We start from the raw sequence: 54,656 nt of genomic DNA, 5'->3' as shown, positions 1-54,656 counted from the left end.
ACGACCACGGCCGCGGTCAGCGCCGTGATGCTTCGTCTCTTCATGGGGACAGCCCACTGCATACGGCCGTCCGGTGCAAGGGCCCGCCGTGGCAAGGGAGTTCGCGGGAGAACGGGTCTGCGTCAGGTGCGGTGCGGCGATGCCGCCCGGCGCGTCCACGTGTCCGTGGTCGGCACCGGCCGCGGGGGACCGGCCGTGGTCGCGCCCGCCCTTGCGGACTGCCCGGACCGGCGAGGACGCGTGCGTCGGAGGAGCGCCATGGAGTCCCGGGCGGTCGACCGGTGCGTCGCCGGGCCGGGAAGGGCGGCGCGCGGCCCGCGGACGGCCGTCCCGGCCCGGCGGAGAAGGCCGAGGACGGCGGAGAAGGCCGAGGACGGTGAGCCGAGAACATCGTTCCCCGGCGATGATTTCGCCCCGGCAGGAGAGTCTTCCCCGGGCAAGACCCCGTCGGGAGACCGATGTCCGGCCCGGGGGGAATCACGAACCTCGACAGGAGTCCCGCCGATGACCGAACCGGCCCTGACAGCAGACCGCGACCGCGAGAGCGGGATCTGGTCCCTCATCCGCGCCGAACGGGCCGCGCTGGCGGCCGATCTCGCGGACCTGACCGACGGACAGTGGGCGACGCCGTCGCTCTGCGCCGGCCTGACGGTGCGTGAGGTGCTGGCCCACCTCACCGCGGGTGCGAGCCTCAACGCCGTGAGATGGCTGGCGGGGGTGATCCGCTGCCGGTTCGACTTCGACGAGCAGGTGGCCGTGCGGCTGGCCGAGCAGCTCGGCGCCGGCCCGGCCGAGACCCTGGAACGGTTCCGGCGCGTCGTCCCCAGCACGACCAAGCCCCCTCTGCCCGCCATCGCCATGCTGGGCGAGACGATCGTGCACGGGGAGGACATCCGGCGACCCCTGGGCATCCGCCGCGACCACCCGATCGGGACCCTCACCAGGACGGCCGAGTACTACCGGGGCTCGGACCTCGTGGTCCTCGCGAAGGGACGCGTCGCCGGCCTGGGGCTCGTGGCGGACGACGGCCCGTTCACCGCCGGTTCCGGCCCCCTCGTGACCGGCCCGACCCTGGCCCTGGTGATGGCCATGACGGGGCGCGCGGCGTACTGCGACGATCTCGGGGGCGACGGTGTGGAACTGCTCCGCGGTCGCTGCGGGACGGCGTGACGCGACGGCGCGGCGTCCGGACCGCCCCCGGACCCGCGGCCGGCACGGTCCGGGGTGCCGTCCGGCGCCGGGCCGGGGCGGAACCCGGTCGCAGGCGGGGACGAGTGCGCCGGCGGGGACGAGTGCGCCGGCGGGGACGAGGTGTGCGGCCGGGTGACCGGTGCGGGTGACCGGCACCCGTTTACTATGCTCCCTTCATGCCCGGGGCCGGGAGCGAGGGGTGAACGGCCGCAGACGGGCCGCTCCGCCCCTCCGAGGTCGAGCGTGCGCTGCGAGGACGAAGAGATGGGTGACCCGGGAACGTGCTGAAAGAGGTCACCGCGACCCGTTACATCACGCCCTTGCGTGAGGGCGGTTCGCTCCCCGGTCTGGTCGAGGCGGACGACCTCGGCACCTACGTCCTGAAGTTCACCGGCGCCGGGCAGGGCCGCAAGACGCTCGTCGCCGAAGTGGTCTGCGGCGAACTGGCCCGCCGGCTCGGCTTCCGCGTGCCGCGGCTGGTGACGGTCGAGCTCGACCCGGTGCTGGGGCTCGGCGAGCCCGACCAGCAGGTGCAGGAACTCCTCAAGTCCAGCGGCGGCACCAACCTCGGCATGGACTTCCTCTCCGGCGCGCTCGGTTTCGACCCGCTGGCCTTCGCGGTGAGCCCGGAGGAGGCCGGCCGCATCGTCTGGTTCGACGCGCTGGTCAACAACGTCGACCGCTCCTGGCGTAACCCGAACCTGCTGCGGTGGCGGGGCGAGGTGTGGCTCGTCGACCACGGCGCGACGATGATCTGGCACCACAACTGGCCCGGCGCCGAGGCCTCGGCCGCCCGCCGCTACGACGCCCGCGACCACGCCCTCGCGCCCTTCGCGCCGGACGTCCGCGCCGCCGCCGACGCCCTCGCGCCCCTGGTCACCGAGGAACTCCTCGCCGAGGTCACCGCCGAGATCCCGGACGTCTGGCTCGTGGACGAGCCAGGCTTCGCGACCCCCGACGACCTGCGACGGGCCTACGCCCGGCCGCTCCTCGCGCGCGCCGCCACGATCCACGACCGCATCGAGGGGGGCCGGTGAGCGACCGCCACGTCTACGAGTACGCGCTGCTGCGCGTCGTGCCGCGCGTCGAGCGCGGCGAGTGCGTCAACGCCGGAGTGCTCGTGTACTGCCGGGCCGAGTCCTACGTCGGCGCCCGCACCCACCTCGACGAGAACCGGCTGCTGGCCCTCGACCCGCACGTGGACCTGCCCGGCGTGCGCGCCGCGCTGCGCGCCGTCGAGGGCGTGTGCGCCGGCGGGGAAGCGGCGGGACAGGCGGCTCCCGACGATCCCGGCCGCCGCTTCCGCTGGCTGATCGCCCCCCGCTCCACGATCGTCCAGCCGGGCCCCGTGCACACCGGCCTCACGACCGATCCGGCCGCCGAGGCGGAACGGCTCCTCGACCTGCTGGTGCGGTAGTACGCCCCCTTCACCGGGCCGCCCCGGCGGGACACGCGTGTCCCGGGCCGCTCGGCCGGGGCGGGGACGCGCGTGCCCCGTCCCCGCCGGACACGGCCCCGTGCCTCGGCGCCCCGCCCCCGGCGGGCCCCCGCCCCTCGAACCGCCTGCGACGCGCCCCGCGGCCCCACGGCGCTGGGCCGTCCGGGGGAGCCCGGCGCGGCCGGCACACCGGGGAACCCAGGGAATGGATCACACCGGCCCGGTGTCCCGTTGACACCGGGTGCCAGGGCTTCTAGCGTCACGTCTGCGGAAGGTACTAAGCGGTCGCTCACCCATGGGCGCGCCGAGGGGCCCCGCACGGGCCGCATCCCCAGGACGAGGAGAAGCAGCAATGTCCACCAATGAGCAGCGGGTCGCCGTCGTCACCGGAGCCGCGCGCGGCATCGGTGCCGCCACCGCCGTACGACTGGCCGCCGAGGGCCGCGCCGTCGCCGTGATCGACCTCGACGAGGCCGCCTGCAAGGACACCGTGGAGAAGATCACCACGGCCGGCGGCAGGGCGATCGCGGTCGGCTGCGACGTCTCCGACGAGGCGCAGGTCGAGGCGGCCGTCGCACGCATCGCCGAGGAGCTGGGCGCGCCCACGATCCTCGTCAACAACGCGGGCGTCCTGCGCGACAACCTGTTGTTCAAGATGAGCGTCTCCGACTGGGACACCGTCATGAACGTGCACCTGCGCGGCGCCTTCCTGATGTCGAAGGCCTGCCAGAAGCACATGGTGGACGCCGGCTTCGGCCGTATCGTCAACCTGTCGTCCTCCTCCGCGCTCGGCAACCGCGGCCAGGTCAACTACTCCGCCGCCAAGGCCGGTCTGCAGGGCTTCACCAAGACCCTCGCCAAGGAGCTCGGCAAGTTCGGCGTCACCGCCAACGCCGTCGCCCCCGGCTTCATCGCCACCGAGATGACCAAGGCCACCGCCGACCGCGTCGGCATGGGCTTCGAGGACTTCAAGGCCGCCGCCGCCACCCAGATCCCGGTCGCGCGCGTCGGCGAGCCCGAGGACATCGCCAACGCCATCGCCTTCTTCACCGGCGAGGCCGCCGGCTTCGTCTCCGGCCAGGTGCTGTACGTGGCCGGCGGACCGCTCGACTAGGGACAGGGACATGACTGAACTCCCCGCACTCTCCGGCGAGGTCGCCCTCGTCACGGGCGCCAGCCGCGGCATCGGCTACGGCGTCGCCGAGGCGCTCGTCGCGCGCGGCGACCGCGTCTGCATCACCGGCCGCAACGAGGACGCCCTGAAGGAGGCCGTCGAGAAGCTCGGCGCCGACCGGGTCATCGGCGTGGCCGGCAAGGCCCACGACGAGGCCCACCAGGCCGCCGCCGTCGAGCGCACGATGGAGGCCTTCGGCCGCGTCGACCACCTGGTCAACAACGCCGGCACCAACCCGGTGTTCGGACCGATCGCCGACCTCGACCTGAACGTCGCGCGCAAGGTCTTCGAGACCAACGTGATCTCGGCGCTCGGCTTCGCCCAGCGCACCTGGCACGCCTGGCAGAAGGACAACGGCGGCACGATCGTCAACATCGCCTCCGTCGCGGGCCTGTCGCCCTCGCCCTTCATCGCCGCCTACGGCGTCAGCAAGGCCGCGCTGATCAACCTCACCGCGCAGCTGGCGCACGAGTTCGCGCCCGGCGTGCGGGTCAACGCGATCGCCCCGGCCGTCGTGAAGACCAAGTTCGCCGCCGCCCTGTACGAGGGCCGCGAGGAGGAGGCCGCCGCGGCCTACCCGCTGGGCCGGCTCGGCGTGCCCTCCGACATCGGCGGCGCCGCCGCGTTCCTCACCTCGGAACAGTCCGCGTGGGTCACCGGCCAGACCCTGGTGGTCGACGGGGGCATCTTCCTGAACGCCGGCGTGGCCTGACACGCCACCCGCCGCACGTCACCGCGGCACGGGCGCCATGGACTCCGACGGCGCCCGTGTCCGTGTACTGAGATCATCCGGGCCATGACAACGTAGTCATCGCGAGAATGATCAAAACCCCTGTTCACAGGGGGTTCAGGGCGCCCGGTGCTGCGGTATGGTCTGCCGACCCTTGGTACGGCGGATCGAGGAGCGTGCGCGTGTTCAACCGGAACCGATGCCTGCGGAGAGTCGTGGCCATCGCGTCCATGTCATCGCTGGTCGCCGGATGCGGCATCCTGTCGTCCGACAGTTCCGAGGACGGGGGACCGATCGTCGTGGGAACGACCAGCGCGCCCAGCACGCTGGATCCCGCGGCCTCCTGGGACGGCTCCTGGGAGTTGTTCCGCAACGTCTACCAGACGCTGCTCAGCTACCCCGACGGCGCGACCACGCCCCAGCCCGACGCCGCCAAGAACTGCGCCTTCACCGACACGGCGAACCAGGTGTACCGCTGCGAGCTGCGCGACGGCCTGACCTTCTCCGACGGGCACCCGCTGGACGCGCAGGCGGTCAAGCACTCCGTGGACCGCATCAAGCGGATCAACGTCAACGGCGGTCCCGCCGGTCTCCTGGGCAGCCTCGACCGGGTCCAGGCCCCCAGTGAGCGCGAGGTGGTCTTCCACCTCAACAAGCCCGACGCCACCTTCCCCTTCGTCCTCGCCACGCCGGCGATGTCGATCGTGGACCCCGCCGAGTACCCGGCGGACGCGCTGCGCGAGGGCGACGGGATCGTCGGCTCCGGTCCGTACGCGCTCCAGGCGTACCGGGACGGGGAGCGGGCCGAACTCGTCCGCAACGACCGCTACAAGGGTTTCGCGGAGCGCCACAACGACGCGGTGACCATCCGGTACTTCAAGGACTCCGCCGGCATGGTGAAGGCCCTGCGCGACCACGAGATCCAGGTGACCTACCGGGGTCTCGCGGCCGACGACGTCATCACGCTCCAGGGCAGGGCCGGCAAGGAGGAGGAGCTCCAGCTGGTCGAGGGCACCGGCGCGGAGATCAGCTACCTGGTGTTCAACCCGAAGGACCCCTGGGCGGGCCGCAAGGCCGTGCGCCAGGCCGTCGCCCAGGTGATCGACCGGGCGGCGATAGCCCACAAGGTCTACCAGGACACCGTCGACCCGCTGTACTCGATGGTCCCCAAGGGACTGACGGGCCACACCACGGGCTTCTTCGACGACTACGGCGACCCCAGCGTCTCCAAGGCCCGCGAGATCCTCTCCGACGCCGGCATCACCGAGCCCGTCCCGCTCACCCTCTGGTACACCACCGACCGCTACGGCTCGGAGACCGAGGCGGAATTCAAGGAGCTCGCGCGGCAGCTCGACGACTCCGGCCTGTTCACGGTGACCCTCAAGAGCCGGCCCTGGAAGACGTACGTCGAGGGGTACCAGGAGGGCGAGTACCCGGTGTTCGGCCGCGGCTGGTCCCCGGACTTCCCGGACGCCGAGAACTTCATCGCCCCCTTCGTCGGCGAGCAGAACGCGCTCGGTACGCCGTACCCGGCCCCCGAGATCACCGGCGACCTGCTGCCCCGGTCCCGGCGCGAGAGCGACCGCGCCAACGTGGAGAAGGACTTCGAGCGTGCGCAGCAGATCCTCGTGAACGACGCGAGGCTGCTGCCGTTGTGGCAGGGCAAGCAGTACGTGGCCGCGAGCGACGACATCTCGGGCGCGGAACGGGCGCTGGACCCCTCGACGATCATGATGATGTGGCAGCTGTCCCGGAAGACCAGCTGGTAGCCGGTCTGCTCCCGGCCCGGCCGGGCGCCCCCGGGAGCGGATTGTCAGTGGCCGCCGGTAGGTTCTGAGGACTGGAAGCGACCGCCCACCGTGAGGAAGTTGACGTGACCGACAACGCCGTGCTGCCCGAGTCCTGGCGCGAGGTGCTGGGCGACGAACTGCAGAAGCCCTACTTCAAGGAGCTGATGGAGTTCGTCGAGGAGGAGCGGGCGAAGGGCCCCGTCTACCCCCCGCGCGAGGAGGTCTTCGCCGCGCTGGAGGCCACGCCGTACGACCAGGTGAAGGTGCTGGTCCTCGGGCAGGACCCGTACCACGGCGAGGGGCAGGGCCACGGGCTGTGCTTCTCGGTCCGGCCGGGCGTGAAGGTCCCGCCGTCGCTGCGCAACATCTACAAGGAGATGCACGCGGAGCTGGACGTCCCGATCCCGGACAACGGCTACCTCATGCCCTGGGCGAAGCAGGGCGTCCTGCTGCTCAACGCGGTGCTCACGGTCCGGGCCGGCGAGGCGAACTCGCACAAGTCCCGGGGCTGGGAGCTGTTCACCGACGCGGTGATCCGCGCGGTCGCCGACCGGCCCGACCCGGCGGTGTTCGTGCTGTGGGGCAACTACGCGCAGAAGAAGCTGCCGCTGATCGACGAGACGCGGCACGCGGTGGTCAAGGGCGCGCACCCCTCGCCGCTGTCGGCGAAGAAGTTCTTCGGCTCCCGCCCGTTCACGCAGATCAACGAGGCGGTCGCCGAACAGGGACACGAGCCGATCGACTGGACCATCCCCGACCTGGGCTGAACCGGCGTCCGGGGCCGGTCGTCCGCCGGCCGGCCCGCGCGTCACGGGCCGCCTGACCTGGAAGACCCGTGCCTGCCGTTAGCGTCGTCGGGGACAGCCGACGAGGGGCACGGAGGACGTGGTGGCCAAGGGACAGGAGCAGGCGGCGCCGGACACCGTGCCGACGCGGATCGGACAGGCCGTCATGCTGCACCACGCGGGCGACCGCGAGGAGGCCCGGCACCGCTACCTCGCCCTGTGGGCGGAGATCGGCGAGCACGGCGACCCGTTGCACCGCTGCACCCTGGCCCACTACCTGGCCGACACCCAGGACGACCCGGGGGACGAACTGGCGTGGGACCTGAGGGCCTTGGCCGCCGCCGAGGAGATCACCCAGGGCCGTGGCGGCGAGCACCACGAGGGCGTGCCCGCCGCCCGCGCCCTGTATCCCTCACTGCACCTGGAGCTGGCCGCCGACTACGACAGCCTCGGCCACCACGAGGCCGCCCGGGTGCATCTGCGGCGGGCCCGTGACGCGGCCGAGGCCCTGGCCCACGACCGCTACGGCGAGGGCGTGCGTGCGGCGATCCGCCGCCTGGAGTCGCGGCTCGGCGACGGCGGGCCCGCGACGGACGGGCCCTGGGGGCCGCCGCGCCGGCGGCCGTAGACGGCGCGCGCCGTGCGGTCCCGGTCGGCGGGGACTCAGCGGCCGTACGTCTGCTCGCAGATGGCCGCCTCCGGACTGCCGGGCCGCCAGCCGCCGTACTGCCTGCCCAGGGAGCACAGGTCCGCTCCCGTGCCGGCGCCTCCGCCGGCCGGTCCGGAGAGGCCGGGGACGTCGACGCGGGGCTCCTGAGCGAATCCGCCCGGCAGCCGGGGCGCCTCGGGGCGTGCGTGCCGTGGCTGCGGATCCGGGCGGGCGGCCGGGGGCTTGCGCGGCGCCGGGCGCGCCGTACGGCGCGGCTCGTCCGAGACGCGGCCGGAGGACGGGGAGGAGCCGGTCCTCTCCAGCGCCTCGCGGGCCGGGTCCTGCACGGCCCGCGGCCCGGCCGGGCCGTCCGTGCGGGGCGCGGAGGGGCGGGCGCCGGCCGCCGGACCGGACGCGGGCTGGACCGTCGTACAGCCGGTCAGGGCCGAGGCGGCCACGGTCAGCAGCAGCGTTGTGGTGGTCGTCGTTCGATGCACCCGCGCCACTCTGGCGGGTCGGGCCCGCTCCGCGACGGCGGACGGGCGGAGTTTGCCCCGCACGGGTGATCTCCGGCCCCGTACGGAGGCACCGCGTCCGCGATGGGTGACGTCAGTCGCCGGTGGTGCCGTCGAGGCACTCGCGGATCAGGTCGGCGTGGCCGTTGTGCCGCGCGTACTCCTCGATCAGGTGCGTGTGGACCCAGCGCAGGCTGTACCGCTCACCGGTGCGCCGGTGCTCTCCCCGGGAGATCTCGTCGAGCCGGAAGCCGGCCGCGATGCGCCGGGCGGCCTCGATCTCGGCCTGCCAGGTGGCGTACGCCTCCTGCCAGGTGTCCGCCTCGGTCAGGTGGAACTCGCCGTCCGGGTCCTCGTCGCTGTAGTAGATCGGCTCGGCCTCCTCGGCCGCCAGCACCCTGCGGTACCAGCTCCGCTCCACCTCGGCCATGTGCCGCACCAGTCCCATCAGGGACAGGGCGGAGGGGGCCACGGCGGCGGTCCTCAGCTGAGCGTCGGTCAGGCCCTCGCACTTTTGGGCGAGGGTCTGGCGGTGGTAGTCCAGCCAGCCCTCCAGCATGGTGCGTTCGTCGGCGTCGGTCGCGGGTTCCCGGCGGTCGGTGGTCATGTCCTCATCCTGGCCCGACCCCACGTGATCCACCAGGGAATTGTGCGCGTCACCGCCTCAGCATCCCGCCGATCAGCTCCCGCAGGTCCGCCCGTACGTCGTCCAGCGGCGGCGCCTCGGCGCTGAACGACCCGGCCACGCAGGAGAACATCAGCCCGTCCGCCCAGGCGACGAGGGACAGCACGTGACGGGCCGGGTCGGTCGAGCCCATCGCCGTGACGAGGGCGCCGAGCTGGTCGCGGAAGCGGGCGCCGGCGGCGTCGAAGTAGGCCCGCAGTCCGGGTCGGCGGGTGGCTTCCAGGGCCAGTTCGTAGCGCGCCAGGGTGAGTTCGCGGTTGCGGGTCAGGGCACGGTGCGTCGCCAGCGCCAGCGCGTCCACCAGGGCGTCGAGGCCGTCGCGCGGGTCCGGCATCTCGTGCAGGGCCAGTACCCGCGCCTCCCGTTCGGCCAGTCGCCGCACCGCGAGTTCCAGCAGGGCCTGCCGGGTCCGCGCGAGGTTGGAGGTGGAGCCCTGGGGGAGTCCGGCCGCCTCGTCGACCGCGCGGTGCGTGAGGCCGCGCATCCCGCGCTCGGCGAGCAGGGCGAGCGCGGCGTCGGCGACGAGGCCGGCGCGGGCGGGGGATGCGGTGCGGTCGGGCATGCGGCCAACCTACCGGGCGCACTACGGCTGTAGTACAGTCGAGGCATCGGTTCACTACATCTGTAGTGCCGACGGGGCGGACGCGAGGAGGAACCATGGCAGGGACCGGGCGGGCCGTCGTGATCGGCGGCGGGATCGGCGGACTCACCGCGGCGGCGGCCCTGCACGGCGCCGGTGTGCGGGTCACCGTGCTGGAGCGTTCCCCGGCCCTGGAGCCGGCCGGCGCCGCCATCTCCCTGTCGCCCAACGCGCTGCGGGCCCTGGACGTCGTCGGCCTCGGCGACGAGATCCGCGACCTCGCCGCCTGGCAGGGTGACGGAGGCCTGCGCACCCCGGGCGGGCGCTGGCTCTCCCGGTCCAGCGCCGAGGCCGCGGCGGCCCGGTTCGGCGGCCCCCTCGTGCTGCTGCACCGGGCCGGCCTCGTCGACCGCCTCGCCGCGCGGCTGCCGCCCGGCGCGGTCCGCACGGGCGCCGCCGCGACCCTCGCCGACCCCGGCGGCCGCGACCGGCCGGCCCGCGTGCGCACACCCGACGGCGAGCTGGAGGCCGACCTGGTCGTGGCAGCCGACGGCATCCGCTCCGCCGTACGCCGCACGCTGTTCCCGGGCCACCCCGGACCCGTCTACTCCGGCTTCACCACCTGGCGGATGGTCGTCCCGCTGCCCGGCGTCGCGTTCGCCTCCCACGAGACCTGGGGCCGGGGCCGCATCTGGGGCACCCACCCCCTCGAGGACGGCCGGGTCTACGCGTACGCCGCCGCCGTCACCGCGGCGGGCGGGCACGCCGCGGACGAGCGGGCGGAGCTGCTGCACCGGTACGGCGACTGGCACGACCCGATCCCCGCCGTCCTCGCCGCCGCCCGCCCCGAGGACGTCCTGCGCCACGACGTCCACCACATCGCCGAGCCCCTTCCCGCCTACCACCGCGGCCGGGTCGCCCTCCTCGGGGACGCGGCCCACGCCATGCCGCCGACCCTCGGCCAGGGCGGCAACCAGGCGATCGAGGACGCGATCGTGCTCGCCCACCACAGGGACGACCTCGCCGCCTACACGGCCGCCCGGCTGCCCCGCACGACCGCGATCGCGCGGCAGGCCGTCAGGGTCGCCCGGCTCAACATGGCCGGCAACCGCGCCGTGACCGCCGTACGCGACGCCATGATCACCGCGGTGTCGAGGACCGGCCCCGCGCTGTTCCTGCGGAGCTTCGACGGCATCGCCGACTGGCGGCCCCCGCAGGCGCCGTATGCTTCGCAGCGGACCCGGGCCGGCGAGCGTTAGAGGAGCACATCCCGTGAAGGTCGGTTGCATCGGACTCGGCGACATCGCGCAGAAGGCCTACCTGCCGGTGCTCGCCGTCCTGCCCGGTGCCGAGCTGCACCTGCAGACCCGCACCCCCGCGACCCTCACCCGCGTCGCCGACGGCCTGCGCGTCCCGCAGGCGCAGCGCCACGCCGACCTCGACTCCCTCCTGGCCCAGGACCTCGACGCCGCCTTCGTGCACGCGCCGACGGCGGTCCACCCCGAGATCGTGACGAGACTCCTGGAGGCGGGCGTGCCGACCTACGTCGACAAGCCGCTCGCCTACGAACTCGCCGACTCCGAGCGGCTGGTGGAGCTCGCCGAACGGCGCGGCACGAGCCTCGCCGTCGGCTTCAACCGGCGCCACGCCCCCGGGTACGCGCAGTGCGCCGAGCACCCGCGCGAACTGATCCTCATGCAGAAGAACCGCACGGGGCTCCCGGAGGAGCCGCGCACGATGATCCTCGACGACTTCATCCACGTCGTCGACACCCTGCGGTTCCTGGTGCCCGGCCCGGTCGACGACGTCACCGTGCGCTCCCGCGTGGAGAACGGCCTGCTCCACCACGTCGTGCTCCAGCTCGCCGGGGACGGCTTCACCGCGCTCGGCGTGATGAACCGGCTCAGCGGCTCGGCCGAGGAGATCCTCGAGGTCTCCGGCCAGGACACCAAGCGTCAGGTGGTCAACCTCGCCGAGGTGATCGACCACAAGGGCCAGCCGACCGTGCGGCGGCGCGGCGACTGGGTCCCGGTGGCCCGGCAGCGCGGCATCGAGCAGGCGGTGCTCGCCTTCCTCGACGCCGTGCGCTCGGGCACGGTGCTCAGTGCCCGGGACGCGCTGGAGACCCATGAGCTGTGCGAGCGGGTGGTACGCGCGGTGCTGGATCCGACCGCCTGAGCCGCAGCGTCCGCACCCCGTCGCCGACGGCCCACGCCGCCAGGACCAGCAGCGCCGCGTGCACCGTCCAGTCGCCGAACCGGACGTACGGGGTGGTGCCGTGCGCGAGCGGCACGTCGTAGACCCGTGCCGCGCTCGCGTCGGTGCCGAGCCGGGGGCCGATCCGCGCACCCGTCGCGTCGTGGACGGCCGAGACACCGGTCAGCGTCGCGTGGACCATCGGGCGGCCGGTCTCGGCGGCGCGCAGCGCGGCGAGCGAGGCGTGCTGCGCGGGCGCCCAGGTGTCCTGGAACGTCGACGTCGACGACTGGGCGAGCAGCACCTCGGCGCCGTCGGCGGCCAGATGCCGGCTCATGTCGGGAAAGGCGCTCTCGAAGCACACCATCGGGCCGATCCGCAGCCCGTTCCCCACGTCCATCACGACCTGCTCCGAGCCGCGCCTGCGGTCCTCGCCGGCCGCCTTGCCGACGGAGGTGGCCCAGCCGAGCAGCGAGCGCGCCGGCACGTACTCCCCGAAGGGCACCAGCCGCATCTTGTCGTACCGGTCGCCGGTCGGGCCGTCCGGGCCGACGAGCACCGAGCTCTTGTAGATACCGGGCTTGTCCGAACGCCGCGCGTCCACGTTGACCAGGACGTCCGCGCCGGTCTCCCGGGACAGGGCCGCCAGCCGCCGCGCCAGGTCCGGCCGTTCGTCCAGGTCGAAGCCGACGCTGCTCTCACCCCAGACGATCAGGTCGGCGCCCCGGCCCGCCAGCCCCCGGGTCAGCTCCTCCTCCCGGTCGAAGCGCCGGTCGGCGCTGTCGCGGCCGGCGACGACGCCGGGCTGCACCACGGCGACGGCGACCCGCTCCCCGGTGTCGGGTCGCGGCGCCCACACCCAGGCGGCGGAGGTGGCGGCGGCGGTGACGGCGAGCCCGGCCACGGCGGGCACCCGGGCCCGGCGGACGGCGACCAGGACGGCGACGGCCACGTTGACGGCCACCACCAGGAAGCTCAGCAGCCACACCCCGCCGACCGAGGCGAGCCGCAGCGCCGGGGCGACCTGCCACTGACTGGAGCCGATCATGCCCCAGGGACCGCCGAGCCCCTGCCAGGACCGGACCAGCTCCACGGCCAGCCAGCCCGACGGCAGCACCACCAGCGCCGCCGCGACCCCGCCGCCCGACGGGGCCCCGCCCAGCAGCCGCCGTACCAGCCATCCCCACGGCGCCCACAACGCGCCGAGCAGCGCGGCGATGACGAACGTGAACACGTGCAGGCTGGGCAGCAGCCAGTGGTGCATGGCCAGCATGAACCCGAACCCCGCGCACCAGCCGTCGTACGCGGCCCGCCTGCCCGTCGGCGCGCTGCGGGCCAGCAGCAGCCAGGGGACCAGGGCCGCCCAGGCCCACCACCACAGCGACGGGGCGGGAAAGGCGAGGACGGGCAGCGCGCCGGCGAGCGCGGCGACGGCCGAGCGCCGCAGGGGGGAGGTGAGCCAGTGGCCGGGCGTCTTCATGGGCGGCTCCCTACCCCGTGGTGCCTTCGGTGTGCGCTCTCGGTACGAACCCGTTCAGTTGATCACACCGGCGGCGCGCCGACCGGGCGGGCACCGCCCCGGGGCGATATCCGGTGGCCCCGGGCGGGTGCGGGCGCCGATGCTGTCCGGCATGAACGATCAGCAGGAACCCCGTTTCCGCGTCCGCGCCCGCCACACCGGCTCCACGGTCACCGTGTACCAGGCCTACCGCCCGGAGATCGGCCGCGCGGCGGCCCGGGAGGGCCGCTTCCCGCCGTCCTGGAAACGCGACCGCATGACCTGGATCAAGCCGTCGTTCCTGTGGATGATGTACCGCTGCGGATGGGGCACGAAGGAGGGCCAGGAGACGGTCCTCGCCGTCGAGATCCGGCGGGAGGGCTTCGTCTGGGCACTGCGCAACGCCTGCCTGTCCCACCACGTCCCCGAGCTGCACGGCGACAAGGAGTCCTGGCGGCGGCGGCTGCGGCAGGCCCCCGCGCGCGTGCAGTGGGACCCCGAACGCGATCTGCGCCTCGCCCCGTTGCCGTACCGGTCGCTGCAGCTGGGCCTGGCCGGGGAGGCGGCGGCGCGGTACGCCGACGAGTGGATCGTGGGCATCGAGGACGTGACGCCGCTCGCGGCCGAGATCCACGGGCTCGTCCGGGCCGGCCGGGACGGGCGCGCCGCCGCGCTGCTGCCGGAGGAACGGCCGCTTCCCCTCGACGAGGACGCTCTGGCGCATCTGGGCGGATGAGGAATCCCCGCCTAGGATGATCGATGATCGATCAAACGAACTCGCCCAGGAGGTTCTCATGACGCGTCCCGTCACGGTCGTCACCGGAGGCGGTCGGGGAATCGGCGCGGCGACCTGCCTGCGCCTCGCCTCCGACGGGCACGACGTCGTCGTCGGCTGTGTCCGTGACGAGGCGGCCGCCGGGACGGTCGCGGACGGGGTGCGGGAGGCCGGCGGCCGTGCCCTCGTCGTGCGGGCGGACACGTCGGCCGAGGCCGACGTCGAGCGCCTCTTCGAGGTGGCGGAGCGGGAGCTCGGCCCGGTGACGGGCCTCGTGAACAACGCGGCGGTGACCGGTCCGCTGGGGTGCCTCGCCGACAGCGACACCGCGGACCTGCGCCGGGTCCTCGACGTCAACCTGCTCGGCGCGCTGCTGTGCGCCCGCCGCGCCGCTCAGCTGATGACCGCGCGGGGGAGCGGCGCGATCGTCAACGTGTCGTCGGGCGCCGCGACCCTCGGCAGCCCGGGGGAGTACGTCCACTACGCGGCGTCCAAGGCGGGCGTCGACGCCCTGACCGTGGGCCTGGCCAAGGAGCTCGGCCCGGCCGGTGTCCGCGTCAACGCCGTCGCCCCCGGCGTCATCGACACCGAGATGCACGCCGCCATGGGCGACCCGGACCGGGCCCGGCGGATGGGGGCGGCCGTTCCCCTGGGCCGCGCGGGCCGGGCCGAGGAGATCGCCGCGGCCGTCGCCTGGCTGATGTCGCCGGACGCGTCGTACACGACGGGGACGGTGCTGCGTGTCGCGGGAGGGCGCTGAGACGTCGACACGGCCCGGAGCGCCTGCTCACGGGCCGGCCTTCCGGCCGCTCAGGCGGCCTCGATGATCTCGCAGCGGATCGCGGCGGCCCACTCGACCACCAGCAGCTCGTACTCCACGCGCTCCTGAGCCGACAGGGATCCGCCCGCACGTCGCCACAGGGCACGGATCTGGTCGTTCAGCTCCGCGGCGGAACGCACGGAACCAGGGGTCACGTAATCGGGGGACATGCGGACAAGCCTAGGGGCAAGCACTGACACTGCGCTACCGGACGGCTACGCAGGCATATGCCCCTCAGCCCGAGGACTCCGCGGCGTGCGGACTGAGGACTCCCGCCGCGACCAGGGCGATGATGACGACGCCGAGCGCGATGCGGTACCAGACGAAGGGCATGAAGCTCTTGGTCGAGATGAACTTCATGAACCACGCGATGACCGCGTAGCCGGTGCCGAAGGCGATGACCGTCGCGAACAGCGTCGGACCCCAGGAGACGTGGTCGCTCTCCATCGCGTCCTTGAGCTCGAACAGGCCGGAGGCGAGCACCGCGGGGACCGCGAGCAGGAACGAGTACCGGGCCGCGGCCTCGCGCCGGTAGCCCATGAAGAGGCCGCCGCTGATGGTCGCGCCGGACCGGGAGACGCCCGGGATGAGGGCCATGGCCTGGCAGAACCCGTAGATCAGGCCGTCCCTCACGCCCAGGTCGTCCAGCTCCTTGCGCCGCTTCGGCGCGCGGTGCCGGCCGCCCTGCTCGTCGCGCGCCGCCAGGCGGTCCGCGATGCCGATGACCACGCCGACGACGATCAGCATGGTCGCGGTGACGCGCAGGTCGCGGAACGGCCCCTCGATCTGGTCCTTCAGCGTCAGGCCGAGCACACCGATCGGGATGGAGCCGATGATCACCAGCCAGCCCATGCGGGCGTCCGGGTTCCCGCGCATCTCCCTGCTCGCGAGCGAGCGGGTCCACGCCGAGATGATCCGCCCGATGTCCTTGCGGAAGTAGATGAGGACGGCGGCCTCCGTGCCGATCTGGGTGATCGCCGTGAAGGCCGCTCCCGGGTCGTGCCAGCCGGAGAACGCCGCGGTCAGCCGCAGGTGCGCGCTGGACGAGACGGGGAGGAACTCGGTCAGCCCCTGGACGAGTCCGAGGACGAGGGATTCAAACCAAGACATGAAGTTACGGAGTCCAAGTGCCGATCGAGGAACGGTCGATGGACACACCGAGCCACCGTCCGCGGTGATCAGGATCAGGCGTGTCGAGGGGCAGCGTAGCGCCCCGGAATGAAGGCCGGACGACAGGGGTGACGGGCCCGGGACCACGGCCGGGCCCCTTCGCGCACCCCGTCGGCCCGGACGGGCCCTCCGTCAGCGCCCGCGCAGCCGGTGACGCCTGCGCCAGGCCACCACCGCGCCCGCCAGCCCGGGCAGGGCGATGCAGGCCAGGGCGATCAGGAAGGCCGGTGAGGTCGGCGTCGAGGCGCGGGCCCCGGCGACGGCGTAGGCGGCGGTGTTCGGGATCGAGCCGAGGGCCGTCGCCAGCAGGAACGGCAGCAGGCCCATGCGCGAGACGGCCGCGCAGTAGTTGGCGGCGGCGAACGGCACCCCCGGGAACAGCCGCGCCGCCAGCATCGAGCGGAAGCCGTGCCGGCTGAGCTGCCCGTCCGCCGCCTTCAGCCACTTGCCCCGCAGCAGCGGACGCAGCGCCTCCTGGCCGAGGACCCGGCCCAGGCAGAAGGCGACCCCGGCGCCCAGCACCGTTCCCGCCAGGGCGGAGGCGAGGCCCAGCTGCGAGCCGAACAGGGCGCCCGCGGCCAGGTTCAGCAGCGGACGCGGGACGAAGGCGACGGTGCACAGCCCGTACGCCACCGCGTAGGCGAGCGCCGCGGCGGCGCCTCCGAGCTGTGGCGGCCAGCCGTTCGTCAGCAACCGCTGCGGCTGGAACAGCACCACCGCCGTCCCGGCCGACGCGAGCAGGGCGACGAGCAGGGAGAAGCGGGACCACGGGGAGAGCAGGACTCTCGTCACGCGGGCGATGGGACCGGTCGGTGCGACGGGCCCGGCGGCCGCGGCGACGGCGAGCTCCGTCGCGGCGGCCCGGGGAGAGGCCGTGATGGTGCCCCCAGAGCGGGTGGTGGCATCGAGCATCCGGTGACACTAACCGACATATGTGTGTGATCGCCGTAGGGTGCGTCTCATGAGCGTCACAGACACGGGAATTCCGGACGTGCCGCACAGCCCCCTCGCCGACACCGTGCTGGAGCGGCTCACCGCCGTGCACGCCGGTGCCGCCGACCCTGGACGGGCCGCCGGGACGCGGGCGCACATGAGGGACGTGGCCCCCTTCCTGGGCCTGACCTCGCCTGTTCGCCGCGCCCTGTCCCGCACGGTCCTGGACGGCCTGCCCGCCCCGGCGAGGCGGACTGCGCCGCGATCGCGCTGCGCTGCCGGCGCCTGCCCGAGCGCGAGCACCACTACTTCGCCGTCGATCTCCTGCGCCGTCATGTGACGCACTACTCCTCCGGTTTCCTCCCCGTGGTCCGGCATCTGCTCACCACCGTCCCCTGGTGGGACACCGTCGGCCTGCTCGCCGCGCACGTCGCCGGAGGACCGGTCGCGGCCGGCCGCGGCCTCACGGCCGGCGTGGACGCCTGGATCGCCCACGAGGGCCTCCGGCCGGTGCGCGCCGCCCTGCTCCACCGACTGCGCTACGAGCAACGCACCGACACCGACCGCCTCTTCGGTTACTGCCTGCGCCGGTCCGGCCACCCCGACTTCTTCGTCCGCAGGGCCGTCGGCTGGTGCCTGCGCGAGTACGCCAGGACCGGCCCCGTGCGCGGTCCGCGCCTTCGTGACCGCGCGCGGGCGGGCCCTCGCCCCGCTGTCCGTGCGGGAGGCGCTGCGGAACACCGGCCCGTAGCGCCGGACGGGAAGCGCGTCGATCGAACACCCGTGCCGTAAAAAAGCATTCGACGTGGGACAAAGCGTCGGCGATGATCGGCGTCATGCTCCGGTACGCCTTCCCCCTCGCAGCATCCGCGGTCGCGGATGTCCCGAAGGCCGCCGTCCCCTTCTTCCCGCTCTTCCCCTTCTTCTCGTTCCTCCCGTTCCTCCCGTTCTTCCCGGCCGCCGCCGACGGCGCCCGAGGCTGACCCTCCCCGGATCGTCCGGCGGACCCCGCAGGGGGAGGGGCGGCCGGCCCCAGGGGTCCCCACCACCGCCACGAGGCTTCGAGGTACCGCCATGCCCAAGACGGCGTACGTCCGCACCAAACCGCACCTGAACATCGGGACGATGGGCCATGTCGACCACGGCAAGACCACCCTGACCGCCGCCATCACCAAGGTCCTCGCCGGGCGCGGCGCCGGCACCTTCGTGCCGTTCGACCGCATCGACCGCGCCCCGGAGGAGGCGGCGCGCGGCATCACCATCGACCTCGCGCACGTCGAGTACGAGACCGACACCCGGCACTACGCGCACGTCGACATGCCCGGCCACGCCGACTACGTCAAGAACATGGTCACCGGCGCCTCCCAGCTCGACGGGGCGATCCTCGTCGTCTCCGCGCCGGACGGGATCATGCCGCAGACCGCCGAACACGTCCTGCTCGCCCGGCAGGTGGGCGTCGACCACATCGTGGTCGCGCTCAACAAGGCCGACGCCGTCGAGGGCGGCGAGGACGCGGTGCTGACCGACCTGGTCGAGCTGGAGGTCCGCGAACTGCTCACCGCGCACGGCTACGGCGGCGACACCGTGCCCGTCGTCCGGGTCTCGGGGCTGAAGGCCCTGGAGGGCGACCCGCGCTGGACGGCGTCCGTCGAGGCGCTGCTCGACGCCGTGGACACCTATGTGCCCATGCCCGAGCGGTACCTGGACGCGCCGTTCCTGCTGTCCGTGGAGAACGTGCTCGCCATCACCGGCCGCGGCACGGTCGTCACCGGCGCGGTCGAGCGCGGCACCGTCCGCGTCGGCGACCGGGTCGAGGTGCTCGGGGCGTCCGTCGGGACGGTCGTCACCGGTCTGGAGACCTTCGGCAGGCCGATGGAGGAGGCGCGGGCCGGGGACGACGTGGCGCTGCTGCTGCGCGGTGTCGCCCGTGACGCGGTGCGCCGCGGCCATGTGGTCGCCGCCCCCGGCAGCGTCGTGCCCGCCCGGCGCTTCTCGGCGCGGATGTACGTGCTGTCGGCGCGCGAGGGCGGGCGGTCGACGCCGCTCACCACCGGATACCGGCCGCAGTTCCACATCCGGACCGCGGACGTGGCCGGCGCCGTGGACCTCGGGGAGACCGCCGTCGCCCGGCCCGGTGACACCGTCACGATGACGGTCGAGCTGGGGCGTGAGGTGCCCCTGGAGCCGGGGCTCGGGTTCGCCGTCCGCGAGGGCGGGCGGACCGTGGGCGCGGGCACGGTGACGGCCGTCGGGTGAGCCCCCCGCGCCCCTGCCGGTGCTGCCCGGCCGCACAATGGAGGAGTGGACCATGAGGGAGTGAACGAAGCCGTACCCGTCGGTCGCGTCACCGACCACGGCACCGTCAAGCTCATGCCCGACGTCGACCGGCGGCGGGCCTGGCTGCTCACCGTCGACGGGGCGCCGCAGTCGTACGTCGACCTGGACGAGCCGGCGCACCTGGAGTTCGAGTACGCGCGGCGGCTCGGCCACGCCCTGGACACCGTGGCGGAGCCGGGCCGTCCGCTGGACGTGCTGCACCTCGGCGGGGGCGCGCTCACCCTGCCCCGGTACGTGGCCGCGACCCGGCCCGGCTCGAGGCAGGACGTCGTGGAGGCCGACCTCGGTCTGCTGGACCTGGTCGCCGAGCACCTGCCGCTGCCGGACGGCGCCGGCATCACCGTGCACGGCGCGGACGCCCGGGCCTGGCTGGAGGCGGCGCCCGCGGACTCGGCCGACGTCCTCGTCGCCGACGTCTTCGGCGGCTCCCGCGTGCCCGCGCACCTGACGTCCCTCGCGTGGGCCCGCGAGGCCGAGCGGGTCCTGCGGCGCGACGGCGTCTACCTGGCCAACCTCGCCGACGCGGCGCCGTTCGCGTTCCTGCGTTCGCAACTCGCCGCCTTCGCCACGCTCTTCGAGGAACTGGCGCTCGTCGCCGAACCGGGCGTGCTGCGCGGACGCCGCTTCGGCAACGCCGTGCTCGTCGCCGCGCACCGGCCCCTCGACACGGCCGCGCTGGCCCGGCGCACCGCCGCCGACGCCTTCCCGGCCCGCGTCGAACACGGGCCGGCCCTGCGGGACTTCATCGGCGACGCGCGGCCGGTGCGGGACGAGGACGCCCGGCCGTCGCCCGAGCCTCCCGCCGGGGCGTTCGGCATCGGCTGAGCGGCGGGTGCGGCACGCCGGCAGGCCTCAGGCCTCCGTCGGCGGGTCCTCGGTCAGGCGTACGGTGCTCAGGATCTTCTGGACCGTCGCCTCGGGGATCTCGTCCTTGACGCCCTTGGCGCCGTAGAGGTTCCAGGTGACGAAGTCGCCCGCGCCGTTCTTGAACGCGAAGGTGATGGCCTTGCCCTCGCTGTCGCACTTCCCCTTCTGCGGGGTGCCCTCCGAGTGGGCCGTGGCGACGCTGCCCTTGATGCCGGAGGCCGTGGTGTAGTCCTTCGGCTTGTCGTACTTGACGCTCTTCCTGTCCGGCTCCGTGTAGCCGCCGTAGATCCACCACGGCACCCGGGTCTCGGCCGCCATGGCGGTGTCCTTGGCGCCGTCCTCACCGCGGGTGCCGGCGGTGACGAGGGCGGTGCTCTCCTTGCGGCCGTCCTTGTTCGCGTCCTCGGTGCACCACTCGGACTTGAGGTAGGCGGGGGCGGTGACGGTGGTGCGGTCCGTCTTCCCGTCCTCCTCCCACTCGAAGCCGACGCTCGTGTCGGTGCTGTCGATCTCCCAGTCGGCGGGCACGTCGAACAGCGTGCCGAAGCGCGGGTTGGCGACGACCTTCCAGCCCTCGACGGTCGGCTTCAGTTCGCCGCCGGCACGCGGGTTGTCGTCGCCGGACGCGCTCGGACCGGCCGTCGGGGCGTCGGACCCGTCCGCGGACGAGCTCGCGGACGGCTTGGTGCCCTTGCCGTCGTCGGCCTTGTCGTCCTCGTCGCCGCCCAGCACCAGGAATCCGGTCACGCCGGCGGTCACCACCACGGCGAGCGCCGCGACGATCGCGACCAGCTTCGTCCGGTTGCCGCCACCGCCGCTGCCGCTGCCGCCGCTGCCGACGACGGTCGGCGGCTCCGGCCTGCCCGGGGGCTGGCCGGAGCCCCACTGCGGCTGCTGTCCGTACGGGCCGGGCTGCTGCTGGTAGCCGGGCTGCTGGTACGGATTCGGCTGCTGGTACCCCGGCTGCTGGTACGGGTTGCTCTGCGGATTCTGCTCGCCCCCGGGCGGCTGCTGTCCTGGCCACATGAGCAGTCACCCTAGTGCGGCGCCGGACACGATTCGGTCACCGGGCCTCGTCAGGGCCGTACCGAAACCGGTCCGGCGCGGCCGGCCGCGCCGTGGTTCCTCAGGAGTCCGACGGCGTGAACTCCCGGACGGTGGGGGCGATCTCCCGCGCCGTCGCGTCCGGCGCCTCGTCGCCGACCCGCGCCGGGCCGGCGGACGACCAGGGGACGAGGCCGCCGTCGGCGGACCCGAAGGCGAACGTCGTGGCCTTGCCGTCCACGTCGCATCCGCCCTTCTCCACGACCCCGGCCGGCCGGGAGGCGGCCAGGCCGCCCGTGATGCCGGAGGCGGTGGGGAAGGGGACCACCGGCTCCGTCGTGGTCTTCTCCCGGCCGGGCCGGGCGAGCGCCCCGCAGACCCGCTCCGCCGGGTCGGACCGGCCTGCGCCCGGTCGTCCTCGCCGCCGCCCGGAGTGCGGACCCCGGCGGACGGCTGCTCCCTTGGCCATCCGGGCGGCGAGCACACGGCGGTCGCCGAGGGCGTCCGGGCCTGGCCCTTGGATGCTACTCGTGGGTAACCTGCTGCCATGAGCGCAGATCAGATGTCGATCGGCGAGTTGCTCGCCGCCACGGTGCCGATGGTCCGGACCCTGAACCTCGAGTACCTGGAGACCACCCACGAGAAGGCGGTCCTGGCCCTGCCGGACCAGAGCGAGTACCGCAACCACGTCGGCGGGCCGCACGCCGGAGCCATGTTCACGCTGGGCGAGTCGGCCAGCGGAGCGATCGTCCTGGCCGCCTTCGGCGACCAGCTCTCCCGCGCCGTGCCGCTGCCGGTCACCGCCGAGATCGCGTTCAAGAAGATCGCCCTGGGACCGGTCACCGCCACCGCCACCCTCGGCCGGCCGATCGCCGAGGTCGTCGCGGAACTGGACGAGGGCAGGCGCCCCGAGTTCCCGGTGAGCGTCGCCATCCGGCGCGAGGACGGGGCGGTCACCGGGGAGATGACCGTGGTGTGGACCCTGCGGCCCAACGGCTGAGCCGCGGGCCCGCGGCCGGGGCCCGGGCCGGGCACGGACGCGCGGACCGGTAGGCTTCCCGGGTGCGCCTCGGCTGAGGCGCACCCGGGAAGCGGCGGGGCAGGCACCCGCGCACGGCAGGGACGCGAATCGGAGGGTGTGGCGTTGCACGTCCAGGAGTGGCTCGACACGGTGCCCGCGGCGGCCGTCTACGCCGTCGTCGGACTGGTCATCGGTCTGGAGAGCCTCGGCATCCCGTTGCCCGGCGAGATCATCCTGGTCTCGGCGGCCCTGCTCTCCTCCCAGCACGGCGGCGTCGACCCGGTGATCCTCGGCGCCTGCGCCAGCGCGGGCGCGGTGATCGGCGACTCCATCGGCTACGCCATCGGCCGCAGGGGCGGCCGGCCCCTGCTGGCCTGGCTGGGAAGGAAGTTCCCCAGGCACTTCAGCGAGGGGCACGTCGCCACCGCCGAGCGGTCCTTCCAGAAGTGGGGCATGTGGGCGGTGTTCTTCGGCCGCTTCGTCGCCCTGCTGCGCATCTTCGCCGGGCCGCTGGCCGGCGTGCTGCGGATGCCCTACTGGAAGTTCCTGATCGCCAACGTCCTGGGCGGCATCGTCTGGGCGGGCGGCACCACCGCCGTCATCTACTACGTGGGCGTCGTCGCCGAGTCCTGGCTCAAGCGCTTCTCGTGGCTGGGCCTGGTGGCCGCGGTCGTCATCGGCGTCGCCTCCATGCTCGTCGTCAGGCGCAAGGCGGCGAAGGCCCGGCCGGAACCGGAGCCCGTCACCGCCGGCGACTGACGCGCCCGGCGGGGTCCCTCCGCTCAGTCGTGGAGCTCGCCGTGGGCCTTCGCCAGCTCCGCGTACATCGTCCCGTTCAGCGTGACGCCCTGACGCTCCTCCTCCGTCAGCTCCCGCCGCACCTTCGCCGGCACACCGGCGACCAGGGAGCCCGGCGGCACCCGCATGCCCTGCGGGACGAGCGCCTGGGCGGCAACCAGCGAACCGGCGCCGATCACCGCGCCGTTGAGGACGGTGGCGCCCATGCCGACCAGGCAGTCGTCCTCGACGGTCGCCCCGTGCACGACCGCGTTGTGCCCGATGGAGACGCGCTCGCCGACCGTGACGGGGAAACCGGGGTCGGCGTGGAGCGTGCAGTTGTCCTGGACGTTGCTGCTCGCCCCGACGGTGATCCGTTCGACGTCGCCGCGCAGCACCGCGCCGTACCAGACGCTCGCCCCCGCGTGCAGCGTCACGTCCCCGATGACCGAGGACGTCGGCGCCACGAAGGCCTCCGCGTCCACCTTCGGGTCCTTGCCGCCGATGCCCTTGATCAGTGCCTTCTGCGTCATCATCGCCTCCTGGTCGGGTGATGCAGTGCACCGTACGCCACCCGGTGGGGTGAAGATCACAGGCCTCCGGCGCCTCCCCCGCACCGCGTGCTGAGTACCGTGTGCGGGTGCCGAAGCGCAAGAACACGTTCTCGTCCTGGTCCAGCCGCCTCGCGCAGCGCGCCGTCCACGCGGGCTGGGCCTGGGTGCAGCGCACCGGCTCCGTCACCGCCGCGCACCCCGGGCGCTTCCGCTTCGGCGCCCTGGGCACGGGCACCCGGCTCGCCTTCCCGCTCGGCACGGTCTTCGGCGAGCCCTGGATCCACGTCGGCGCCCACTGCATCATCGGCGAGCAGGTCACCCTGACCGCCGGCCTCATGCCGGACCTCGACCTGGGCCCCGAGCCGATCCTGCGCATCGGCGACGGAGTCGTCCTCGGCCGCGGCAGCCACGTCATCGCCGACACCGCCGTCACCATCGGCAGCGACTGCTACTTCGGCCCGTACGTCTACGTCACCTCCACCAACCACTCCTACGACGATCCGCACCAGCCCATCGGCAAGCAGTGGCCCCGGATGGAGCCGGTGGAGATCGGTTCCGGCTGCTGGATCGGCACCGGCGCGGTGATCCTGCCCGGCGCGCGGATCGGACGGAACGTGGTGGTCGCCGCCGGCGCCGTGGTCCGGGGCGCGGTCCCCGACCATGCCGTGGTGGCGGGCGCGCCCGCCCGCGTCGTGCGGCGCTGGACGCCCGCGGAGGGCTGGCAGCCGCCGATGCGGACCCCGCCCCCCGTGCCGGTGCCCGACGGGGTCACGCCGGAGCAGTTGCGGGCACTGGCGCGGCTGGACGAGGAGGCGGTGGCCCGGCTGGCCGAGCTGGACGAGGGGACCGCGGGGAAGCTCGCGGAGCCGGCGGCCGAGGGCTGAGCCGCAGGCGCGGGGGAGGGCACCGGTGCCGCCCCGTCAGCCTCAGCCCGCCGCCAGCAGCAGCGTGCCCACCAGGGCGAGACCCGCGCCCGCCGCCTGGATGCCGCGCAGCCGTTCGCTCAGGAATCCGCGTGCCGCCAGCGCCGTCACCACCGGGTAGAGCGAGGCGAGCACCGCGGCCACCGTGACGGGCCCGTGCCGGGCGGCGATCGAGTAGGTGCCGTTCGCCGCGACGTCCGCGAGCCCGACGAAGGCCAGCGCCGGCAGCGCACCCCAGGGGAAACCGCCCGGCGGCAGCGCGGACGCGCCGCGCCGGACGGACACCCACAGCGCGAGACCGCCCGCGGCGACGTTGGTGACGCGCTGCACGAACAGGGCGAGGAAGAGACCGGTGAGCGTGGTCGACGCCTCGGCGATCAGGGCCATCACCGCGCCGAAACCGAAGGCCGCGACCAGCGTGAGGAGGACCGCCCGGCGCTGCACCGGAGCGCCCCGCAGCTGGGGCCCGCCGGCGAGCACGACCCCGGTGACGGCGGTCAGGATGCCGGCGAACTGCGGCAGGCCCGGGCGTTCGCCCAGGACCAGGCCGACGGTGACCGGGACGACGACCCCGACCGAGCCGAGCGGCGAGACGACGCCCATCGGACCGAGGGCGAGCGCCTTGTAGAAGGCGAGCATGGCCACCGGCCCGACCAGCCCGGCGGCAACGGCGAACCACAGGTGCGGTGAGACCTCGCTCCAGGCCCCGGTGAGAGCGACGATCGTGCCGAGCACGGCGACGGCGATCGACTGGGAGACGACGACCACCGTGAGCGCGGGCGTGCGCCGGGCCAGCGCCCCGCCTCCGAAGTCGGCCAGGCCCCACAGGAGGCTGGTGGCCAGGGCGAAGAGCGCTGTCATGATCCGGCCGCCTCGCAGTACAGTTCAGTGAACGATCAGGTGCAGTCCACCGTAGTTCAATGAACTGCACCGTGTCATCCAAAATAATGGACGGAATGTGTCGGACCTCGACCTGCTGACCCAGTCCCTGGCGCGGAACGTCAAACGCTGGCGCACCGAGCGCGGCTTCACCCTGGACGCCCTGGCGGCGCGGGCCGGCGTCAGCCGCGGCATGCTCATCCAGATCGAACAGGCGCGGACCAACCCCAGTCTCGGCACGGTCGTCAAGATCGGTGACGCGCTCGGCGTCAGCATCACCACCCTGCTCGACTACGAACAGGGTCCCGTTGTCCGCGTCGTCCCCGCCGAGCAGGCCGTACGGCTCTGGCACACCGACGCCGGCAGCTACAACCGGCTGCTCGCCGGCGCCGAGGCCCCCGGCCCCCTGGAGATGTGGGACTGGCGCCTGATGCCGGGCGAGAGCAGCCCCTCCGACCCCCACCCCGTCGGCACGGTCGAACTCGTGCACGTCACGGCCGGGGAGCTCACGCTCACCGTCGACGGCGTGGCCCACCGCGTGCCCACGGGTGCGAGCGCCTCCTTCGAGGCGGCCACCCCGCACGCGTACGCCAACGAGGGGGACGAACCGATGGAGATGATCATGGCGGTGTCGGTGCCGCCCGTCCGCTGAGACGACCGGCCGCGCGGCGGCCCGGAATTGTTAGCGTGCGGCCATGCACGCACCCATCGGACACTTCGACAGGGCCACCCCCGCCCCGGACTGCCTCGACGAGCTGACCGCCCCGGTCGCCGACGCCGTGCGCCACTGGCGCGGCGGTGTCCCCGCCGAGCGGATCGTCTACGTCGACACCGACCCGCAGTGGGCCGACACCGCCGTCTTCGTCGAGCACTACGGCCGTGAACTGCTGGAGCGGTCCGCGAACTGCGTGGTGGTCTCCGGCAGGCGGGGCGGCGAGACCACGCTCGCCGCGTGCGTGGTGCTCTCCACGACCCGGGTCGACGTCAACGGCGCCGTGCGCCGGCACCTCGGCGCCCGCAAGGCGTCGTTCGCCCCGATGGACACGGCCACGGGCGAGACCGGCATGGAGTACGGCGGGATCACTCCCGTCGGCCTGCCCGCCGGCTGGCCGGTGCTGGTCGACGCGGCCGTCGTCGACCTGTCCTACGTCCTCGTCGGCAGCGGGCGCCGGCGCGGCAAGCTGCTGGTGCCCGGCAAGGCCTTCGCCGAACTGCCCGGGGCCGTGGTGCTGGAGGGGCTGGGCGTCGCCTGACGCCCCGGCCGGGGCCGCCGCTCGACGGACCCACGGCTCCCGGCCTCCGGGGCCGGGCGGTCGACGCCGGTGGTGCGCGGGACGTCGCCGGCGGTGAGCCCGGCGGTACCGGCGCCCACGACGACCGGACGGCGTCGCGCGGTACCGGAGCCGGCGCGCAGGGGGCCCGGTCACGGGTGCCTCACGTCGGCGCCCCGCGCCGGGGAACACCCGCGGCGACCGTGCGTCGCGGCCTAGCCGAGCCGCGGGATCTCGATCGCCGGGCAGCGGTCCATCACCATCTCCAGGCCCGCCGCCCGGGTCCGCCCGTACGCGGCCTCGTCGACGACGCCGAGCTGGAACCAGACCGCCCCGGCCCCCTTGGCGACCGCCTCGTCGGCCACCGCCCCGGCGAGGTCGCTGTTGACGAACACGTCGACCACGTCCACGTCGAACGGGATGTCCGCGAGGGAGGCGTAGCCCCGCTCGCCGTGCACCGTCTCCGCCTTGGGATGCACCGGCACCACCCGCTTGCCGAAGCGCCGGAGCACCTCGGCGACGCCGTACGCGGCGCGCTGCCGGTTCGACGACAGGCCCACCACGGCCCAGGTGTCACCCAGCTCGGTGAGGATCTTGCGGACGGTCGTCTCGTCGCCGTACACCGGCGGCCTCCTCGGACTCCTGGACGGACGGTCGTCACCGACAACCGAGGACGGCGGGCGGTGATTCCCCGGGCACCTCCGGCGCGCGCCCGCGGTGCGGCGGGGGCGCGGTCCGCCTACGCTCACCCCGTGCTGCGCATCATCGACGCCCGGACCGGCGATCCGGCCCCCGCCGCCCCCGTCCGGCGGGGCCTCACCCGTGTCGAGGCGCACGCGCCGGACCGGGACGCCACCGGTCTGCGCGTGCTGCTCGTCGCCGACGTCCTCGTCCGCGCCCTGGAGCTCGGCGGCACGCCCGTGTGGGCGGTGCTGGCCGGCGCGGGGGAGCGGGACGGGCTGCGGGCGGACGCCGCCGCCCTCGGCGTCCGGCCCTTCGAGGACGGACCCGGCGGACCCGGCGGACCCGGCGGGCCGGGCGGCCCGGGCGCGGTCCAGTCCCTCCACGTCGTGCCCGCGGGCGTCGCCGCCCCCGACGGTGCGACGGTCGCCGTCGCACCCGTCGGCCCGGCGCGGCGGGGCCCCGTGGCCGGCGCCGACCCCTACGCCCTGCGCCTGGCCCTGCTGGAACGGCACCGGAGCACCCCCGTGCGGCTCGACGCGACCGTGCTGGACGACGCCGGAGCCACCCTCGCGCGGCTGCGCCGCACGGTCGCCGCCTGGGCACGGCAGCCCTCCCGGCCCGTCCCGGGCGAGGTCCGCGACCGGCTCCGGGCCGCCTGGGAGGACGACCTGGACACCCCCGCCCTCCTCCGGGTGCTGCACCGCGTGGCGGCCGACCCGGGTGTCCCGGACGGCGCCCGCTTCGAGACCTTCGCCTACGCGGACCGGCTTCTCGGCCTCGACCTCGCCCGTGACGTGGGCTCCCCGGCCTGACCACGCGCCGGGCGGCGTCCGGAAGGCCCGCGGCCACGGACTAGGCTGGCCGGATGCAGGACGAGTACCGCACGGTGCCCCGGGCGGGCGTGCACGAGACCGAGGTCAACCGCTCGCGCTTCCTGTGCGCCCTCGCCCCGGCGGCCACCGAGGAGGAGGCCCAGGCGTTCATCGCGTCCGTGCGCAGGGAGCACGCCGACGCCAACCACAACTGCTGGGCGTACGTCATCGGCGCCGACGCCTCCGTGCAGAAGGCCGGCGACGACGGGGAGCCCGGCGGCACCGCGGGCGCCCCGATGCTCCAGATGCTGCTGCGCCGGGACATGCGGTACGTCGTCGCCGTCGTCACCCGGTACTTCGGCGGCGTCAAGCTGGGCGCGGGCGGCCTCATCCGCGCCTACGGCGGAGCGGTCGGCGAGGCCCTGGACGCCCTCGGCACCCTCACCCGCCGCCGGTTCCGCCTGGCCACGGTGACCGTCGACCACCAGCGGGCCGGCAAGCTCCAGAACGAGCTGCGCGCGACCGGGCGGGAGGTGCGCGACGTGCGGTACGCCGAGGCCGTCACCATCGAGATCGGCCTGCCGGACGCCGACGTGGACGCCTTCCGGGGCTGGCTGGCGGACGCGACCGCGGGCTCCGCCCGGTTCGAGCTGGGCGGGGAGGCGTACGGGGACGCCTGAGGCGGGGAGCCGGACCGGGACGCCGGTCGGGAACCTCACCCTCGAGACGCGAGGAAACGGACGTTTCGCCACAACCCCGGCCGACGGGCGCCGTGTGGACGGGCGTTCGTGGGAGGCGAGGGGCGCGGACGTATTAGCGTGGTGCGGACCGGCCGCCATCAGGCGGTCGTTCGTGCTGACGGTGAGGCTGCGGTGGGAGTGGGCGTGCGGGGCGGAGCGGACTCGTGAGACTGCTGCACACGTCCGACTGGCATCTGGGCCGGTCGTTCCACCGGGTGAACATGCTCGACGCCCAGGCCGCCTTCATCGGCCACCTCGTCGAGACGGTGCGTGAGCACCACGTCGACGCCGTGCTCGTGTCGGGGGACGTGTACGACCGGGCGGTGCCGCCGCTTGCCGCGGTCGAACTGTTCGACGACGCCCTGCACCGCCTCGCCCGCCTCGGGGTGCCGACGGTGATGATCTCCGGCAACCACGACTCGGCCCGCCGCCTCGGCGTCGGCGCCGGGCTCATCGACCGCGCCGGCATCCACCTGCGCACCGACCCGGCGGGATGCGGCACCCCGGTGGTGCTGGCCGACGAGCACGGGGACGTGGCCTTCTACGGGCTGCCCTACCTCGAACCCGCCCTGGTGAAGAACGAGTTCGGAGTCGAGAAGGCGGGGCACGAGAGCGTCCTCGCCGCCGCCATGGACCGGGTCCGCGCCGACCTCGCCCCACGCGCGCGGGGCACCCGCTCCGTCGTCCTCGCGCACGCCTTCGTCACCGGCGGCGAGCCGAGCGACAGCGAACGGGACATCACCGTCGGCGGAGTCGCCGCCGTACCCTCCGGCGTCTTCGACGGCGTCGACTACGTGGCGCTGGGGCACCTGCACGGCTGCCAGACCATCACCGAGCGCGTCCGTTACTCGGGCTCCCCGCTGCCGTACTCCTTCTCGGAGGCCGCCCACCGCAAGAGCGTGTGGCTCGTCGACCTGGACGCCGGCGGCTCGGTGACCGCCGAGCGCGTCGACTGCCCCGTGCCGCGCCCGCTGGCCCGGCTGCGGGGCGCCCTGGAGGAGCTGCTCGCCGACCCGGAGCTGGCCCGGCACGAGGACGCGTGGGTCGAGGCGACCCTCACCGATCCCGTACGGCCGGCCGACCCCATGGCCCGGCTCACCGAGCGCTTCCCGCACACCCTCAGCCTCGTCTTCGACCCCGACCGGGCCCCGGACGACCCGGCGGTGTCCTACGCCCGGCGCCTGGCGGGCCGCAGCGACCAGCAGATCGCGGAGGACTTCGTGGCGCACGTGCGCGGCGCGGGGCCCGACGACCGCGAGCAGACCGTGCTGCGGGACGCCTTCGACGCGGTGCGCGCGGACGAGACCGTCCGGGAGGTGGCCCGGTGAGGCTGCACCGGCTCGACATCACGGCCTTCGGGCCCTTCGGCGGATCGCAGAGCGTCGACTTCGACGAACTGTCGGCGGCCGGGCTGTTCCTGCTGCACGGACCGACGGGCGCCGGCAAGACGTCCGTCCTCGACGCCGTCTGCTACGCGCTGTACGGCTCCGTCCCCGGCGCCCGGCAGAGCGGCCAGGGCATGACCCTGCGCAGCGACCACGCCGCCGTCGGCACCCGCACCGAGGTGCGCCTCGAACTCACCGTCGCCGGACGGCGGCTGGAGGTCACCCGGCAGCCGCCCTGGGAACGCCCCAAGCTGCGCGGCAGGGGCACCACCGTCGACAAGGCCCAGACCTGGCTGCGCGAGTACGACGCGACGGCCGGGGCCTGGAAGGACCTCAGCCGCTCCCACCAGGAGATCGGCGAGGAGATCACGCAGCTGCTCGGCATGAGCCGCGAGCAGTTCTGCCAGGTCGTGCTGCTGCCCCAGGGCGACTTCGCCCGCTTCCTGCGCGCCGACGCCGAGGCCCGCGGCAAGCTGCTCGGGCGGCTCTTCGACACCCGCCGCTTCGCCGAGGTCGAGAAGCGCCTCGCCGAGCGGCGCCGCACGACCGAGGCCCGGGTGCGGGAAGGGGACGCCGCGCTGCTCGCGGACGCCCACCGGATGCAGCAGGCCGCCGGCGACGCCATGGTCCTGCCGGAGCTGGCACCCGGCGATCCGGGCCTCGCCGAGGCCGTGCTGAGCGCGGCCGCCGTCGCCCGCAGCACCGCCCGGGAACTGCTGGCCGTGGCCGACTGCCGGCTCACCGCCGCCGAGTCCGCCCAGGCCGCCGCCGAGCGCGACCTCGCCGGCACACGGGAACGGGACCGGCTGCAACGGCGGTACGCCGAGGCACGGGAGCGGGCCGGACGGCTGGCGGAGCGGGCCGACGCCCACCGCGCCGCACAGGAACGCATGGAGCGGGCCCGCAAGGCGGAAGCGGTCGGCCCCGCCCTGGGCCTGCGGGACGCCGCCGACGCCGAACACCGCAGGGCGGCCGAAGCGGAGGCACGGGCGCGGGCCCTGCTGCCCGAGGCCCTCGCCGGCGCCGGCGCCGCCGGACTGGCCGCCGCCGCCCGCCGGACCGCCGAGGAACTGGGCTCACTGGAGTCGGCCCGGCGGGCGGAAGGGCGTCTCGCCGGACTCGCCGCGGAACGCGCCGGGCTGGACCGGCAGGAACGGGCCGACGAGGACGTCCGGCACGAGGCGGAGGCCTGGCTGGCCGACTGGGAGGCGCGCCGCGGCGGCCTCCAGGCCCGCGTCGACTCCGCGCAGGAGGCCGCGACCCGCGCCGAACAGCTCGCCGTGCAGCGTGATCCGGCGCGGCGGCGGCTGGACGCGGCCCGGGAACGGGACCGGCTCGCCGTCGAGGCGGACGCGGCGGAGCGGCAGGCGCTGGCCGCGGCACAGGACGCCGTCGAGGCCCGCGCCCACTGGCTCGGCCTCAAGGAACAGCGGCTGAACGGCATCGCCGCCGAACTCGCCGCACACCTCACCGACGGCGAACCCTGCGCCGTGTGCGGCGCCACCGAACACCCCGCCCCCGCGCGACGGGTCACCGGGCACGTCGGCCGGGAGGCCGAGGAGCAGGCCCTGACGGACCACCAGGACGCGGAGGAGAGGCGCGCCGCCGCCGAACGGCGCCTCGGCTCCCTGCGCGAGGCGCTCGCCGCCGCCACGGCGGAGGCGGGGGACACCCCCACGGAGCGACTGGCCGAGGCGGCCGAGGAACTGGAGCGCGGGTACGCGCGGGCGCGGGCCCTCGCCTCCGGGCTGCACGCCGCCCAGGAGGAGCTGCGCCGGGCGGAGCGTGAGCGGGAGCAGCGCATCGCGGCCCGGCAGGAGGCCGCCGTCCGGGCCGCCTCCCGCGTGGCCCACCGGGAACGGCTGCAGCGCGAACAGGCCTCCCTGGAGGAGGAGCTGGCCCAGGCGCGCGGCACGGCCGACAGCGTCGCCGCGCGGGTCGCCCAGCTGGAGCGGCGGGCCGCCCTGCTCACCGGGGCCGCCGACGCCGCGCGCGTCGCCGAGGACACCGCCCAGCGCCTCAAGGACGCCGACGCCCGCCTCGCGGACGCCGCCTTCCGGGCCGGGTTCGACACACCGCGCGAGGCGGCCGACGCGCTCCTGGACGACGCCGCCCACCGCGACCTGCAACGGCGGCTGGACGCCTGGCAGGCCGAGGAGGCCGCCGTCCGCGCGGTCCTCGCCGAGGCCGACACCGCCGACGCCGCCCGGCAGCCGCCGGCCGACCTCGCCCGCGCGGAACGCGACGCGGCCGAGGCGGGCCGGCGGCTGAGGGACGCCTCCTCCGCGCGCGACGCCGCCGCCCGGCGCTGCGCCGAACTGGGCCGGCTGTCCGCGCACGCCACCACCGCGGTGCGCCGGCTCGCCCCCCTGCGCGAGGAGTACGACCGCGTCGCCCGCCTCGCGTCCCTCGCCGCGGGCACCTCGGCGGACAACGACCGCCGGATGCGCCTGGAGTCGTACGTGCTCGCGGCCCGTCTCGAACAGGTCGCCGCCGCGGCGACCGCACGGCTGCAGCGGATGTCCTCGGGCCGCTACACCCTCGTCCACTCCGACGACCGCACCGGCCGCGGACGCAGCGGCCTCGGACTGCACGTGGTCGACGCCTGGACCGGCCGGGAGCGGGACACGGCGACCCTGTCCGGCGGCGAGACCTTCTTCGCCTCCCTCGCCCTGGCGCTGGGCCTCGCCGACGTCGTCACCGACGAGGCGGGCGGGGTCCGCCTGGACACCCTCTTCATCGACGAGGGGTTCGGCAGCCTCGACGACCAGACCCTCGACGAGGTCCTCGACGTCCTCGACTCGCTGCGCGAGCGGGACCGCAGCGTCGGCATCGTCAGCCACGTCGCCGACCTGCGGCGCCGCGTCCACGCCCAACTGGAGGTCGTCAAGGGCCGGTCGGGTTCCGTGCTGCGGCAGCGGGGCGCGGGCTGAGCCGGGCTCAGCGCCCCAGGGGGCGGCGGGGCAGCGGTGAGGAGTAGACGACGCTCGTCGTCACCGAGCCCAGCGCGCCGATCCGTCCCGACACCTCCTCCAGGTGCCGCATCGAACGGGCCGCGACCTTGATCACGAAGCAGTCGTCGCCCGTGACGTGGTGCGCCTCGAGGATCTCGGGCGTGACGGCCACCAGGTCGTGAAAAGGCTTGTAGTTGCCGGTCGGGTACCGCAGCCGCACGAACGCCAGGATCGGCAGCCCCAGCCGGTCCGGGTCGACGACGGCCGCGTACCCCTGGATGATCCCGGCCTCCTCCATGCGGCGCACCCGCTCGGTCACCGCGCTCGCCGACATGGAGACGGTCCGGGCCAGCTCGGCGAAGCCGGTCCGCCCGTCCCGCTGCAGGACGTCCAGGATGAGCCAGTCGGTGGCGTCCGGGGAATACGTGGTCATCCCGGATGGATAGCAGGGGAATCCCCGGCGGATCAAGAGGAAGGCCGGGGATCGTCCCTTCTGGGTGCCGCGTCCCGCTCGTAGGTTTCTGGCCAGGAGATCCACCGAGAAAGGCCGGACCATGACCGCCACCACCACCAGTCCCGTGCTGCGCGTCGCGCCCGCGGCCCCCGCCGACGCCGCCGCGTACTTCCGGGCGAGCCTCGCCTTCCACGCCGACGCCTCCGACGTCGCCGCCGCGCTGGCGGCCGGCGGCGACCCGGGGTTCGTCGTCGTGGACTCCCGGTCCACCGAGTCCTGGGACCAGGGACACGTCCCCGGCGCGGTCCACCTGCCGACCGCGCTCGTCCCCGAGCGGGCCGCCCGGCTCCTCGACCCCGCCGTGCCGGTCGTCACCTACTGCTGGGGCCCCGGCTGCAACGGCGCGACCCGTGCGGCGCTCGCCCTCGCCGAACTCGGCTACCGGGTCAAGGAGATGCTCGGCGGCTTCGAGTACTGGGTGCGCGAGGGCTTCGCGTACGAGACCCGGCAGGGCACCGAGCGCCACCCCGCCGACCGGCTCACCGCCCCGGTGGACGCGGCCGACTGCGGCTGCTGACGGGCGCGCGGGACCTGCCGCACGGGTGCGGCACGCGGAGCCGGGCGGCGCTCCGCCCACGGCGGTGCCGGAGAGGGTCCCGCCGTTCCGGACCACGGACGAGGCGGAGCGGGTCACCGGTCAGGTCGTCGACGCGGAGGGCGGCTTCGGACGGTGGGCCGGGCTCACAGCCGCGACAGCTCGTCCACCAGGTCGTCCAGGCCCAGCGAACCCTGGGAGAGCGCCGCCATGTGCCACGCCTTCGCGTCGAAGGCGTCGCCGTGCCGCTTACGGGCGTTCTCCCGGCCCAGCAGCCACGCCCGCTCGCCGAGCTTGTAGCCGATCGCCTGGCCCGGGATCGTCAGGTACCGGGTCAGCTCGCTCTCCACGAAGTCCGCCGGGCGGCTGCTGTGCGCGCCGAAGAACTCCTGCGCCAGCTCCGGCGTCCACCGCTCACCCGGGTGGAACGGGGAGTCCGCCGGGATCTCCAGCTCCAGGTGCATGCCGATGTCCACGATGACCCGGACGGCCCGCATCATCTGCGCGTCCAGGTAGCCGAGCCGCTGCTCCGCGTCCGTCAGGAAGCCCAGCTCGTCCATCAGCCGCTCCGCGTACAGCGCCCAGCCCTCGGCGTTGGCGCTGACCATGCCCACCGAGGCCTGGTACCGGGAGAGGTCCTCGGCGACGTGCGCCCACTGGGCGAGCTGGAGGTGGTGGCCCGGGACGCCCTCGTGGTACCAGGTGGAGACCAGGTCGTAGACCGGGAAGCGGGTCTGGCCCATCGTCGGCAGCCAGGTGCGGCCGGGGCGCGAGAAGTCCTCCGACGGGGGCGTGTAGTACGGGGCCGCCGCGCTGCCGGGCGGGGCGATGCGCGACTCCACCTTCCGCACCCGCTCGGCGAGTTCGAAGTGGGTGCCGTCCAGCGCGTCGATCGCCTGGTCCATCAGGCCCTGGAGCCAGTCGCGGACCTCGTCCACGCCCTCGATGTGCTTGCCGTGCTCGTCCAGGTGCGCCAGCGCCACCCAGGGCGTCCCGGCGCCCGGCAGGACCTTCTCCGCCTCCTGCTTCATCTCGGCGAGCAGCCGGCGGTACTCGGCCCAGCCGTACGCGTACGCCTCGTCCAGGTCGAGGTCGGTGCCGTTGTAGTAGCGCGACCAGCGGGCGTAGCGCTCGCGGCCCACCGTGTCCGGGGCGCCCTCGATCGCCGGCGCGTACACGTCGCGCATCCAGTCCCGCAGCTCCACCACGGCCGCGGTGGCGCCCCGCGCCGCCTCGTCCAGCTCGGTGCGCAGCGCCTCGGGGCCGGCGGCGGCGAAGTCCTCGAACCAGCCGCGCCCCCCGCCCGTGTCCGCCCACTCGCCGAGCTGCTCGACGAAGGTCGCGGTCGGCCGCGGAGCCGCGTACAGCTTGCGCTCGAGGCCCAGCGCCAGGGACTCGCGGTAACCCGCCAGCGCGGCCGGCACCGCGCGCAGCCGCTCGGCGATCCGCGCCCAGTCCTCGTCCGTCCCGGTCGGCGTCACCGTGAAGACCTCGCGCACCGAGTGCGCGGCCGTGCCCATGTTGCCGACCGAGCGCAGGCCCTCCTCGGCCTCGTGCACCGCGAGTTCGGCGGTCAGGCGCTCCCGCAGCAGCCGGGCGCAGCGCCGCTCCACGTCGCTGTCGCCGCCCGGCCGGCGCTCGGCCTCGTCGAGCCGGGCGAGGGTGGCCCGCGCCAGCTCCGCGAGGGCCTCCTGCCCCGCCGGGGAAAAGTCGGGCAGGTGGCTGGAACTCTCGGCCACACCGAGATACGTGCCGGTCACCGGGTCGAGGGCGATGAGCTCGTCGACGTAGGCGTCGGCGACCTCGCGGGGCAGCGGGCTCTTGGTCTCTGACATGCGGACATCCTCGTACGGATACCGGTGCCGCGTCAGCCCGCTTCGCCCGGCCCGGTACCGCGGGCGGCCGGATTTCGCTCAGGGCGTGGTGCCCGGGGAGGCGGGCGGCAGCAGGGGACCGCACTCCCACTGCTGGAAGATCAGCCGCGTCTCGACGCGGGCCACCTCCCTGCGGGACGTGAACTCGTCCAGGACCAGCCGCTGCAGGTCCGTCATGTCCGCGACCGCGACATGCACGAGGTAGTCGTCCGGGCCGGTCAGGTGGAAGACGGTGCGCGACTCCGGCAGCGCCCGGATGCGCTCCACGAACGGCCCCACCAGCTCCCGCCGGTGCGGGCGCACCTGCACCGACAGCAGCGCCTGGAGCCCCCGTCCCAGCTTCGCCGGATCCAGTTCCAGCCGGTGGCCGAGGATCACCCCGGCCCGCCGCAGCCGGGTCACCCGGTCCAGGCAGGTCGACGGCGCGACCCCGACCTGGGCGGCGAGGTCGCGGTAGGTGGTCCGGGCGTCGTTCTGCAGCAGCCGCAGCAGATGGAGATCCACCGGATCCAGTACGACGGAATCGGCCATCTGCCGAACGTAGCACGGGGATCGCCCCCGGTGGCCCGTCCGCTGTTCACTCTTCCGCCCATGGACTCTGCGCGCACGCCCACGTCACCCTCCGACGACGCACGCACCACCGCACCCGGGAACAGGGCACTGGCCACCGAGGCCGTGCACGCCGGCCGCGACGACCTCGCCCGCCAGGGACTGCACGCCCCGCCCATCGACCTGTCCACGACCTACCCGTCGTACGACAGCCGCGGCGAGGCCGCCCGCATCGACGCCTTCGCCGCCACCGGCGCCGACCCGGACGGCCCGCCGGTCTACGGCCGTCTCGGCAACCCGACCGTCGCCCGTTTCGAGACCGCGCTGGCCCGGCTGGAGGGCACCGAGGCCGCGGTCGCCTTCGCCAGCGGCATGGCCGCGCTGAGCGCCGTCCTGCTGGTGCGCGCCTCGGCGGGACTGCGGCACGTCGTCGCCGTGCGGCCCCTGTACGGGTGCAGCGACCACCTGCTGACCGCCGGGCTGCTCGGCTCCGAGGTCACCTGGACCGACCCGGCGGGCATCGCGGACGCGCTGCGCCCGGACACCGGCCTGGTGATCGTCGAGTCCCCGGCCAACCCGACGCTCGCCGAGGTGGACCTGCGCGCCGTCGCCCACGCCTGCGGCTCCGTGCCGCTGCTCGTGGACAACACCTTCGCCACCCCCGTCCTCCAGCGCCCCGCCGGGCACGGCGCCCGCCTGGTGCTGCACAGCGCCACCAAGTACCTCGGCGGGCACGGTGACGTGCTGGCCGGCGTGGTGGCCTGCGACGAGGAGTTCGCGGGACGGCTGCGGCAGGTCCGGTTCGCCACCGGCGGTGTGCTCCACCCGCTGGCCGGCTACCTGCTGCTGCGCGGCCTGTCCACCCTGCCGGTGCGGGTGCGCGCCGCCTCCGCCAACGCCGCCGAACTCGTCGCGCGCCTCGCCGCCGACCCCCGCGTGGCCCGCGTCCACTACCCGCGCATCGGCGGCGCGATGGTCTCCTTCGAGGTGCACGGCGACCCGCACGACGTCATCGCCCGCGTCCGCCTGGTCACCCCGGCCGTGAGCCTCGGCAGCGTCGACACGCTCATCCAGCACCCGGCGTCCATCAGCCACCGCATCGTGGACGCCGACGACCGCCGCGGCGCCGGCGTGAGCGACCGGCTGCTGCGGCTGTCGGTCGGCTTGGAGGACGTCGAGGACCTGTGGGCCGACCTGGACGCCGCGCTGGGGGAGCGGACGGAGGCGGCCCCGGCGCGACAGGCGCTGTCGGGGACCGGGTGACCGGCCCCCCGCTCCCGGCGCCTACTCCCCGCCGACGCGCTCGCCGCGCGGCAGCCGCGCCGCCGGCCGGCCCGTCCGGTCCAGGCGGGCGGTGATGACCAGGGTCCCCTCCTCGATCTGGTACTCGAGGGGGAGGCCCAGGCCGCGCATCGCGGCGACCATGCCGGTGTTCGACGCCTGCGTCACCGCGTACACGCTCGCGCAGCCCGCCTCCGCCGCCATCGCCACGAGCCGCCCGAGCAGTTCGCCGCCGATGCCCCGGCGCTGCCAGGAGTCCTCGACGAGCAGGGCGACCTCCGTCTCGTCCCCGTCCCACAGCAGGTGACCGAGCCCGACGATCCGGCCCGAAGCGGTCTGCACGGCGAGGGTCCGGCCGTGGCGCGGGCCGAGCAGGTGGTTCAGGTAGCGCTCGGCGTCCCCGACCGGGCCGTGGTACCGCATCCCGAGGGTCCGGTCCGAGCACCGTTCGTGCATCGCCTTCGCCGCCCGCAGGTCACGGGTGTCGGCGCGGCGGACCGTGATGTCGTGCCCCTCGGGCAGCGTCAGGACGTCCCGGCCGCGAGGAACGCGCGGACCGAGCCGGGCGTCCAGCTCGACCAGCGCCCGCGCCCGGGCGAACTCGGCGGGCGTGAACGGCAGGTACGGCCGCTCCACGCTGATCACTCCGCCCTCCGGAGCGCGCAGCCGCAGCACGGTGCCGTCGAGGGCGCCCTCCGCCGGTACCCCGGCTTCCGCGCGTCCTTCGGCGGGCAGCGACCGTATCGTGCACCGGCCCAGCAACTGGCGCAGCGCCAACGGAAGTTCCGCGGCGTCCAGCGCCGTGCGGGCGGCCAGCCCCAGGACCCGGGTCGGCGCGTCGACCAGGTCGTGGGCGTCGGCCCGCTCGGTCCAGGTGTCGGCGCCGCCCGCCGCCGCCACCGCCTCGGCCAGCTCGGAGCCGGTCAGTCCGCCCGGGGCGCGGAGCAGGAACTCGTCCACCGTGCCGTCGGCCAGCGGATGCGTCTGGAGACTCAGGATGTCCACCCGCCGGCCGGCGAGGGCCGCGCACAGGGCGGCCAGTGACCCCGGCGCGTCCCGCACCGTCGTCCGCATCCGCCACAGCGCGCTGTCCCCGGAGCCGTCCTCCGCCGTCCGGTCCGGCCCGGGCACCGCCGCGGCGCGTCCGGACGGCCCGTCCCCCGGCCCCCCGGACGGCGGCCGGGCGCCCGTGTCGTCCGCCGGCGGGGCGTGTCCGTGGCGCCGTACCCACCACGTGTGGAAGCCCGCCGTGGCGAGCAGGGCGGCCATCGAGGCCACGAGCATGAGGCCCGGTGTCCCGAGGTCGTGCTCGACCGTCCGTGCCAGGGCCGCGGTCACTTCAGACATGTCTGGACTCATACGACCACTGTGGAGGAACCGTGTTGCGTGGTCACGAACGCCCTGTGACCGATGGGTAAAGAGCGCCGGCGCCGGGCCGCGCACCGGGGGATGACGCCGGTGCGCGGCACGACCGACAGGTTACGTGAGCTACTGGCCGACCAGCCCCGGCCGGAGCACCTTGGTGAACAGCACCGTGCCGTCCTGCTCGCGCAGCCGCACCGTCATCTCGGCGCTGTCGCCGTCGATGTCGACCTCGCCGAAGAACTGGTAGCCGCCCGCGGGCGAGACGTTCGAGGCGGTCGGTGCCTTCACGAACACCCGCTCCGGACCGAAGGTGCCGTCGAGCGGGACGGCCGGGAACGCGCCCGCGTTGAGCGGTCCGGACACGAACTCCCAGAACGGCTCGAAGTCGGTGAACGCGGCCCGCGAGGGCTGGTAGTGCTGGGCCGAGGTGTGGTGCACGTCGGCCGTCAGCCACACCGTCCCGGTGATCCGCCGGTGCTTGACGAAGCGCAGCAGCTCGGCGATCTGCAGTTCGCGCCCCAGCGGCGCGCCCGGGTCGCCCTGCGCCACCGCCTCGATGTCCGCCCGGCCCTCGGTGGCGTCGGGCACGACCAGACCGACCGGCATGTCGGCGGCGATCACCTTCCACACCGCACGCGAGCGCGACAGTTCCCGCTTGAGCCACTCCAGCTGCTCGCGGCCCAGGATGCCCTGCGGGTCCACGGTCTGGTCGCCGGGCGAGTTGGCGTTGCGGTACGTCCGCATGTCCAGTACGAACACGTCCAGCAGCGGGCCCCGGCGCAGCACGCGGTGCACGCGTCCCTCGCGCGCGCCGGGCCGCAGGGTGGAGACCGGGAAGTACTCGGCGAACGCGCGCCGGGCCCGGGCGGCCAGCGCGTCCACGCTCTTCTCGGTGTAGCGGCCGTCCGTGTCCGCGATCACCTGTCCCGGGTACCAGTTGTTGCGCACCTCGTGGTCGTCCCACTGGACGACGGCCGGGACCCGGGCGTTGAAGCGCCGGAGGTTCTCGTCGAGCAGGTTGTAGCGGAAGTTGCCGCGGAACTCGGCCAGGGTCTCGGCGACCTTGGACTTCTCCTCGGTGGTGATGTTCCGCCAGGTGCTCCCGTCCGGCAGGGCGGCCGTCGCCGCGATGGGCCCGTCGGCGTAGACGCTGTCGCCGCTGCACAGGAAGAAGTCCGGGTCCAGGGCGCCCATCGCGTCGAAGATGCGGTAACCGCCGAGGTCCGGGTTGATGCCCCAGCCCTGGCCCGCCAGGTCGCCGGACCACACGAAGCGCACGCCGTCGCGGCGGCGGACCGGCGCCGTGCGGAAGGTGCCGGTGACCGGTTCGCCGGTGCGGCGGGGATCGTCCGGGTCGGCGAGCAGCACGCGGTAGTGGATCTGCTCGCCCGGGGGCAGTCCGCGCAGCCGGGTGGTGCCGGTGAAGTCCGTGTCCCGGCCGAGCAGCGGTCCGTGCCACCGGCGCGGGTCGCGGAACGACTCGGTCGCGGACGTCTCGACGATCATCCGGGCCGGCCGGTCGGAGCGCACCCACACCAGTCCGGAGTGCGCGGTCACGTCGCCCGTCTGCACGCCCCAGCCCGCGGACGGCCGGCCGGAGCGGGCGAACGCCGGTGCCGCCCCGGGGGCGGTGGACAGGGTCAGGGCCGCCGACGCGGCGAGGGAGCCGCGCAGTACGCTGCGGCGCCCGGGGAGCGGACGAGGGGACATGGACGCGCCTCCAGTGACGGGATCCGGCCGGTGTGCGCAGCAAGACCTACTGGGGCGGGGCGGCGCGCACGCGAACCCCGGGTGAACAACCGGCCGCACGGGCCCGGGCGAGGACGACGCGCGGCCTCACCGGTCCCCGGACCGCACCGCCCGGGCCATCAGCCGCGCCCCCTCGCGGACCCGGGCCGGCGGCAGGTGCGCGTACCCCAGCACCAGCCGCACCTCTGGCCCCGCCCCGTCACCGCCGCCCGCGTGCCCGTACGCCGTCAGCGGCCGCACCGCGACGCCGGCCCCGGCCACGCGCGCGAGGAAGCGCTCCTGCGGGCCGTACCGGCCGGGCAGCGCGGCGATGGCGTGGAGTCCGGCGGCGATCCCGGAGACCCGTGCGCCGGGGAAGTGCTCCTCCAGCGCGGCCACCAGCGCGTCGCGCCGCTCGCGGTAGGCCCGCTGGCACAGGCGCAGCTGACGGTCGTAGTCGCCGCGCTCCAGGAACCGGGCGAACACCGCCTGGTCGAGGGCCGGATGCCCGAGGTCCGTGGTCCGCTTGCGCTCGACCACCTCGTCCACGAGCGACGGGGGCACCAGCAGCCAGCCCAGCCGCAGCCCCGGGGCGAGGGACTTGCTCACCGAGCCCGTGTAGGCGACGCGTTCCGCGTCGAGCCCCTGGAGCGCGCCCACGGGGGCGCGGTCGTAGCGGAAGTCGCCGTCGTAGTCGTCCTCCAGGACGAACCCGTCCACGGACCGTGCCCAGTCCAGCAGTTCGGCGCGCCGCCGCGCCGAGTAGGCGATCCCGGTGGGGAACTGGTGGGCCGGCGTCGTCACGACCGCGCGGACGCCCGAGGCGCGCAGCGGGCCGACGGCGAGCCCCTCCTCGTCCAGGGGCAGCGGAACGGTGCTCACGCCCGCCGAGGCGTACAGGGCGCAGTGCTGCGGACTGCCGGGGTCCTCCACGCCGACGGCGCGTGTGCCGCGGGCGTGGAGGACGCCGCCGAGCAGCGCCGAGGCCTGGGCCACCCCGGAGACCACCACGATCCGCTCCGGGTCCGCGACCACGCCGCGGCGCCGCGCGAGCAGTTCGGCCAGCGCGGTCCGCAGCCGGGGCAGCCCGCGCGGATCCGGGTAGCCGAGGCCCGCGTGGGGCAGTTCCGTCAGCACGCCGCGCTGCGCGGCCGCCCACGCCGCGCGCGGGAACAGCGACAGGTCCGGCGTCCCCGGCACGAAGTCGACGCGGGCGCCGGGGGAGCGCGGGGCGAGATCACGCGCGCGCGGACGGGCGGCCCGCACGGCATCGCCCACCCAGGTCCCCGCGCCCCGCCCGCTGCGCAGGTAGCCCTCGGCGGTCAGCTGCTCGTACGCCTCCGTGACCAGCCCCCGCGACACCCCGAGGTCGGCCGCGAGGTCCCGGCTCGACGGGAGGCGGGTGCCCTGGGCGAGCCGGCCCGAGCGGACCGCGTCCCGCAGCGCCGCCTGCAGGGCGCGGCCACGCGCGCGTGCCGGTGCCGAGGCGGCGGGCAGCAGCAGCTCCCACGCGGCGGTGCGGCCGGCGGAACCCGGCCCGCCGGCCGGGCCGGTCGACGGCGTCATGAAAGCGGTCCCCCCGAACATCGCGTCTCCCGGTCGCCCCCACTCTACGAGGGGCCGGACCCGCGACACGGCGGACCGCGCACCGCCGGGCCGCCGTACCGGCCCGCGCGGTCCACGCCCTACGACCCGACCGTGCCGGCCGGGACCCCCGGGGCGCTCGCCTCCCGGGCGCGGCTGCCGTCCAGGATCACCCGCGCGACCAGCGCCGGGTCGTCGTTCATCGGGACGTGGCCGCAGCCGGGCAGCCGCACCAGCCGCGCCCGCGGGACGGTGTGCTTGGCGCGTACGCCCTGCCGGGGCAGGAGCAGCCGGTCCCGGTCGCCCCACGCCACGGTGACGGGGACGCCGGGGACGTCGTCGGTGAACCGGACGCTCCGTCCGGCCCGGAGCGTCTGGGCGAACCCCTCGGCGTGGGCGAGTGCCAGGGTCTCGGCGACCACGGCCTCCGGCGGGCGGCGGCCGGGGCGGGCGTAGATCGTGCTGGTCAGGACGGTGCGTCCGGCCGCCGTGCGGGACAGCCGTTCGACCAGGGGGAGGGGCAGGCTCCGGGCGGTCCGGCGCATTCCCGTCAGCACGGTGAAGGCGTAGCGCCGCTCGGCCCGCGACCAGAAGCCGGCCGGGGACAGGGCCGTCACCGACCGCACCAGGCCCTGCCGGCCGAGCTCCAGGGCCAGCAGACCGCCCAGGGAGTTGCCCGCCACGTGCGGCCGGTCCAGCCCCAGGGCCGCGCAGAAGGCGCCGAGCACGGCGTTGGTCGTCGGCAGGTCGTGCGGCAGCCCGTGCGGCAACGGGGGCGACTGCCCGAACCCGGGCAGGTCCACGGCCGTCACCTCGCGTTCCGTCGCGAGGATGTCGACCACCGGGTCCCAGGCCTGCCGGTGGTGACCTATGCCGTGCAGCAGGAGCAGCGGCTCACCGGCGCCCACGCGCGCGTAGGCGAGGGTGACGTCCTGCGGACCGTGCTCGGTGGGGGCCGTGAAGGAGAGCGTCTCGGACATGGGGCTCCTTGTCGGGAACACGTGGTGCCGGGGAACGCGCGAACGGTGCCCGCGTCGTGCGGACAGCCTGTCAGCAGGAGCTACCGACGGGTAGCCCCCCGGTCGCCGCCGTTCCCGGGCGGCCTGCGGCACCGGCGGTTCCGCCTGGACACGGACGCACGCGTCCGCTGGGATGGGACGGTGACCACCGACACCGCGACCGACGTCTTCGAAGAGCACCGGCCCGTCCTCCTGGGCGTCGCCTACCGCATGCTGGGCCGCCTCGCCGACGCGGAGGACGTGGTCCAGGAGGCCTGGCTGCGCTGGTCCCGGGCCGACCGGACCGCCGTCCGCGAGCCGCGCGGCTACCTGGTGCGCGTCACCACCCGCCTCGCCGTCGACCGGCTGCGCCAGATCACGTCACGGGGCGAGAGGTACGTCGGCCCCTGGCTGCCCGAGCCCTGCGTCACCGACTTCGGCGACGTGGTGCCGGACACCGCCGAGCGGGCCGTGCTCGCCGACTCCGTCTCGCTGGCCGTCCTCGTCGTCCTGGAGTCGCTGTCACCGCTGGAGCGGGCGGTGTTCGTGCTGCGCGAGGCGTTCGGCTACCCGTACGCCGAGATCGCCGCCGTGCTGGAGCGCGAGGAGGCCGCCGTGCGCCAGCTCGCCGCACGGGCCCGCAAGCACGTCGACGAACGCCGGCCCCGCTACGACGTCGACCCCGTCCAGCGCCGCGACCTCACCGAGCGGTTCCTCGCCGCGGCGGCCGACGGCGACCTCGAAGGGCTGATGGCGATGCTCGCCCCCGACGCCCGGCTGGTCGGGGACAGCGGCGGCAAGTCCCGGGCACCGCTGCGCGTGCTGGAGAGCTCCGACAAGGTGGCCCGCTTCCTGGTCGGCATCGCGCAGAAGGGCGTCCCGGACGCCGGGTTCCGCATCCTGGAGCTCAACGGCGGCCCCGCCCTGCTGGTGCTGTCGGCGGGCAAGCCGGACTCCGTCGTCCAGCTGGACGTCGCCGACGGGCGGATCCAGTCGGTGTACATCGTCCGCAACCCCGACAAGCTGCGGTCCCTGCCCACCGGTTGACGACCGCCGCCCGCCCAGGCCGAAGCCCCCGTCCGCGCGACGGGGGCTTCGCCGTCGCGTCACCCGCGACACGGCCCCGTGCGAACACCCCGTGAACACCGCCCCGCTCCGCTCCCCCGGGGCGCGCAAGGGATCGAGGATTGGTCTTGACCAAGGGGGTGGGCCGTCCTATCGTCGCAGAGAACTGAAACAACCTTTAATAAACAAGGGCGCCGAAACGCCGCCGGGCACGGCGATTGCGGAGGACAGGGTGGGGACCACGCAGCTGGAATCGGTACCGGAACCGAAGTACTGGCACCTCAGGACCAAGCTCAGCGAGGCCCTGGACTCGGAGTTCTCCGTGGGCGAGGTCCTGCCCAACGAGCGCGACCTCGCCGCACGCTTCGGCGTCGCCCGTGCCACGCTCCGCCAGGCCCTGGAGCAGCTCGAACTGGAGGGCAGGCTCCAGCGTCGCCGCGGCGTCGGCACGACCGTCGCGCCGCCTCGCGTGGGCGTGGCCGTCGGTCCCCGGCAGCACGCCTGGCCCGGCACGGCCGACGACGCCTGGCAGCCGGCCGACTGCGTCGCAGCGGCGCCCCCCGCGGCCGTCGCCGACGCCCTGGGGACGGGCCGGGACGAGCCCGTGCACACCGTCCGCCGCTCCCGCGTGTCCCAGGGCCGGCCCGTCGCGGCGGAGCTGTTGTACATCCCGCCGGCGTCGGTGCCCGACCTCACCGCCATCGACGCCCCGTCCGGTGCGGCACGCGCGCGCGCCGTGCTGCGCGAGCTGCAGCGGCTGGAGCTGGAGCGCCGGGAGAACGCCGTCGAGCTGGGCTCGGCCGGCGCCGAGGACGCCAAGGAGCTCGACCGTCTCCCCGGAGCGCCGGTCCTGGTCGTCACCACCCGCTACCTCGCCCAGGGCCGTACCGCGGCGCTCTCCGTCGCCACCTACCGGGCGGACACCTGCCGGCTGACCTTCGGGGACTCGGGCGACATGGAGATCCACCACGGCCCGCACGCCCAGGCCTCCTGACCCGCGGTCCGGGACGCGGCGGACCCGGCCCCCGGCGCGTTCCCGCGCGAGGAGCCGGCCGGAGCGACGGGACCGCCCCGCCGCGAGCGGCTCAGCGGCGGGCCGTCGCGCCCTCCACCGCGAACAACTGCTCCTCCACGTGGTCGAGGGCCAGCCGCAGCGCGCCGGTCGCCACGGCGGCCTCGCCGAGCAGCGACAGGGTCACCCTCGGCGGCCGCAGGCAGTAGCGGGCCAGCTCCCGCCGCAGCGGCTCCAGCACGCCGTCCAGTCCGGCCGCCCAGCCGCCGATGACGACCAGCTCCGGGTCCAGGGCCAGCGCCAGCGCCGCCACGTCGTGCACCAGCCGCCGGAGGAAACGCTCGACGGCGGCGCGGGCCCGCTGGTCGCCGTCCCGCGCCTGGGCGAAGACCTCGGCGACCGCCTGCTCGTCCAGCGGGTGCAGCGGCTGGTCGGTGGTGGACAGCAGCGTCTCCGGCGTCACGTCCCGGCCCAGCAGGTGCAGCGCGCCGATCTCGCCCGCCGCCCCGCCGTACCCCCGGTGCAGCCGCCCGCCGATCAGCGCACCGGCCCCGGGGCTCAGCCCGGCCAGCACGAACACCACGTCGTCGGACTCGGTGGCGGCCCCCTTCCAGTGCTCGGCGACCGCCGCCGCGTTGGCGTCGTTCTCCACCAGCACGGGGCACTTGAAGGAACGCCGCAGCCGCTCGCCCAGACGCAGCCCCGTCCACCCGGGCAGCGCGGTGCCCAGCCGGACCGTGCCGTCCGCCTCGACGATCCCGGGCGTGGCCGCTCCCACGGCCCGCAGGGACCCGCGCGCGACACCGGCCCGGCGCAGCAGCTCGGCGACCGCGGTGCGAAGCCGCTCCAGACGCTCGTCGGCCGAGGCGGTCTCCTCGACGTCCTTCGCCTGGGCGCCGATCACCCGCCCGTCCAGATCGGCGAGGAGCGCGGCGACACGGTGCGGCCCGATCTCCAGGCCCAGCAGATGCCCCGCCTCCGCCCGGAACCGGAACCTCCGCGCGGGCCGCCCCTGCCGCCGGGCCGTGCCGTCGACGGCGGCCGTCTCGACGACCAGACCGGTCTCGATGAGCCCCTCGACGACGCCCTCGACGGTCGGCCGGGACAGCCCCGTCACCCGGGTGATCTCGGTCAGCGTCGCACAGTCCGTGGCACGCAGCGCGTGCAGCACCACCGCGGAGTTGATCCTCCGCAACAGCGACGGATCCCCGCCGGTCAGCCCGCCCACCGTCCGTCCTCCCAGCTCGTGCGCGTGTTGGCCGGATCGTACTCGGCCCGTTCCCCCCGGCGAACGCCGGTCCGCCCGTCCCCGGTCCGCGGGCGTGCCTCACCCCGGGGCCACGAACCCGGACTCGTACGCCGTGATCACCGCCTGTGTGCGGTCCCGGGCCCCCAGCTTCGCCAGCACCGCGCTCACATGCGACTTGACCGTCTCCGTGCCGACGACCAGCCGGGCGGCGATCTCCGCGTTCGACAGTCCGCGCGCCATCAGCCGCAGCACCTCGCCCTCCCGTCCGGTCAGCCGCGCCCGCTCCAGCACGGCACGGGCCGCGCGGTTCCCGCCGCCGTCGCCGTACTCGGCGGCGAGCTGCCGCACCGAGGCGGGGAACAGCAGGGACTCGCCCTCGGCGATCAGCCGCACCGCGTGCACGATCTCGGCCGGCCGGGCCCGCTTCAGCAGGAACCCGTCGGCCCCCGCGCGCAGCGCCTCGTACACGTACTCGTCGTTCTCGAAGGTCGTCACCACGAGGATCCTCGGCGGGTCCGGCACCGTCCGCAGCAGCGCGCGCGTCGCCTCGATGCCGTCCAGCAGCGGCATGCGGACGTCCATGGCGACCACGTCCGGCCGCAGCTGCCGCACCAGCGGGATCACCGCGGCCCCGTCGGCGGCCTCCCCGGCCACCTCGATGTCGGGCTGCGCCTCCAGCACGGCGCGCAGGCCCGCGCGTACGAGGGGCTCGTCGTCGACGAGGAGGACTCTGACCGGCATCCGCCCAGCGTAGATCAGCCCAGCGGCAGCTCGACGTGGACCTGCCAGTCACCGGCGTCGTCGGGCCCCGTGCGCGCCCGCCCGCCCAGCAGCGCGGCACGCTCGCGTATGCCGCGCAGGCCGCTGCCGCGTCCCGGTCCGGCCCTGCCGTCCGGCAGCGGATTGCGCACCTCCAGACCGAGGCTGCCGTCCGCCACCCGGACGCGGACCCGCACGGGGACCGCCCCCGCGTGCCGCAGCACGTTGGTCAGCGCCTCCTGGAGGATGCGGTAACCCTCCCGCGAGACCGGACCCGGCAGGGTCTCCAGCGGGCCCGTCACCTCGGCGTCGACCTTCGCCCCGGAGGCGCGGGCGGACTCCAGCAGCCGGCCGGCGTCCACGAGCGTCGGCCGGCCGCTCACCGGCCGCTCCGCCTCCCGCAGGACGCCGAGCACCCGCTCCAGGTCCTCCAGGGCCGCCCGGCCGGTCTCCTCGATCGCGGACAGGGCCCGGTCGGTGAACTCGGGACTGTTCGCCGCGCGGGCGGCCCCGGCCTGCAGGACGGCGACGGTCAGGGCGTGCCCGATGGAGTCGTGCAGCTCGCGGGCGATGCGGGTGCGCTCCAGGAGCTGCTCGGTGCGTTCCTCCAGGGCCGCGAGGCGCTCGGCGGCGGACGGGCCGAGCAGCCGGCGCGCGACGGCGGTGGCCAGTTCACCGAGGCCGGTCACCAGCGCGTACAGCACGACCAGCGGGAACGGTGTCAACAGCGCGTAGGCCCAGTGCGGTTCCGCATCCGCCAGACCGGGCAGGTCCTCGGTCCCGTGCCCCACCGCGTGCGAGGCGAGGGCGTACGACAGGATCGGCAGCCAGACCGTGGCGTACGCCGTCACCCCGCCCATCAGCATCCGCGTCTCCAGCCACAGCACGGTCCGCCACCGGTCCCGCCAGGACCTGGCGGGCCGCACGGAGAAGCCCGGCTCCGCGTCGCCCGGCGTCAGCAGCAGCCGCGCCTGCACGCCCTCGCCCACGCGCACGGCCGGGATCAGGCCCACCCCGGCCAACAGGACCAGCGGCACCCAGGGCAGCCCGGGCGCGACGAACATCCACAGGCTGAAGGCCGCGTTCGGCACCCACAGGTGCAGGAAGCGCGTGTACGTCGTCCCGCGTACCAGCGGGCGCAGCAGGCGGAGCACCCCGCCATCGTGACACCCGGCACCGACAGCGAGGCTCCCCCGCACGGGGGAGAAACCGTCCACCGGCGGGGGAGGACCCGCCCCCTCACGGGACGTCACGCTGCTGCCATGACCAGCATCGACGTCCAGCACCTCACCAAGGAGCACGGCACCCGGCGAGCCGTCGACGACCTCACCTTCACCGTGCGCCCCGGCCGCGTCACCGGATTCCTCGGCCCCAACGGCGCCGGGAAGTCCACCACCATGCGGCTGGTGCTCGGTCTCGACCGGCCCACGTCCGGGACCGCGACCGTCGGCGGGCGCCCCTACGCGACGCTCGACGAGCCGCTGCGGCACGTCGGCGCCCTGCTCGACGCGCACGCCGCGCACGACTCGCGCACCGCCCGTGACCACCTGCGTGTCCTCGCGGTGAGCAACCGCCTTCCCGCGCGCCGGGTCGACGAGGTGCTGGAGGAGACGGGCCTCTCCCCGGTGGCCCGCCACCGGGTGAGGACGTACTCCCTGGGCATGCGCCAGCGGCTGGGCATCGCCGCCGCGCTGCTGGGCGACCCCGGGGTGGTGATGCTGGACGAGCCCTCCAACGGGCTGGACCCCGAAGGCATCATCTGGATCCGGGGGCTGCTGCGCCGGCTCGCGGCCGAGGGCCGCACGGTCCTGGTCTCCAGTCACCTGATGAACGAGACCGCGTCCTTCGCCGACCACCTGGTGGTCCTCGGCCGGGGCCGCCTGCTGGCCGACACCCCGATGCGGGAGTTCATCGACGCGCGCGTGCGGCCGCGCGTCCGGGTCCGCACCTCGGACCCCTTCGCCCTGAGGGCCGTCCTCGCCCGGCACGGCCACGACGCGGTGGAGCACGACGACGGCCACTGGACCGTGGACCACGCGCGCGTGGAGGACATCGGCCGTGCCGTGTCCGAGGCGGGCGTCCCGATCCTCGAACTGGCCCCGGACGAGGGCACCTTGGAGCAGGCCTACCTGGACCTGACCGCCACCGAGACCGAGTTCGCCGCGCAGCCCGCACAGTCGCAGGAGGCCTGACCATGCCGTTCACGCCCGTACTCCGCTCCGAGGCGCTCAAGGTCCTCACCCTGCGCTCGCTGTACGGCACGCTGGCGGCCGTGTTCGCCGTCACCACGGCGTTCTCCGCGCTGGCCGGGGCCTCCGACGCCTCGGACCCGGACTTCGACCCGCTGTTCACGGCCTTCTCCGGGGTCATGCCCGGTCAGATCGCCGCCATCGCGTTCGGCGCCGTGGCCGTCTCGTCCGAGTACCGGGCGAACGGGATCCGTGTCTCCCTGGCCGCCGTCCCCCGGCGCGGACGGTGGTTCGCGGCGAAGCTGGTCGTCGTCGCCGTACCGACGCTCGTGGTGGGTCTGCTCTCCGCCCTCGCCGCCCTGGCCGCGGCCCGTGCGGGTCTCGGCGGGGCCGCGGACGGCCTCACCGTGGGCGAGCAGGCGCGGGGCGTCGTGGGCTGCGGGCTCTACCTCACGCTGACGGCGCTGCTCGCGGCCGGTCTCACCGCCCTGTTCCGCAGCGGCGTGGCGACCCTGTCCACCCTGGTCCCGTTCATCCTCATCGTCTCCTTCGTGATCGGGGACGCGGCCGGCGGCGCCGTCGACTTCCTGCCGGACAGGGCCGGGCAGGTGGTCCTCCACCGGACGTACGACGGCGCTTTGGGGCCGTGGACGGGACTCGCCGTGACCGCGCTGTGGACGGCGGCCGCGCTCCTCGCCGGAACCTGGCGGCTGCGCCGCCGGGACGCCTGAGCCCGGGGGCCGGCCGCCGCCCCGCCCGCGGTCAGGGGCGGCCGGCCCACCGGACCGCGACCGCCGGCTACGCCTCCGCGTCCGCCGCGACCCGCAACCGGGCGAACTCCTCCGCCATCGTCGCGGCCGTCCAGTGCGCGTTCAGACCGCTGGGATTGGGCAGCACCCACACCCGGGCGCCCCCGATCGTCCGTTCCTGCGGCCCCACCTGGGCCCTGCGGTCGTCGAACGCCGCCCGGTACGCGGTGACGCCGACGACGGCCAGCCAACGGGGCCGCAGCCGCTCCACCTTGAGCGCCAGCAGCCGGCCGCCCTCCCGGTACTCCTCGGCGGTCAGCTCGTCCGCCCGCGCGCTCGCCCGGGCCACCACGTTGGTGATGCCGAGGCCGTACGACAGCAGCTCCTGCTGCTCCGACGGCTTCAGCCGCCGCGGAGTGAAGCCGGACAGGTGCAGCACCGGCCAGAACCGGTTGCCCGGGCGGGCGAAGTGGTGCCCCGTCGCCGCCGACAGCAGACCGGGGTTGATGCCGCAGAACAGCACGCGGAGGCCGTCCGCGACGACGTCCGGTACGAGACGGTCGCGGGCGGCCTCCAGCTCGGCCCGGGTGAAGCGGGTCAGAGGATCGCTCCGGGGGTGTAGGCCGCGGCCGCGGGGTGCTGCTTGACGATCTCCTCGATCCGGCCGACGACGGCGCCGACCTGATCGGCCGCGGCGCCCGTGAAGGACAGCTTGTCGGCCATCAGCGCGTCCAGCCCGGCACGGTCCAGCGGGATGCGCTCGTCGGCGGCCAGCTTGTCGAGCAGCTCGTTGCGCTCGGCGCCCTGCTCGCGCATCGCCAGCGCGGAGGCGACCGCGTTCTCCTTGATCGCCTCGTGCGCGACCTCCCGGCCCACCCCGGCCCGCACCGCGCCCATCAGCACCTTGGTGGTGGCGAGGAACGGCAGGTAGCGGTCCAGCTCGCGGGCGACGACGGCCGGGAAGGCGCCGAACTCGTCGAGCACGGTCAGGAACGTCTCCAGCAGCCCGTCCAGCGCGAAGAACGCGTCCGGCAGCGCGACCCGGCGCACCACCGAGCAGGACACGTCGCCCTCGTTCCACTGGTCGCCCGCCAGCTCGCCGGTCATCGACGCGTAGCCGCGCAGGATCACCATCAGGCCGTTGACGCGCTCGCAGGAGCGGGTGTTCATCTTGTGCGGCATCGCCGAGGAGCCGACCTGGCCGGGCTTGAAGCCCTCGGTGACCAGCTCGTGCCCGGCCATCAGCCGGATCGTCTTCGCCAGCGACGACGGCGCCGCCGCCAGCTGCACCAGCGCGGTGACGACCTCGTAGTCCAGCGAGCGCGGGTAGACCTGGCCGACCGAGGTGAACGCCTGCGAGAAGCCGAGGTGCCCGGCGATCCGCCGCTCCAGCTCCGCGAGCTTGCCGGCGTCCCCGCCGAGCAGGTCCAGCATGTCCTGGGCGGTGCCGACCGGGCCCTTGATGCCGCGCAGCGGGTAGCGGCCGAGCAGCTCCTCCACCCGGCCGTACGCCACGAGCAGCTCGTCGGCGGCGGTGGCGAAGCGCTTGCCCAGCGTCGTGGCCTGCGCGGCCACGTTGTGCGAGCGGCCGGCCATGACCAGCTCGCCGTACTCGCCGGCCAGCTTGCCGAGGCGGGCCAGGACGGCCACGGAACGGTCGCGGATCAGCTCCAGCGACAGCCGGATCTGGAGCTGCTCGACGTTCTCCGTCAGGTCGCGGGAGGTCATGCCCTTGTGCACGTGCTCGTGCCCGGCGAGGTCGTTGAACTCCTCGATCCGCGCCTTCACGTCGTGCCGCGTGACCTTCTCGCGCTCGGCGATGGAGGCCAGGTCCACCTGGTCGAGGACGCGCTCGTAGTCGGCGATCGCGGCGTCGGGCACCTCGATGCCCAGGTCCTTCTGGGCGCGCAGCACGGCGAGCCAGAGCTGCCGCTCGAGCCTCACCTTCTGCTCGGGCGACCAGAGCGTGGCGAGCTCGGCGGAGGCGTAGCGTCCGGCGAGGACATTCGGGATGCGGGGCTTGACGGGAGCGGAAGTCACGTGAACGGATTCTACTGGCGATTCGTGCAGGCCAGCGCCGCGGGGTTGTTCGTCGGAAGCTACGAACGCCGCCCGGGGCCGGGAGCGGTCACGCCGGATCCTCGTACGGCAGCAGCTCCGGGCGCTTGGGCGGCAGGCCGTCGCCGGAAGAGCGGCCCGTCAGCCTGCGGCCTATCCAGGGCAGCAGGTGCTGCCGGGCGAACCGGACGTCCGCGGTGCGGCGCGTGACCCAGCCCGGCGGCGGCGTCGCCGGGACCGGCGCGTGCCAGTCGGGGTCCTCGGGCTCGTAGCCCAGCGTCTGCCACACGGCCTCCGCGACCCGGCGGTGGCCCTCGGCGGTCAGGTGCAGCCGGTCCACGTCCCACAGGCGCGGGTCGGCCAGCGACCGGGCCCCGTACAGGTCCACGACCACGGCGTCGTGCTGCCCGGCGAGGTCGTCGATGATCGCGAACAGCGCCTCCATGCGCGGCCGGAACCGCTCCAGCACCGGGCCCTGCCGGCCGGGGCTGCGCATCAGCACCAGCTGCTTGCAGTTCGGCGCCAGCCGCTCCACGGCCTGCGTCAGCAGGTCCCGCACCCGGGCCATGTCGCACTTGGGCCGCAGGGTGTCGTTGAGCCCGCCGACCAGCGTGATCACGTCGGCCCCCATGGCCGCCGCGACGTCCACCTGCTCGTCGACGATCTGCCCGATCAGCTTCCCGCGCACGGCGAGGTTGGCGTACCGGAAACCGGGGGTGCGGGCGGCCATCCGCGCCGCGAGGAGGTCGGCCCAGCCCCGGTAGGAGCCGTCGGGCAGCAGGTCGGACATGCCCTCGGTGAAGGAGTCGCCGACGGCGACGAGGCTGGTGTGGGTGGGGTTCGTCTGCATGGCGACGACGATGGTAACCCGGCTCCATACCCGCCGGTCGGTCGCCCTCCGCGGGGACGGCCGGGTCAGGTCCGCCGGCCGAACAGCTCCCGCAGCACGTCCTCCATGGTCACCAGCCCCGCCAGCCGCCCGTCCGAGCCGAGGACCGCCGCCAGGTGGGTACGGCTGCCCCGCATCGCCGTGAGCACGTCGTCCAGCGGCGTGCCCTCCCGCACCCGGGCGATGGGCCGCATGTCCCGCAGCCGGAACGGCACGTCGCGGGGGGAGGCGTCCAGGGCGTCCTTGACGTGCAGGTAGCCGACGATCCGCCGCCCGTCGTCCACCACCGGGAAGCGGGAGAACCCGGACTCGGCCGACAGCCGCTCCAACTGCTCCGGCGTGATGCCCACGCGCGCGTGCACGACGCGTTCCAGCGGCAGCACCACGTCCCGCACCGGCCGGCGGCCCAGTTCCAGGGCGTCGTGCAGCCGTTCCTGGGCGCGGTCGTCGATCAGCCCGGCCTCGCTGGCGTCCTTGACGATTTCGGCCAGCTCCGTGTCCGTGAAGGTCGCCGAGACCTCGTTCTTCGCCTCCACCCTGAGCAGCTTGAGCAGCGCGTTCGCCAAGGCGTTCACCGTGAAGATCACCGGCCGCAGCGCGCGGGACAGCCCCACCAGCGGCGGCCCGAGCAGCAGCGCGCTGCGCACCGGCTCGGCCAGCGCGATGTTCTTCGGGACCATCTCGCCGAGCAGCATGTGCAGATACGTCGCCAGCACCAGGGCGATCACGAAGGACACCGCGTGCCCCGCCCCCGACGGCACGCCCACCGCGTGGAACACCGGCTCCAGCAGGTGCGCGATCGCCGGTTCCGCGACGATGCCGAGGACCAGGGTGCACAGCGTGATGCCGAGCTGGGCCGCCGCCAGCAGCGCGGACACGTGCTCCAGGCCCCACAGCACGCTCTTCGCCCGCCGGTCGCCCTCCGCCCCTTCCGCGACGTACTGCTCCACCTGGCTGCGGCGCACGGAGATCAGCGCGAACTCCGCGCCCACGAAGAACGCGTTGACGACGAGCGTCGCCAGACCGATCAGCAGCTGTACGGCGGTCACCGTCCGGCCCCCCCGTCCTCGCCGGCCTCCGT

The 54,656-nt window shown here is 74.7% G+C and carries 58 protein-coding genes and 1 pseudogene (2 of these 59 cut by a window edge); 31 read left to right on the top strand and 28 right to left on the bottom strand.

The features are described 5' to 3' along the window. Positions 1-44: the 5' end (the start) of an amidase family protein gene (locus ACZ4V6_RS12040; protein ID WP_467825508.1), read on the bottom strand. Its footprint begins 1,570 nt before the window's first position; only the first 44 of its 1,614 coding nucleotides appear in the window; it begins with the start codon at positions 42-44; its stop codon lies beyond the left edge, outside the window. Positions 45-504: 460 nt separating this feature from the next. Here ACZ4V6_RS12040 and ACZ4V6_RS12035 point away from each other — a divergent pair, with 460 nt between their 5' ends. The 8 genes from ACZ4V6_RS12035 (at position 505) to ACZ4V6_RS12000 (ending at position 7,736) form a co-directional block, all read left to right on the top strand. Further along, complete coding sequence (locus ACZ4V6_RS12035) at positions 505-1,170, top strand: maleylpyruvate isomerase family mycothiol-dependent enzyme (protein ID WP_467825506.1); 666 nt, start codon at positions 505-507, stop codon at positions 1,168-1,170. Positions 1,171-1,472: 302 nt separating this feature from the next. Beyond that, positions 1,473-2,228, top strand: a complete 756-nt coding sequence (locus tag ACZ4V6_RS12030) for a HipA family kinase (protein ID WP_467825503.1) — start codon at positions 1,473-1,475, stop codon at positions 2,226-2,228. Further along, on the top strand, positions 2,225-2,608 hold the full coding sequence (locus ACZ4V6_RS12025; protein WP_467825500.1) for a DUF3037 domain-containing protein: 384 nt from the start codon (positions 2,225-2,227) through the stop codon (positions 2,606-2,608). The genes ACZ4V6_RS12030 and ACZ4V6_RS12025 overlap by 4 nt, the downstream gene beginning before the upstream one ends. Before the next feature lie 373 nt (positions 2,609-2,981). Beyond that, positions 2,982-3,743 (top strand): 3-oxoacyl-ACP reductase FabG, encoded by a 762-nt coding sequence (gene fabG / locus ACZ4V6_RS12020; RefSeq protein ID WP_467825497.1) that lies wholly within the window; start codon positions 2,982-2,984, stop codon positions 3,741-3,743. A 10-nt stretch (positions 3,744-3,753) separates the two neighbouring features. Next, the gene (locus ACZ4V6_RS12015) at positions 3,754-4,515 is read left to right on the top strand and encodes an SDR family oxidoreductase (protein ID WP_467825494.1); all 762 of its coding nucleotides are present in this window, start codon (positions 3,754-3,756) and stop codon (positions 4,513-4,515) included. A gap of 200 nt (positions 4,516-4,715) precedes the next feature. Then, positions 4,716-6,302 carry an ABC transporter substrate-binding protein gene (locus ACZ4V6_RS12010; protein WP_467825491.1) on the top strand — a complete coding sequence of 529 codons (1,587 nt, stop codon included), beginning with the start codon at positions 4,716-4,718 and terminating at the stop codon, positions 6,300-6,302. A 104-nt stretch (positions 6,303-6,406) separates the two neighbouring features. Beyond that, positions 6,407-7,090 (top strand): uracil-DNA glycosylase, encoded by a 684-nt coding sequence (gene ung / locus ACZ4V6_RS12005; protein WP_467825489.1) that lies wholly within the window; start codon positions 6,407-6,409, stop codon positions 7,088-7,090. Between the two features lie 121 nt (positions 7,091-7,211). Continuing rightward, entirely contained in the window at positions 7,212-7,736 is a 525-nt protein-coding gene (locus ACZ4V6_RS12000; RefSeq protein WP_467825488.1) for a hypothetical protein, read from the top strand. Positions 7,737-7,771: 35 nt separating this feature from the next. Here ACZ4V6_RS12000 and ACZ4V6_RS11995 read toward each other — a convergent pair whose 3' ends face one another. The 3 genes from ACZ4V6_RS11995 to ACZ4V6_RS11985 form a co-directional block, all read right to left on the bottom strand. Continuing rightward, complete coding sequence (locus ACZ4V6_RS11995; protein WP_467825486.1) at positions 7,772-8,254, bottom strand: hypothetical protein; 483 nt, start codon at positions 8,252-8,254, stop codon at positions 7,772-7,774. A 112-nt stretch (positions 8,255-8,366) separates the two neighbouring features. Continuing rightward, positions 8,367-8,879 carry a DinB family protein gene (locus ACZ4V6_RS11990; RefSeq protein ID WP_467825484.1) on the bottom strand — a complete coding sequence of 171 codons (513 nt, stop codon included), beginning with the start codon at positions 8,877-8,879 and terminating at the stop codon, positions 8,367-8,369. Between the two features lie 49 nt (positions 8,880-8,928). Next, positions 8,929-9,519 carry a TetR/AcrR family transcriptional regulator gene (locus tag ACZ4V6_RS11985; RefSeq protein WP_467825482.1) on the bottom strand — a complete coding sequence of 197 codons (591 nt, stop codon included), beginning with the start codon at positions 9,517-9,519 and terminating at the stop codon, positions 8,929-8,931. Between the two features lie 95 nt (positions 9,520-9,614). Between ACZ4V6_RS11985 and ACZ4V6_RS11980 the strand changes: the two genes are divergently transcribed. Continuing rightward, entirely contained in the window at positions 9,615-10,796 is a 1,182-nt protein-coding gene (locus ACZ4V6_RS11980) for an FAD-dependent monooxygenase (protein ID WP_467825480.1), read from the top strand. Between the two features lie 13 nt (positions 10,797-10,809). Beyond that, positions 10,810-11,715: a Gfo/Idh/MocA family protein gene (locus ACZ4V6_RS11975; protein ID WP_467825479.1), complete on the top strand. Its 906-nt coding sequence runs from the start codon at positions 10,810-10,812 to the stop codon at positions 11,713-11,715. Here ACZ4V6_RS11975 and lnt read toward each other — a convergent pair. Continuing rightward, complete coding sequence (gene lnt, locus ACZ4V6_RS11970) at positions 11,639-13,213, bottom strand: apolipoprotein N-acyltransferase (protein WP_467825477.1); 1,575 nt, start codon at positions 13,211-13,213, stop codon at positions 11,639-11,641. The two genes, ACZ4V6_RS11975 and lnt, sit on opposite strands and share 77 nt — an antisense overlap. 151 nt (positions 13,214-13,364) lie before the next feature. Here lnt and ACZ4V6_RS11965 point away from each other — a divergent pair, with 151 nt between their 5' ends. Then, complete coding sequence (locus ACZ4V6_RS11965; RefSeq protein ID WP_467825475.1) at positions 13,365-13,967, top strand: DUF4291 domain-containing protein; 603 nt, start codon at positions 13,365-13,367, stop codon at positions 13,965-13,967. A gap of 58 nt (positions 13,968-14,025) precedes the next feature. Further along, complete coding sequence (locus ACZ4V6_RS11960; protein ID WP_467825473.1) at positions 14,026-14,766, top strand: SDR family oxidoreductase; 741 nt, start codon at positions 14,026-14,028, stop codon at positions 14,764-14,766. Between the two features lie 50 nt (positions 14,767-14,816). Here the strand turns inward: ACZ4V6_RS11960 and ACZ4V6_RS11955 are convergent, their stop codons facing one another. From ACZ4V6_RS11955 to ACZ4V6_RS11945, 3 genes are all read right to left on the bottom strand, one after another. Then, a complete protein-coding gene (locus ACZ4V6_RS11955) occupies positions 14,817-14,996 on the bottom strand; it encodes a hypothetical protein (protein WP_189231143.1) in 180 nt (59 codons plus the stop codon). Positions 14,997-15,060: 64 nt separating this feature from the next. After that, positions 15,061-15,936, bottom strand: a complete 876-nt coding sequence (locus ACZ4V6_RS11950) for an undecaprenyl-diphosphate phosphatase (protein ID WP_467825471.1) — start codon at positions 15,934-15,936, stop codon at positions 15,061-15,063. 192 nt (positions 15,937-16,128) lie between these two features. Further along, positions 16,129-16,908: a TVP38/TMEM64 family protein gene (locus tag ACZ4V6_RS11945; protein ID WP_467825469.1), complete on the bottom strand. Its 780-nt coding sequence runs from the start codon at positions 16,906-16,908 to the stop codon at positions 16,129-16,131. A 49-nt stretch (positions 16,909-16,957) separates the two neighbouring features. Here ACZ4V6_RS11945 and ACZ4V6_RS11940 point away from each other — a divergent pair. From ACZ4V6_RS11940 to ACZ4V6_RS11925, 4 genes and pseudogenes are all read left to right on the top strand, one after another. After that, positions 16,958-17,680, top strand: a pseudogene (locus ACZ4V6_RS11940) (DNA alkylation repair protein). 85 nt (positions 17,681-17,765) lie between these two features. Beyond that, a complete protein-coding gene (locus tag ACZ4V6_RS11935; protein ID WP_467825467.1) occupies positions 17,766-17,912 on the top strand; it encodes a hypothetical protein in 147 nt (48 codons plus the stop codon). A gap of 91 nt (positions 17,913-18,003) precedes the next feature. Further along, on the top strand, positions 18,004-19,185 hold the full coding sequence (tuf, locus tag ACZ4V6_RS11930; protein ID WP_467825465.1) for an elongation factor Tu: 1,182 nt from the start codon (positions 18,004-18,006) through the stop codon (positions 19,183-19,185). A 60-nt stretch (positions 19,186-19,245) separates the two neighbouring features. Next, positions 19,246-20,091, top strand: a complete 846-nt coding sequence (locus ACZ4V6_RS11925) for a spermidine synthase (RefSeq protein WP_467825463.1) — start codon at positions 19,246-19,248, stop codon at positions 20,089-20,091. A gap of 27 nt (positions 20,092-20,118) precedes the next feature. Here the strand turns inward: ACZ4V6_RS11925 and ACZ4V6_RS11920 are convergent, their stop codons facing one another. Further along, positions 20,119-21,159: a DUF8017 domain-containing protein gene (locus ACZ4V6_RS11920; RefSeq protein WP_467825461.1), complete on the bottom strand. Its 1,041-nt coding sequence runs from the start codon at positions 21,157-21,159 to the stop codon at positions 20,119-20,121. Positions 21,160-21,259: 100 nt separating this feature from the next. Next, positions 21,260-21,646 carry a DUF8017 domain-containing protein gene (locus ACZ4V6_RS11915; RefSeq protein WP_467825459.1) on the bottom strand — a complete coding sequence of 129 codons (387 nt, stop codon included), beginning with the start codon at positions 21,644-21,646 and terminating at the stop codon, positions 21,260-21,262. A gap of 93 nt (positions 21,647-21,739) precedes the next feature. On the opposite strand from ACZ4V6_RS11915, the gene ACZ4V6_RS11910 reads away from it, so the two are divergent. Continuing rightward, on the top strand, positions 21,740-22,177 hold the full coding sequence (locus tag ACZ4V6_RS11910; protein WP_467825647.1) for a DUF4442 domain-containing protein: 438 nt from the start codon (positions 21,740-21,742) through the stop codon (positions 22,175-22,177). A 144-nt stretch (positions 22,178-22,321) separates the two neighbouring features. Beyond that, positions 22,322-22,957 (top strand): DedA family protein, encoded by a 636-nt coding sequence (locus ACZ4V6_RS11905; protein ID WP_467825645.1) that lies wholly within the window; start codon positions 22,322-22,324, stop codon positions 22,955-22,957. Positions 22,958-22,980: 23 nt separating this feature from the next. On the opposite strand, the gene ACZ4V6_RS11900 is transcribed toward ACZ4V6_RS11905, so the two are convergent. Further along, positions 22,981-23,508 carry a gamma carbonic anhydrase family protein gene (locus ACZ4V6_RS11900; protein WP_467825457.1) on the bottom strand — a complete coding sequence of 176 codons (528 nt, stop codon included), beginning with the start codon at positions 23,506-23,508 and terminating at the stop codon, positions 22,981-22,983. Positions 23,509-23,615: 107 nt separating this feature from the next. Here ACZ4V6_RS11900 and ACZ4V6_RS11895 point away from each other — a divergent pair, with 107 nt between their 5' ends. After that, positions 23,616-24,413 carry an acyltransferase gene (locus tag ACZ4V6_RS11895; RefSeq protein ID WP_467825455.1) on the top strand — a complete coding sequence of 266 codons (798 nt, stop codon included), beginning with the start codon at positions 23,616-23,618 and terminating at the stop codon, positions 24,411-24,413. A 42-nt stretch (positions 24,414-24,455) separates the two neighbouring features. On the opposite strand, the gene ACZ4V6_RS11890 is transcribed toward ACZ4V6_RS11895, so the two are convergent. Beyond that, complete coding sequence (locus ACZ4V6_RS11890; protein ID WP_467825452.1) at positions 24,456-25,313, bottom strand: DMT family transporter; 858 nt, start codon at positions 25,311-25,313, stop codon at positions 24,456-24,458. A gap of 97 nt (positions 25,314-25,410) precedes the next feature. Between ACZ4V6_RS11890 and ACZ4V6_RS11885 the strand changes: the two genes are divergently transcribed. After that, on the top strand, positions 25,411-25,983 hold the full coding sequence (locus ACZ4V6_RS11885; protein WP_467825450.1) for a helix-turn-helix domain-containing protein: 573 nt from the start codon (positions 25,411-25,413) through the stop codon (positions 25,981-25,983). 43 nt (positions 25,984-26,026) lie between these two features. Then, entirely contained in the window at positions 26,027-26,584 is a 558-nt protein-coding gene (locus tag ACZ4V6_RS11880; protein ID WP_467825447.1) for a YbaK/EbsC family protein, read from the top strand. A gap of 233 nt (positions 26,585-26,817) precedes the next feature. Here ACZ4V6_RS11880 and ACZ4V6_RS11875 read toward each other — a convergent pair whose 3' ends face one another. Further along, positions 26,818-27,225, bottom strand: coding sequence for a CoA-binding protein (locus tag ACZ4V6_RS11875; RefSeq protein WP_467825444.1), 408 nt, complete (start codon positions 27,223-27,225; stop codon positions 26,818-26,820). A gap of 129 nt (positions 27,226-27,354) precedes the next feature. Between ACZ4V6_RS11875 and ACZ4V6_RS11870 the strand changes: the two genes are divergently transcribed. The 4 genes from ACZ4V6_RS11870 (at position 27,355) to ACZ4V6_RS11855 (ending at position 33,156) form a co-directional block, all read left to right on the top strand. Further along, positions 27,355-28,098, top strand: a complete 744-nt coding sequence (locus tag ACZ4V6_RS11870) for a hypothetical protein (RefSeq protein WP_467825442.1) — start codon at positions 27,355-27,357, stop codon at positions 28,096-28,098. Between the two features lie 53 nt (positions 28,099-28,151). Continuing rightward, positions 28,152-28,778, top strand: a complete 627-nt coding sequence (locus ACZ4V6_RS11865) for a YigZ family protein (RefSeq protein ID WP_467825440.1) — start codon at positions 28,152-28,154, stop codon at positions 28,776-28,778. 224 nt (positions 28,779-29,002) lie between these two features. Next, a complete protein-coding gene (locus ACZ4V6_RS11860; protein ID WP_467825437.1) occupies positions 29,003-30,166 on the top strand; it encodes an exonuclease SbcCD subunit D in 1,164 nt (387 codons plus the stop codon). Further along, positions 30,163-33,156 carry an AAA family ATPase gene (locus tag ACZ4V6_RS11855; protein WP_467825435.1) on the top strand — a complete coding sequence of 998 codons (2,994 nt, stop codon included), beginning with the start codon at positions 30,163-30,165 and terminating at the stop codon, positions 33,154-33,156. Before ACZ4V6_RS11860 ends, ACZ4V6_RS11855 begins: the two co-directional genes overlap by 4 nt. Before the next feature lie 7 nt (positions 33,157-33,163). Here ACZ4V6_RS11855 and ACZ4V6_RS11850 read toward each other — a convergent pair whose 3' ends face one another. Beyond that, positions 33,164-33,610 carry an Lrp/AsnC family transcriptional regulator gene (locus ACZ4V6_RS11850; RefSeq protein ID WP_467825433.1) on the bottom strand — a complete coding sequence of 149 codons (447 nt, stop codon included), beginning with the start codon at positions 33,608-33,610 and terminating at the stop codon, positions 33,164-33,166. A 121-nt stretch (positions 33,611-33,731) separates the two neighbouring features. Between ACZ4V6_RS11850 and ACZ4V6_RS11845 the strand changes: the two genes are divergently transcribed. After that, the gene (locus tag ACZ4V6_RS11845) at positions 33,732-34,208 is read left to right on the top strand and encodes a rhodanese-like domain-containing protein (RefSeq protein WP_467825430.1); all 477 of its coding nucleotides are present in this window, start codon (positions 33,732-33,734) and stop codon (positions 34,206-34,208) included. 164 nt (positions 34,209-34,372) lie between these two features. On the opposite strand, the gene ACZ4V6_RS11840 is transcribed toward ACZ4V6_RS11845, so the two are convergent. Continuing rightward, entirely contained in the window at positions 34,373-36,061 is a 1,689-nt protein-coding gene (locus tag ACZ4V6_RS11840; RefSeq protein WP_467825428.1) for a DUF885 domain-containing protein, read from the bottom strand. Positions 36,062-36,139: 78 nt separating this feature from the next. Continuing rightward, positions 36,140-36,631 (bottom strand): Lrp/AsnC family transcriptional regulator, encoded by a 492-nt coding sequence (locus ACZ4V6_RS11835; protein ID WP_467825425.1) that lies wholly within the window; start codon positions 36,629-36,631, stop codon positions 36,140-36,142. A gap of 60 nt (positions 36,632-36,691) precedes the next feature. Between ACZ4V6_RS11835 and ACZ4V6_RS11830 the strand changes: the two genes are divergently transcribed. Next, positions 36,692-37,912 (top strand): trans-sulfuration enzyme family protein, encoded by a 1,221-nt coding sequence (locus tag ACZ4V6_RS11830; protein ID WP_467825422.1) that lies wholly within the window; start codon positions 36,692-36,694, stop codon positions 37,910-37,912. Between the two features lie 21 nt (positions 37,913-37,933). Here ACZ4V6_RS11830 and ACZ4V6_RS11825 read toward each other — a convergent pair whose 3' ends face one another. From ACZ4V6_RS11825 to ACZ4V6_RS11810, 4 genes are all read right to left on the bottom strand, one after another. Then, on the bottom strand, positions 37,934-39,277 hold the full coding sequence (locus tag ACZ4V6_RS11825) for a GNAT family N-acetyltransferase (RefSeq protein WP_467825419.1): 1,344 nt from the start codon (positions 39,275-39,277) through the stop codon (positions 37,934-37,936). Between the two features lie 141 nt (positions 39,278-39,418). Continuing rightward, positions 39,419-41,005: an alkaline phosphatase D family protein gene (locus ACZ4V6_RS11820; RefSeq protein WP_467825416.1), complete on the bottom strand. Its 1,587-nt coding sequence runs from the start codon at positions 41,003-41,005 to the stop codon at positions 39,419-39,421. Positions 41,006-41,131: 126 nt separating this feature from the next. Continuing rightward, positions 41,132-42,589 (bottom strand): MocR-like pyridoxine biosynthesis transcription factor PdxR, encoded by a 1,458-nt coding sequence (gene pdxR / locus ACZ4V6_RS11815; protein WP_467825414.1) that lies wholly within the window; start codon positions 42,587-42,589, stop codon positions 41,132-41,134. A gap of 119 nt (positions 42,590-42,708) precedes the next feature. Continuing rightward, entirely contained in the window at positions 42,709-43,587 is an 879-nt protein-coding gene (locus ACZ4V6_RS11810; RefSeq protein WP_467825411.1) for an alpha/beta fold hydrolase, read from the bottom strand. Between the two features lie 180 nt (positions 43,588-43,767). Between ACZ4V6_RS11810 and sigJ the strand changes: the two genes are divergently transcribed. Both sigJ and ACZ4V6_RS11800 read left to right on the top strand, forming a co-directional pair. Next, entirely contained in the window at positions 43,768-44,652 is an 885-nt protein-coding gene (sigJ, locus tag ACZ4V6_RS11805; RefSeq protein WP_467825408.1) for an RNA polymerase sigma factor SigJ, read from the top strand. A 250-nt stretch (positions 44,653-44,902) separates the two neighbouring features. Further along, positions 44,903-45,664: a GntR family transcriptional regulator gene (locus ACZ4V6_RS11800; protein WP_467825405.1), complete on the top strand. Its 762-nt coding sequence runs from the start codon at positions 44,903-44,905 to the stop codon at positions 45,662-45,664. A 91-nt stretch (positions 45,665-45,755) separates the two neighbouring features. Here the strand turns inward: ACZ4V6_RS11800 and ACZ4V6_RS11795 are convergent, their stop codons facing one another. From ACZ4V6_RS11795 to ACZ4V6_RS11785, 3 genes are all read right to left on the bottom strand, one after another. Beyond that, positions 45,756-46,910: an ROK family transcriptional regulator gene (locus ACZ4V6_RS11795; RefSeq protein ID WP_467825402.1), complete on the bottom strand. Its 1,155-nt coding sequence runs from the start codon at positions 46,908-46,910 to the stop codon at positions 45,756-45,758. 99 nt (positions 46,911-47,009) lie between these two features. Further along, positions 47,010-47,672: a response regulator transcription factor gene (locus tag ACZ4V6_RS11790; RefSeq protein WP_467825399.1), complete on the bottom strand. Its 663-nt coding sequence runs from the start codon at positions 47,670-47,672 to the stop codon at positions 47,010-47,012. A 14-nt stretch (positions 47,673-47,686) separates the two neighbouring features. Next, positions 47,687-48,844, bottom strand: coding sequence for a sensor histidine kinase (locus tag ACZ4V6_RS11785; protein ID WP_467825396.1), 1,158 nt, complete (start codon positions 48,842-48,844; stop codon positions 47,687-47,689). 108 nt (positions 48,845-48,952) lie between these two features. Here ACZ4V6_RS11785 and ACZ4V6_RS11780 point away from each other — a divergent pair, with 108 nt between their 5' ends. Next, positions 48,953-49,882 (top strand): ATP-binding cassette domain-containing protein, encoded by a 930-nt coding sequence (locus ACZ4V6_RS11780; protein WP_467825394.1) that lies wholly within the window; start codon positions 48,953-48,955, stop codon positions 49,880-49,882. A 2-nt stretch (positions 49,883-49,884) separates the two neighbouring features. Beyond that, on the top strand, positions 49,885-50,610 hold the full coding sequence (locus ACZ4V6_RS11775; RefSeq protein WP_467825391.1) for an ABC transporter permease: 726 nt from the start codon (positions 49,885-49,887) through the stop codon (positions 50,608-50,610). A 67-nt stretch (positions 50,611-50,677) separates the two neighbouring features. Here ACZ4V6_RS11775 and mug read toward each other — a convergent pair whose 3' ends face one another. The 5 genes from mug to ACZ4V6_RS11750 all read right to left on the bottom strand — a co-directional run. Beyond that, positions 50,678-51,229 carry a G/U mismatch-specific DNA glycosylase gene (gene mug, locus ACZ4V6_RS11770; RefSeq protein WP_467825642.1) on the bottom strand — a complete coding sequence of 184 codons (552 nt, stop codon included), beginning with the start codon at positions 51,227-51,229 and terminating at the stop codon, positions 50,678-50,680. Further along, complete coding sequence (gene purB / locus ACZ4V6_RS11765; protein WP_467825388.1) at positions 51,226-52,668, bottom strand: adenylosuccinate lyase; 1,443 nt, start codon at positions 52,666-52,668, stop codon at positions 51,226-51,228. Before purB ends, mug begins: the two co-directional genes overlap by 4 nt. Positions 52,669-52,756: 88 nt before the next feature. Continuing rightward, on the bottom strand, positions 52,757-53,536 hold the full coding sequence (locus ACZ4V6_RS11760; protein WP_467825385.1) for an SGNH/GDSL hydrolase family protein: 780 nt from the start codon (positions 53,534-53,536) through the stop codon (positions 52,757-52,759). A 65-nt stretch (positions 53,537-53,601) separates the two neighbouring features. After that, positions 53,602-54,624, bottom strand: a complete 1,023-nt coding sequence (locus tag ACZ4V6_RS11755; protein WP_467825382.1) for a hemolysin family protein — start codon at positions 54,622-54,624, stop codon at positions 53,602-53,604. Further along, a protein-coding gene (locus ACZ4V6_RS11750; RefSeq protein WP_467825379.1) for a hemolysin family protein crosses the window boundary here: on the bottom strand, positions 54,621-54,656 show its 3' portion. 1,314 nt of this gene lie beyond the right edge of the window; only the last 36 of its 1,350 coding nucleotides appear in the window; its start codon lies off the right edge, out of view — the gene reads right to left on this strand; it ends in the stop codon at positions 54,621-54,623. Before ACZ4V6_RS11750 ends, ACZ4V6_RS11755 begins: the two co-directional genes overlap by 4 nt.

The organism is Streptomyces sp. NPDC029152 (genome assembly GCF_055564355.1).
This window is presented reverse-complemented; position numbering and strand designations above follow the sequence as displayed.

Bases quoted from the DNA above. Each gene is read 5' to 3' on its own strand.
- ACZ4V6_RS12035 (WP_467825506.1), top strand. From the start codon at position 505: ATGACCGAACCGGCCCTGACAGCAGACCGCGACCGCGAGAGCGGGATC.
- fabG (WP_467825497.1), top strand. From the start codon at position 2,982: ATGTCCACCAATGAGCAGCGGGTCGCCGTCGTCACCGGAGCCGCGCGC.
- ACZ4V6_RS12015 (WP_467825494.1), top strand. From the start codon at position 3,754: ATGACTGAACTCCCCGCACTCTCCGGCGAGGTCGCCCTCGTCACGGGC.
- ACZ4V6_RS11990 (WP_467825484.1), bottom strand. From the start codon at position 8,879: ATGACCACCGACCGCCGGGAACCCGCGACCGACGCCGACGAACGCACC.
- ACZ4V6_RS11985 (WP_467825482.1), bottom strand. From the start codon at position 9,519: ATGCCCGACCGCACCGCATCCCCCGCCCGCGCCGGCCTCGTCGCCGAC.
- ACZ4V6_RS11980 (WP_467825480.1), top strand. From the start codon at position 9,615: ATGGCAGGGACCGGGCGGGCCGTCGTGATCGGCGGCGGGATCGGCGGA.
- lnt (WP_467825477.1), bottom strand. From the start codon at position 13,213: ATGAAGACGCCCGGCCACTGGCTCACCTCCCCCCTGCGGCGCTCGGCC.
- ACZ4V6_RS11965 (WP_467825475.1), top strand. From the start codon at position 13,365: ATGAACGATCAGCAGGAACCCCGTTTCCGCGTCCGCGCCCGCCACACC.
- ACZ4V6_RS11960 (WP_467825473.1), top strand. From the start codon at position 14,026: ATGACGCGTCCCGTCACGGTCGTCACCGGAGGCGGTCGGGGAATCGGC.
- ACZ4V6_RS11955 (WP_189231143.1), bottom strand. From the start codon at position 14,996: ATGTCCCCCGATTACGTGACCCCTGGTTCCGTGCGTTCCGCCGCGGAG.
- ACZ4V6_RS11950 (WP_467825471.1), bottom strand. From the start codon at position 15,936: ATGTCTTGGTTTGAATCCCTCGTCCTCGGACTCGTCCAGGGGCTGACC.
- ACZ4V6_RS11945 (WP_467825469.1), bottom strand. From the start codon at position 16,908: ATGCTCGATGCCACCACCCGCTCTGGGGGCACCATCACGGCCTCTCCC.
- ACZ4V6_RS11935 (WP_467825467.1), top strand. From the start codon at position 17,766: ATGCTCCGGTACGCCTTCCCCCTCGCAGCATCCGCGGTCGCGGATGTC.
- tuf (WP_467825465.1), top strand. From the start codon at position 18,004: ATGCCCAAGACGGCGTACGTCCGCACCAAACCGCACCTGAACATCGGG.
- ACZ4V6_RS11920 (WP_467825461.1), bottom strand. From the start codon at position 21,159: ATGTGGCCAGGACAGCAGCCGCCCGGGGGCGAGCAGAATCCGCAGAGC.
- ACZ4V6_RS11915 (WP_467825459.1), bottom strand. From the start codon at position 21,646: ATGGCCAAGGGAGCAGCCGTCCGCCGGGGTCCGCACTCCGGGCGGCGG.
- ACZ4V6_RS11910 (WP_467825647.1), top strand. From the start codon at position 21,740: ATGTCGATCGGCGAGTTGCTCGCCGCCACGGTGCCGATGGTCCGGACC.
- ACZ4V6_RS11900 (WP_467825457.1), bottom strand. From the start codon at position 23,508: ATGACGCAGAAGGCACTGATCAAGGGCATCGGCGGCAAGGACCCGAAG.
- ACZ4V6_RS11890 (WP_467825452.1), bottom strand. From the start codon at position 25,313: ATGACAGCGCTCTTCGCCCTGGCCACCAGCCTCCTGTGGGGCCTGGCC.
- ACZ4V6_RS11880 (WP_467825447.1), top strand. From the start codon at position 26,027: ATGCACGCACCCATCGGACACTTCGACAGGGCCACCCCCGCCCCGGAC.
- ACZ4V6_RS11865 (WP_467825440.1), top strand. From the start codon at position 28,152: ATGCAGGACGAGTACCGCACGGTGCCCCGGGCGGGCGTGCACGAGACC.
- ACZ4V6_RS11850 (WP_467825433.1), bottom strand. From the start codon at position 33,610: ATGACCACGTATTCCCCGGACGCCACCGACTGGCTCATCCTGGACGTC.
- ACZ4V6_RS11845 (WP_467825430.1), top strand. From the start codon at position 33,732: ATGACCGCCACCACCACCAGTCCCGTGCTGCGCGTCGCGCCCGCGGCC.
- ACZ4V6_RS11840 (WP_467825428.1), bottom strand. From the start codon at position 36,061: ATGTCAGAGACCAAGAGCCCGCTGCCCCGCGAGGTCGCCGACGCCTAC.
- ACZ4V6_RS11835 (WP_467825425.1), bottom strand. From the start codon at position 36,631: ATGGCCGATTCCGTCGTACTGGATCCGGTGGATCTCCATCTGCTGCGG.
- ACZ4V6_RS11830 (WP_467825422.1), top strand. From the start codon at position 36,692: ATGGACTCTGCGCGCACGCCCACGTCACCCTCCGACGACGCACGCACC.
- ACZ4V6_RS11825 (WP_467825419.1), bottom strand. From the start codon at position 39,277: ATGTCTGAAGTGACCGCGGCCCTGGCACGGACGGTCGAGCACGACCTC.
- ACZ4V6_RS11820 (WP_467825416.1), bottom strand. From the start codon at position 41,005: ATGTCCCCTCGTCCGCTCCCCGGGCGCCGCAGCGTACTGCGCGGCTCC.
- pdxR (WP_467825414.1), bottom strand. From the start codon at position 42,589: ATGACGCCGTCGACCGGCCCGGCCGGCGGGCCGGGTTCCGCCGGCCGC.
- ACZ4V6_RS11810 (WP_467825411.1), bottom strand. From the start codon at position 43,587: ATGTCCGAGACGCTCTCCTTCACGGCCCCCACCGAGCACGGTCCGCAG.
- ACZ4V6_RS11790 (WP_467825399.1), bottom strand. From the start codon at position 47,672: ATGCCGGTCAGAGTCCTCCTCGTCGACGACGAGCCCCTCGTACGCGCG.
- ACZ4V6_RS11780 (WP_467825394.1), top strand. From the start codon at position 48,953: ATGACCAGCATCGACGTCCAGCACCTCACCAAGGAGCACGGCACCCGG.
- ACZ4V6_RS11775 (WP_467825391.1), top strand. From the start codon at position 49,885: ATGCCGTTCACGCCCGTACTCCGCTCCGAGGCGCTCAAGGTCCTCACC.
- ACZ4V6_RS11760 (WP_467825385.1), bottom strand. From the start codon at position 53,536: ATGCAGACGAACCCCACCCACACCAGCCTCGTCGCCGTCGGCGACTCC.